At 66.0% G+C, this 54,616-nt stretch carries 58 protein-coding genes, 1 tRNA gene and 1 pseudogene (2 of these 60 cut by a window edge); 22 read left to right on the top strand and 38 right to left on the bottom strand.

The genetic code is table 11. The features are described 5' to 3' along the window. Positions 1-1,295: the 3' portion of an acetyl/propionyl/methylcrotonyl-CoA carboxylase subunit alpha gene (locus LQ954_RS01850; protein ID WP_231021653.1), read on the top strand. 553 nt of this gene lie to the left of the window's left edge; 1,295 of the gene's 1,848 nt are visible here — the last part of the coding sequence; its start codon lies beyond the left edge, outside the window; its stop codon occupies positions 1,293-1,295. Positions 1,296-1,454: 159 nt separating this feature from the next. Here LQ954_RS01850 and LQ954_RS01845 read toward each other — a convergent pair whose 3' ends face one another. Next, a complete protein-coding gene (locus LQ954_RS01845) occupies positions 1,455-4,103 on the bottom strand; it encodes a valine--tRNA ligase (protein WP_231021651.1) in 2,649 nt (882 codons plus the stop codon). Between the two features lie 115 nt (positions 4,104-4,218). On the opposite strand from LQ954_RS01845, the gene LQ954_RS01840 reads away from it, so the two are divergent. Further along, positions 4,219-4,851: a glutathione S-transferase family protein gene (locus LQ954_RS01840; RefSeq protein ID WP_231021650.1), complete on the top strand. Its 633-nt coding sequence runs from the start codon at positions 4,219-4,221 to the stop codon at positions 4,849-4,851. A gap of 13 nt (positions 4,852-4,864) precedes the next feature. Here LQ954_RS01840 and LQ954_RS01835 read toward each other — a convergent pair whose 3' ends face one another. From LQ954_RS01835 to LQ954_RS01820, 4 genes are all read right to left on the bottom strand, one after another. Next, complete coding sequence (locus LQ954_RS01835; RefSeq protein WP_231021649.1) at positions 4,865-6,904, bottom strand: S9 family peptidase; 2,040 nt, start codon at positions 6,902-6,904, stop codon at positions 4,865-4,867. A 122-nt stretch (positions 6,905-7,026) separates the two neighbouring features. Further along, positions 7,027-7,509: a DUF2497 domain-containing protein gene (locus LQ954_RS01830; RefSeq protein WP_231021648.1), complete on the bottom strand. Its 483-nt coding sequence runs from the start codon at positions 7,507-7,509 to the stop codon at positions 7,027-7,029. A 36-nt stretch (positions 7,510-7,545) separates the two neighbouring features. Then, a complete protein-coding gene (locus tag LQ954_RS01825; protein WP_231021647.1) occupies positions 7,546-9,054 on the bottom strand; it encodes a TolC family outer membrane protein in 1,509 nt (502 codons plus the stop codon). 11 nt (positions 9,055-9,065) lie between these two features. Continuing rightward, a complete protein-coding gene (locus tag LQ954_RS01820) occupies positions 9,066-9,734 on the bottom strand; it encodes a protein-L-isoaspartate O-methyltransferase family protein (RefSeq protein ID WP_231021646.1) in 669 nt (222 codons plus the stop codon). 145 nt (positions 9,735-9,879) lie between these two features. Here LQ954_RS01820 and LQ954_RS01815 point away from each other — a divergent pair. Beyond that, positions 9,880-9,953, top strand: a tRNA-Cys gene (locus LQ954_RS01815). 526 nt (positions 9,954-10,479) lie between these two features. On the opposite strand, the gene LQ954_RS01810 is transcribed toward LQ954_RS01815, so the two are convergent. Then, the gene (locus LQ954_RS01810) at positions 10,480-10,941 is read right to left on the bottom strand and encodes a (deoxy)nucleoside triphosphate pyrophosphohydrolase (RefSeq protein WP_227771436.1); all 462 of its coding nucleotides are present in this window, start codon (positions 10,939-10,941) and stop codon (positions 10,480-10,482) included. Between the two features lie 40 nt (positions 10,942-10,981). On the opposite strand from LQ954_RS01810, the gene LQ954_RS01805 reads away from it, so the two are divergent. Both LQ954_RS01805 and LQ954_RS01800 read left to right on the top strand, forming a co-directional pair. Next, a complete protein-coding gene (locus LQ954_RS01805; RefSeq protein ID WP_227771435.1) occupies positions 10,982-11,185 on the top strand; it encodes a Flp family type IVb pilin in 204 nt (67 codons plus the stop codon). Positions 11,186-11,304: 119 nt separating this feature from the next. Further along, positions 11,305-11,478 carry a Flp family type IVb pilin gene (locus LQ954_RS01800; protein WP_227771434.1) on the top strand — a complete coding sequence of 58 codons (174 nt, stop codon included), beginning with the start codon at positions 11,305-11,307 and terminating at the stop codon, positions 11,476-11,478. Between the two features lie 75 nt (positions 11,479-11,553). On the opposite strand, the gene LQ954_RS01795 is transcribed toward LQ954_RS01800, so the two are convergent. Genes LQ954_RS01795 through LQ954_RS01780 form a run of 4 tightly spaced genes read right to left on the bottom strand, consistent with a single transcriptional unit; the run spans position 11,554 to position 15,294 of the window. Then, a complete protein-coding gene (locus LQ954_RS01795) occupies positions 11,554-12,507 on the bottom strand; it encodes an acetyl-CoA carboxylase carboxyltransferase subunit alpha (protein WP_227771433.1) in 954 nt (317 codons plus the stop codon). 9 nt (positions 12,508-12,516) lie between these two features. Next, on the bottom strand, positions 12,517-13,416 hold the full coding sequence (locus LQ954_RS01790; RefSeq protein WP_231021644.1) for a tyrosine-type recombinase/integrase: 900 nt from the start codon (positions 13,414-13,416) through the stop codon (positions 12,517-12,519). Positions 13,417-13,418: 2 nt separating this feature from the next. Continuing rightward, positions 13,419-15,176 carry a hypothetical protein gene (locus LQ954_RS01785; RefSeq protein WP_231021642.1) on the bottom strand — a complete coding sequence of 586 codons (1,758 nt, stop codon included), beginning with the start codon at positions 15,174-15,176 and terminating at the stop codon, positions 13,419-13,421. Then, positions 15,157-15,294 (bottom strand): hypothetical protein, encoded by a 138-nt coding sequence (locus tag LQ954_RS01780; protein ID WP_169716265.1) that lies wholly within the window; start codon positions 15,292-15,294, stop codon positions 15,157-15,159. Before LQ954_RS01780 ends, LQ954_RS01785 begins: the two co-directional genes overlap by 20 nt. Before the next feature lie 98 nt (positions 15,295-15,392). Between LQ954_RS01780 and LQ954_RS01775 the strand changes: the two genes are divergently transcribed. Genes LQ954_RS01775 through LQ954_RS01765 form a run of 3 tightly spaced genes read left to right on the top strand, consistent with a single transcriptional unit; the run spans position 15,393 to position 17,193 of the window. Next, the gene (locus tag LQ954_RS01775) at positions 15,393-15,956 is read left to right on the top strand and encodes a shikimate kinase (protein WP_231021640.1); all 564 of its coding nucleotides are present in this window, start codon (positions 15,393-15,395) and stop codon (positions 15,954-15,956) included. Further along, positions 15,953-17,053 (top strand): 3-dehydroquinate synthase, encoded by a 1,101-nt coding sequence (gene aroB / locus LQ954_RS01770; protein WP_231021638.1) that lies wholly within the window; start codon positions 15,953-15,955, stop codon positions 17,051-17,053. The genes LQ954_RS01775 and aroB overlap by 4 nt, the downstream gene beginning before the upstream one ends. Then, positions 17,053-17,193, top strand: coding sequence for a DUF2256 domain-containing protein (locus LQ954_RS01765; RefSeq protein ID WP_227771429.1), 141 nt, complete (start codon positions 17,053-17,055; stop codon positions 17,191-17,193). Before aroB ends, LQ954_RS01765 begins: the two co-directional genes overlap by 1 nt. A 20-nt stretch (positions 17,194-17,213) precedes the next feature. Here the strand turns inward: LQ954_RS01765 and LQ954_RS01760 are convergent, their stop codons facing one another. From LQ954_RS01760 to radA, 5 genes are all read right to left on the bottom strand, one after another. After that, positions 17,214-17,546: a DUF423 domain-containing protein gene (locus LQ954_RS01760; RefSeq protein WP_227771428.1), complete on the bottom strand. Its 333-nt coding sequence runs from the start codon at positions 17,544-17,546 to the stop codon at positions 17,214-17,216. Beyond that, the gene (locus LQ954_RS01755) at positions 17,543-19,300 is read right to left on the bottom strand and encodes a cation:proton antiporter domain-containing protein (RefSeq protein ID WP_227771427.1); all 1,758 of its coding nucleotides are present in this window, start codon (positions 19,298-19,300) and stop codon (positions 17,543-17,545) included. The genes LQ954_RS01760 and LQ954_RS01755 overlap by 4 nt, the downstream gene beginning before the upstream one ends. Next, entirely contained in the window at positions 19,300-19,737 is a 438-nt protein-coding gene (locus tag LQ954_RS01750; RefSeq protein ID WP_231021636.1) for an iron-sulfur cluster assembly scaffold protein, read from the bottom strand. The genes LQ954_RS01755 and LQ954_RS01750 overlap by 1 nt, the downstream gene beginning before the upstream one ends. Beyond that, positions 19,734-20,288 carry a CvpA family protein gene (locus LQ954_RS01745; RefSeq protein WP_231021635.1) on the bottom strand — a complete coding sequence of 185 codons (555 nt, stop codon included), beginning with the start codon at positions 20,286-20,288 and terminating at the stop codon, positions 19,734-19,736. Before LQ954_RS01745 ends, LQ954_RS01750 begins: the two co-directional genes overlap by 4 nt. A gap of 173 nt (positions 20,289-20,461) precedes the next feature. Continuing rightward, positions 20,462-21,835, bottom strand: a complete 1,374-nt coding sequence (gene radA / locus LQ954_RS01740; RefSeq protein ID WP_227771424.1) for a DNA repair protein RadA — start codon at positions 21,833-21,835, stop codon at positions 20,462-20,464. A 370-nt stretch (positions 21,836-22,205) separates the two neighbouring features. Here radA and LQ954_RS01735 point away from each other — a divergent pair, with 370 nt between their 5' ends. Together LQ954_RS01735 and aat are read left to right on the top strand one after the other, a co-directional pair. Next, positions 22,206-22,586, top strand: a complete 381-nt coding sequence (locus LQ954_RS01735) for a hypothetical protein (RefSeq protein ID WP_227771423.1) — start codon at positions 22,206-22,208, stop codon at positions 22,584-22,586. A 66-nt stretch (positions 22,587-22,652) separates the two neighbouring features. After that, complete coding sequence (gene aat / locus LQ954_RS16070; protein ID WP_269142113.1) at positions 22,653-23,390, top strand: leucyl/phenylalanyl-tRNA--protein transferase; 738 nt, start codon at positions 22,653-22,655, stop codon at positions 23,388-23,390. Between the two features lie 35 nt (positions 23,391-23,425). On the opposite strand, the pseudogene LQ954_RS16295 reads toward aat, so the two are convergent. The 5 genes and pseudogenes from LQ954_RS16295 to LQ954_RS01705 form a co-directional block, all read right to left on the bottom strand. Continuing rightward, positions 23,426-23,593 (bottom strand): annotated as a pseudogene (locus LQ954_RS16295) (DUF2155 domain-containing protein); the annotation flags it as partial. Positions 23,594-23,865: 272 nt separating this feature from the next. Next, positions 23,866-24,258, bottom strand: a complete 393-nt coding sequence (locus LQ954_RS01720; RefSeq protein WP_227771421.1) for an NADH:ubiquinone oxidoreductase subunit NDUFA12 — start codon at positions 24,256-24,258, stop codon at positions 23,866-23,868. Between the two features lie 256 nt (positions 24,259-24,514). Further along, positions 24,515-25,000: a DUF192 domain-containing protein gene (locus LQ954_RS01715; RefSeq protein ID WP_231021632.1), complete on the bottom strand. Its 486-nt coding sequence runs from the start codon at positions 24,998-25,000 to the stop codon at positions 24,515-24,517. A 1-nt stretch (position 25,001) separates the two neighbouring features. Further along, entirely contained in the window at positions 25,002-25,559 is a 558-nt protein-coding gene (locus LQ954_RS01710) for a cold-shock protein (RefSeq protein ID WP_443026594.1), read from the bottom strand. Positions 25,560-25,633: 74 nt separating this feature from the next. Beyond that, positions 25,634-26,158, bottom strand: a complete 525-nt coding sequence (locus LQ954_RS01705) for a regulatory protein RecX (RefSeq protein ID WP_227771418.1) — start codon at positions 26,156-26,158, stop codon at positions 25,634-25,636. Between the two features lie 134 nt (positions 26,159-26,292). Here LQ954_RS01705 and LQ954_RS01700 point away from each other — a divergent pair, with 134 nt between their 5' ends. Continuing rightward, the gene (locus LQ954_RS01700; protein WP_227771417.1) at positions 26,293-28,026 is read left to right on the top strand and encodes a fatty acyl-AMP ligase; all 1,734 of its coding nucleotides are present in this window, start codon (positions 26,293-26,295) and stop codon (positions 28,024-28,026) included. Between the two features lie 305 nt (positions 28,027-28,331). Here the strand turns inward: LQ954_RS01700 and LQ954_RS01695 are convergent, their stop codons facing one another. From LQ954_RS01695 to LQ954_RS01655, 9 genes are all read right to left on the bottom strand, one after another. After that, positions 28,332-28,556 (bottom strand): hypothetical protein, encoded by a 225-nt coding sequence (locus LQ954_RS01695; RefSeq protein WP_227771416.1) that lies wholly within the window; start codon positions 28,554-28,556, stop codon positions 28,332-28,334. Positions 28,557-28,805: 249 nt separating this feature from the next. After that, positions 28,806-30,749: an acetate--CoA ligase gene (gene acs / locus LQ954_RS01690; RefSeq protein WP_231021629.1), complete on the bottom strand. Its 1,944-nt coding sequence runs from the start codon at positions 30,747-30,749 to the stop codon at positions 28,806-28,808. A 109-nt stretch (positions 30,750-30,858) separates the two neighbouring features. Then, a complete protein-coding gene (locus LQ954_RS01685) occupies positions 30,859-31,476 on the bottom strand; it encodes a MarC family protein (protein ID WP_231021627.1) in 618 nt (205 codons plus the stop codon). After that, positions 31,473-32,069 carry a hypothetical protein gene (locus LQ954_RS01680; RefSeq protein WP_231021626.1) on the bottom strand — a complete coding sequence of 199 codons (597 nt, stop codon included), beginning with the start codon at positions 32,067-32,069 and terminating at the stop codon, positions 31,473-31,475. The genes LQ954_RS01685 and LQ954_RS01680 overlap by 4 nt, the downstream gene beginning before the upstream one ends. 2 nt (positions 32,070-32,071) lie before the next feature. Beyond that, on the bottom strand, positions 32,072-32,941 hold the full coding sequence (folD, locus tag LQ954_RS01675) for a bifunctional methylenetetrahydrofolate dehydrogenase/methenyltetrahydrofolate cyclohydrolase FolD (RefSeq protein ID WP_231021625.1): 870 nt from the start codon (positions 32,939-32,941) through the stop codon (positions 32,072-32,074). Then, positions 32,938-33,210 carry a DUF167 family protein gene (locus LQ954_RS01670; RefSeq protein WP_330999952.1) on the bottom strand — a complete coding sequence of 91 codons (273 nt, stop codon included), beginning with the start codon at positions 33,208-33,210 and terminating at the stop codon, positions 32,938-32,940. The genes folD and LQ954_RS01670 overlap by 4 nt, the downstream gene beginning before the upstream one ends. A gap of 26 nt (positions 33,211-33,236) precedes the next feature. Next, positions 33,237-33,536 (bottom strand): YggT family protein, encoded by a 300-nt coding sequence (locus tag LQ954_RS01665; protein WP_227771575.1) that lies wholly within the window; start codon positions 33,534-33,536, stop codon positions 33,237-33,239. A gap of 67 nt (positions 33,537-33,603) precedes the next feature. Further along, positions 33,604-34,506, bottom strand: a complete 903-nt coding sequence (gene argB, locus LQ954_RS01660; RefSeq protein WP_231021623.1) for an acetylglutamate kinase — start codon at positions 34,504-34,506, stop codon at positions 33,604-33,606. 95 nt (positions 34,507-34,601) lie between these two features. Continuing rightward, the gene (locus LQ954_RS01655; protein WP_231021622.1) at positions 34,602-35,240 is read right to left on the bottom strand and encodes a queuosine precursor transporter; all 639 of its coding nucleotides are present in this window, start codon (positions 35,238-35,240) and stop codon (positions 34,602-34,604) included. Positions 35,241-35,442: 202 nt separating this feature from the next. Between LQ954_RS01655 and LQ954_RS01650 the strand changes: the two genes are divergently transcribed. Continuing rightward, complete coding sequence (locus LQ954_RS01650) at positions 35,443-36,774, top strand: NupC/NupG family nucleoside CNT transporter (RefSeq protein ID WP_231021620.1); 1,332 nt, start codon at positions 35,443-35,445, stop codon at positions 36,772-36,774. A gap of 60 nt (positions 36,775-36,834) precedes the next feature. Here the strand turns inward: LQ954_RS01650 and LQ954_RS01645 are convergent, their stop codons facing one another. Continuing rightward, a complete protein-coding gene (locus LQ954_RS01645; RefSeq protein WP_231021618.1) occupies positions 36,835-37,614 on the bottom strand; it encodes an SDR family oxidoreductase in 780 nt (259 codons plus the stop codon). 52 nt (positions 37,615-37,666) lie between these two features. Between LQ954_RS01645 and LQ954_RS01640 the strand changes: the two genes are divergently transcribed. Together LQ954_RS01640 and LQ954_RS01635 are read left to right on the top strand one after the other, a co-directional pair. Further along, a complete protein-coding gene (locus LQ954_RS01640) occupies positions 37,667-38,437 on the top strand; it encodes an ATP-binding cassette domain-containing protein (RefSeq protein ID WP_231021616.1) in 771 nt (256 codons plus the stop codon). After that, complete coding sequence (locus LQ954_RS01635) at positions 38,434-39,942, top strand: ABC transporter permease/substrate-binding protein (protein WP_231021615.1); 1,509 nt, start codon at positions 38,434-38,436, stop codon at positions 39,940-39,942. The genes LQ954_RS01640 and LQ954_RS01635 overlap by 4 nt, the downstream gene beginning before the upstream one ends. A gap of 16 nt (positions 39,943-39,958) precedes the next feature. Here LQ954_RS01635 and LQ954_RS01630 read toward each other — a convergent pair whose 3' ends face one another. Then, entirely contained in the window at positions 39,959-40,960 is a 1,002-nt protein-coding gene (locus tag LQ954_RS01630) for an NAD(P)H-quinone oxidoreductase (RefSeq protein ID WP_231021614.1), read from the bottom strand. An 84-nt stretch (positions 40,961-41,044) separates the two neighbouring features. Here LQ954_RS01630 and LQ954_RS01625 point away from each other — a divergent pair, with 84 nt between their 5' ends. Together LQ954_RS01625 and clpA are read left to right on the top strand one after the other, a co-directional pair. Then, a complete protein-coding gene (locus tag LQ954_RS01625; RefSeq protein WP_227771405.1) occupies positions 41,045-41,242 on the top strand; it encodes a DUF1192 domain-containing protein in 198 nt (65 codons plus the stop codon). 161 nt (positions 41,243-41,403) lie between these two features. Next, positions 41,404-43,722, top strand: coding sequence for an ATP-dependent Clp protease ATP-binding subunit ClpA (gene clpA, locus LQ954_RS01620; protein ID WP_227771404.1), 2,319 nt, complete (start codon positions 41,404-41,406; stop codon positions 43,720-43,722). A gap of 362 nt (positions 43,723-44,084) precedes the next feature. Here the strand turns inward: clpA and LQ954_RS01615 are convergent, their stop codons facing one another. Continuing rightward, positions 44,085-44,315 (bottom strand): hypothetical protein, encoded by a 231-nt coding sequence (locus LQ954_RS01615; RefSeq protein ID WP_227771403.1) that lies wholly within the window; start codon positions 44,313-44,315, stop codon positions 44,085-44,087. Positions 44,316-44,434: 119 nt separating this feature from the next. Here LQ954_RS01615 and LQ954_RS01610 point away from each other — a divergent pair, with 119 nt between their 5' ends. Further along, the gene (locus LQ954_RS01610; protein ID WP_231021613.1) at positions 44,435-46,258 is read left to right on the top strand and encodes an ABCB family ABC transporter ATP-binding protein/permease; all 1,824 of its coding nucleotides are present in this window, start codon (positions 44,435-44,437) and stop codon (positions 46,256-46,258) included. Positions 46,259-46,380: 122 nt separating this feature from the next. On the opposite strand, the gene LQ954_RS01605 is transcribed toward LQ954_RS01610, so the two are convergent. Beyond that, positions 46,381-46,653 (bottom strand): GNAT family N-acetyltransferase, encoded by a 273-nt coding sequence (locus LQ954_RS01605; RefSeq protein WP_227771401.1) that lies wholly within the window; start codon positions 46,651-46,653, stop codon positions 46,381-46,383. An 86-nt stretch (positions 46,654-46,739) separates the two neighbouring features. Here LQ954_RS01605 and recQ point away from each other — a divergent pair, with 86 nt between their 5' ends. The 3 genes from recQ to LQ954_RS01590 all read left to right on the top strand — a co-directional run bounded on the left by recQ (position 46,740) and on the right by LQ954_RS01590 (position 49,440). Then, the gene (gene recQ, locus LQ954_RS01600) at positions 46,740-48,506 is read left to right on the top strand and encodes a DNA helicase RecQ (RefSeq protein ID WP_231021612.1); all 1,767 of its coding nucleotides are present in this window, start codon (positions 46,740-46,742) and stop codon (positions 48,504-48,506) included. A 107-nt stretch (positions 48,507-48,613) separates the two neighbouring features. After that, positions 48,614-49,048: a TIGR01244 family sulfur transferase gene (locus LQ954_RS01595; protein WP_231021611.1), complete on the top strand. Its 435-nt coding sequence runs from the start codon at positions 48,614-48,616 to the stop codon at positions 49,046-49,048. After that, positions 49,045-49,440 carry a hypothetical protein gene (locus LQ954_RS01590; protein WP_231021610.1) on the top strand — a complete coding sequence of 132 codons (396 nt, stop codon included), beginning with the start codon at positions 49,045-49,047 and terminating at the stop codon, positions 49,438-49,440. The genes LQ954_RS01595 and LQ954_RS01590 overlap by 4 nt, the downstream gene beginning before the upstream one ends. Before the next feature lie 21 nt (positions 49,441-49,461). On the opposite strand, the gene LQ954_RS01585 is transcribed toward LQ954_RS01590, so the two are convergent. Further along, the gene (locus LQ954_RS01585; RefSeq protein WP_231021608.1) at positions 49,462-51,066 is read right to left on the bottom strand and encodes a cisplatin damage response ATP-dependent DNA ligase; all 1,605 of its coding nucleotides are present in this window, start codon (positions 51,064-51,066) and stop codon (positions 49,462-49,464) included. Positions 51,067-51,115: 49 nt separating this feature from the next. On the opposite strand from LQ954_RS01585, the gene LQ954_RS01580 reads away from it, so the two are divergent. Further along, complete coding sequence (locus tag LQ954_RS01580) at positions 51,116-51,982, top strand: metallophosphoesterase (RefSeq protein ID WP_231021606.1); 867 nt, start codon at positions 51,116-51,118, stop codon at positions 51,980-51,982. Positions 51,983-52,001: 19 nt separating this feature from the next. Here LQ954_RS01580 and LQ954_RS01575 read toward each other — a convergent pair whose 3' ends face one another. Both LQ954_RS01575 and LQ954_RS01570 read right to left on the bottom strand, forming a co-directional pair. After that, positions 52,002-52,499, bottom strand: coding sequence for a Dps family protein (locus LQ954_RS01575; RefSeq protein WP_227771395.1), 498 nt, complete (start codon positions 52,497-52,499; stop codon positions 52,002-52,004). Positions 52,500-52,601: 102 nt separating this feature from the next. Then, a complete protein-coding gene (locus LQ954_RS01570; protein WP_231021604.1) occupies positions 52,602-53,168 on the bottom strand; it encodes a TMEM165/GDT1 family protein in 567 nt (188 codons plus the stop codon). 277 nt (positions 53,169-53,445) lie between these two features. On the opposite strand from LQ954_RS01570, the gene rpmG reads away from it, so the two are divergent. Next, on the top strand, positions 53,446-53,613 hold the full coding sequence (gene rpmG, locus LQ954_RS01565) for a 50S ribosomal protein L33 (protein ID WP_168135232.1): 168 nt from the start codon (positions 53,446-53,448) through the stop codon (positions 53,611-53,613). 158 nt (positions 53,614-53,771) lie between these two features. On the opposite strand, the gene LQ954_RS01560 is transcribed toward rpmG, so the two are convergent. Beyond that, positions 53,772-54,473, bottom strand: coding sequence for a GIN domain-containing protein (locus LQ954_RS01560; protein ID WP_231021602.1), 702 nt, complete (start codon positions 54,471-54,473; stop codon positions 53,772-53,774). A gap of 40 nt (positions 54,474-54,513) precedes the next feature. Beyond that, positions 54,514-54,616: the final stretch of a head GIN domain-containing protein gene (locus LQ954_RS01555; RefSeq protein ID WP_231021600.1), read on the bottom strand. 620 nt of this gene lie beyond the right edge of the window; 103 of the gene's 723 nt are visible here — the last part of the coding sequence; its start codon lies off the right edge, out of view; its stop codon occupies positions 54,514-54,516.

Below are 54,616 nucleotides of genomic sequence, written 5' to 3'. Positions count from 1 at the left end.
GGCGCGAGGCCGCGGCCAGCTTCGGCGACGATCGCGTGCTGATCGAAAAATACATCCTCTCCCCGCGCCACATCGAAGTGCAGGTGTTCGGCGACGGCCACGGGAATGTCGTCCATCTGTTCGAACGTGATTGCTCGCTTCAGCGCCGCCACCAGAAGGTGATCGAGGAAGCGCCGGCGCTCGGCATGGACGCGGCCACGCGCGAAGCGGTCTGCGCCGCGGCAGTAAAGGCGGCGCAGGCGGTCGATTATGTCGGCGCCGGCACGATCGAGTTCATCGCCGACGCCAGCGAGGGCCTGCGCGCGGACCGCATCTGGTTCATGGAAATGAACACCCGCCTCCAGGTCGAGCATCCCGTGACGGAAGCGATCACCGGCCAGGATCTGGTCGAATGGCAGCTGCGCGTCGCCAGTGGAGAACCGCTGCCGCGCCGCCAGGACGAGCTATCGATCACCGGCTGGGCGATGGAGGCACGCCTCTATGCCGAGGATCCGGTGAAGGGCTTCCTCCCCTCGATCGGCCGGCTAGACGCGCTCGATCTCGGCGATGCCGTGCGCGTCGACACCGGCGTCGAGCAAGGCGCCGAGATCAGCCCCTTCTACGATCCGATGATCGCCAAGCTGATCGCGCATGGCGAGACGCGGGACGAGGCGCGCGAGCTGCTGGCCGATGCACTGGACGAAGCGGTGATCTGGCCGGTGCGCACCAATGCCGGCTTCCTGGTCGAGGCGCTCGACCACCCCGAGTTCGCCGCGGGCAATGTCGATACCGGCCTCATCGCCCGCGAGGGCGAGGCGCTGATGCCGCCCGCGCTGCCCAGCGAGGAAGCGCTGATCGAGGCCGCCGCCGCGCTTGCGCCCGACGTGCCGGTCGCCGGCTTCCGCCTCAACGCGCCCGCGCGCCGCGAAGGCCGCTTCCTCCTCGCCGGGGAGCCGATCGCGATCGACTTCACCGACGCGCCCGAGGTGGAGGTGCCCGCCCCGCTCGACAGCGTGCTCATCACCGAAGGCGGCCAGACGTGGGAGCTCGCCCCCTTCCGCGCCACCGGCGCCACCGGCGGCGCGGCGGCGGACGGCGCGATCCTCTCGCCCATGCCCGGCCGCATCATCGCGGTGGAAATCGCCGCCGGCGCCGCGGTCGTGAAGGGCCAAAAGCTCGTCACACTGGAGGCGATGAAGATGGAGCACAGCCTCGTCGCGCCGTTCGATGGCCTCATCGCGGAGCTGAACGCCGTCACCGGCGGACAGGTCACCGAAGGCACGCTGCTGGTGAAGGTTGAACGGCAGGAGGCCTGACGAACCGCCGCCTGCCGCCGGACAGCGGCGGCGGGCACCCCGTTGCCACTAAGGCTCCGTCACCCCGGCGCTCCATGCCGGAGTCCAGGGTGCCGCAAACCTCGACGTGTGAGGTCGTGCCGCCCGGTGGATGCCGGGACAAGCCCGGCACGACGGGCGCTACCCCAGACGCGACAGCGCCGCCGACAGCCGCTCCGCCTCAGCCGCCTTCTCGGCATGATCGCCGCGGGCCTTCTCGACCGCCTCGGGCTTCGCACGCTCGACGAAGCTCGGGTTGTTGAGCCGGCCGGCAAGCCCGTCGCGCTCCTTTTCGGCCGCGGCAATCGCCTTGGCCAGACGCGTTCGCTCGGCGGCGAGGTCGATAACGTCGCCCAGCGCGATTCGGAACGTGGCTTCGTCGACCACGACCTGCGCGGTGCCGCCGGAAACCTCGCCCGGATCGATCCGCGCGAGGCGGGCAATCGTCGCTGCGTTGCGCGTCAGGCGCGCCTGCGTCTCGGCGTTTGCATCCGCCACCGCATAGGGCAGCCGCGCGCCCGGCGGCACGTTCAGCTCGGTACGGCTGGAGCGGACTTCGCTGACGAGACGGATCAGCCAGTCGATCTCCTGCGCGGCGGCCGGATCGATCGCACGTACATCGACCATCGGCCAGTGCGCGACGATCAGGTCGTGCTCGCGGGGTGCGAGTGCGTGCCACAGCTCCTCGGTGATGAACGGCATGAAGGGATGAAGGACGACCAGGATCTGATCGAGCACCCATCCGGCGACCGCCTTCGTCTCCTCGTCGATCGAGCCCTTGATGAGTTCGAGATACCAGTCGCAGAACTGGCTCCAGACGAACTGGTAGATCGCGTTCGCCGCGGCATCGAAGCGATATTCGCCCAGCGCCAGGTCCACCGACTGGATCGCCTTGATCGCCTCGCCGATGATCCACTTGTTGACCGGGTGAGTCGCCGCCGGCGGCTCCAGCGTGGTCGATCCGCCGATGCCGTTCGACTGGCAGAAGCGGCTGGCGTTCCACAGCTTGGTGGCGAAGTTGCGGTACCCCTCGACCCGCTTCTCGTCCATCTTGATGTCGCGGCCCTGGCTTTCCATCGCCGCCATGAAGAAGCGCAGCGCATCGGCGCCGTACTTGTCGATGAGGCCAAGCGGATCGACGGTATTGCCCTTGGACTTGGACATCTTCGCGCCATCCGCGGCGCGGACCAGGCCGTGCAGGTACAGCGTGCGAAAGGGCACGTCCTTCATGAAGTGCATGCCCTGCATCATCATGCGGGCGTCCCAGAAGAACAGGATGTCGAAGCCCGAAATGAGGACGTCGTTCGGATAGCGGCCGCCGAGCGTCGGATCGGTGTTCTCCGGCCAGCCCATCGTGGCAAACGGCCAGAGCGCGGAGGAGAACCAGGTGTCGAGCACGTCGGGATCGCGCGTCAGGGCAACGCCCTCGCCCGCCTGCGCCTGCGCCTCGGCCTCGGTTTCGGCGACATAGGCCTTGCCCTCCGCATCGAACCACGCCGGGATTTGGTGCCCCCACCACAGCTGGCGGCTGACGCACCAAGGCTGGATGTTCTCCATCCAGTTGAAGTAGGTCTTCTCCCACGTCTTGGGGACGAGGCGGATCGCGCCGGCCTTCACCGCCTCGATCGCGGGCTGCGCCAGCGTCTTGGCGTCGACATACCATTGATCGGTCAGCCACGGCTCGATGACCACGCCCGAGCGATCGCCGAACGGCGTCTGGATCGTGCGCGGCTCGGCATCATGCTCGGCGCCTTCCTTGTCGACATGCGGCACGAGGACGCCACAGGCCTTGAGCCGGGCGACCACTGCCTTGCGCGCGTCCGCCGTCGACAGCCCGAGGAACTCGGCCGGGATCAGGCCGTCCGCCGTCTGCGTGACGTTGGCCTTCGCATCGAGCATGTTGAGCATCTCGCCCGCCTTCATGCCGGCGCGCTTGCCCACCTCGAAATCGTTGAAGTCATGCCCCGGCGTGATCTTCACTGCGCCGGTGCCGAGCGACGGATCGGCATGTTCGTCGGCGATCACCGGGATCAGGCGGCCTGTGATCGGCAGCTTGATCTGCTTGCCGATCATGTCCTTGTAGCGCGCGTCCTCCGGATGCACCGCGACCGCCATGTCGGCGAGCATCGTCTCGGGGCGGGTCGTCGCGACGGTGATCGTGCCCGAGCCGTCGGCGAGCGGGTACCGGATCTGCCAGAAGCTGCCCTTCACCTCGCGCGTCTCGACCTCGAGATCGCTGATCGCGGTGCCGAGGCCCGGATCCCAGTTCACGAGGCGCTTGTCGCGATAGAGCAGGCCCTGGCGGTGCAGCTCGACGAAGACCTTCAGAACGGCCTTCGAGAAGCCTTCGTCCATCGTGAACCGCTCGTTGGCCCAGTCCATCGAGCAGCCGAGGCGACGCAACTGGCCGGTGATCTGGCCCCCGCTCTCCGCCTTCCATTCCCACACCTTGGCGACGAATTCGTCGCGGGTGAAATCGGTGCGCTTCTGCTGCTTAAGCGCCATCTGCCGCTCGACCACCATCTGCGTGGCAATGCCGGCGTGATCGGTGCCGACCACCCAGAGAGCATCCTTGCCCTTCAGCCGGGCGTGGCGCGTCAGAATGTCCTGGAGCGTGTTGTCGAGCGCGTGGCCGATGTGGAGCGAGCCGGTGACGTTGGGCGGCGGATTGACGATCGTCCACGGATCGGCACCGGGGCGCTCGGGGCGGAACAGGCCGCTCTCCTCCCAATGGCTGTACCAGCGGGATTCGATCGCGGCGGGGTCGAATGTTTTGGGGAGCTCGCTCATGGCACGGCTCTACTCAGCCAGCCCGACGCTGCAAAGCCGTCGCAGGCAGGCGGCGCGTGGCCAGTTCGCGGCGGGCGCGCTACCGTGACGGTGACAATACAGGAGGGGACAGCCGATGCTGACGGTTCATCATCTGGGGATTTCGCAATCGGACCGAATCGTCTGGCTCTGCGAGGAACTGGGCATCCCCTATCAACTGCGGCGCTATGATCGCGATCCGGTGACGCGGCTGGCGCCCGAGGAATATCGCGCGCTGCACCCGTTCGGCACCGCGCCGGTGATTACTGATGGCGACTTCGTACTCGGCGAATCGGCGGCGATCGTTGAATATCTGATCGCCACGCATGGCGGCGACGCGCTGATCCGCCGCGCGAGCGAACCGGACTTTGCCGATTATCTGTTCTGGTTCAACTTCGCCAATTCATCGATGATGCCGGCGCTGATGATGTCGATGGTCGTCGGCCTGCTCGGCGGCGGTGATCGCGCGAAGGCGCTGCTGGCGCGCGGCGACCGTGCTTATGCGATGATCGAGGATCGGTTGGCCAAGGTGCCGTATCTGGCCGGCGATGCCTTTTCCGCCGCGGACATCATGATCCACTTTCCGCTGACCACGGGGCGGGTGTTCGCGCCGCGTGACATCTCGGGCTATCCGAACATCCTTGCCTATCTGCAGCGGATCGCGGCGCGGCCGGCCTATGCCGCGGCGATGGCCAAGGCCGAGCCGGATTTCGCGCCGATGCTGACGTGATCGGGGGCGCCGGTCAGCGCCCCTTCCCCGTCCATTGATCCATCCAGCCGATCACCTCGCGATACCATTGGCGCGAGTTCTTCGGCTTCAGCACCCAATGGTTCTCGTTCGGGAAGACGAGCAGGCGCGAAGGGATGCCGCGGCGTTGGAGCGCGGTGAAGGCGGCGAGCCCCTGGGTGTAGGGGATGCGGAAGTCCTTCTCACCGGTGATGACGAGTTGCGGGGTCTTCCACTTGGCAACGTGGTTGACGGGGTTCCACTTCTCGAACGCCTGCGGATCCTCGTAATAGGTTTTGCCGCCGTGCTCCCACTCGTCGAACCACAATTCCTCGGTTTCGTACGCCATGGCGCGCGCGTCGAAGACGCCGTCGTGCTGGACGATGCACTTGAAGCGATCGGGCCACTGCCCCTCGATCCAGTTCATCATATAGCCGCCATAGGAGGCGCCCAGCGCGCAGGCATTGTCGGCGTCGAGCCAGGTGAACTTGGTGGTCGCCGCGGACAGCCCCTTCTTCAGGTCCTCGAGCGGCCAGCCGCCCCAATTGTTGCGGATCGCATCAGTGAAGGCCTGGCCGTAGCCGGTGGAGCCGTGGAAATCGACCGCGACGAGACCATAGCCCGCGCCCGCGAACACCGCCGGATTCCAGCGATAGGACCAGCTGTTGTTGCTCGACCCCTGCGGCCCGCCATGAACCATATAGGCGATCGGCACCTTGCCGGTGCTGTTCGCGGGCTTCACCGCATAGCCCCAGACGGTGTCGTTGTTGGCGCCGGTGAAGCTGAACCGCTCGACGGTCGGCATGTCGATCCCGGCGAGCTTGGCGGCGTTGACGTTGGTCAGCCGCTGCGGCGTGCCGCTGGCGACGACGCGGTAGAAGTCGGCCGGGGCGGTCAGCGAATCGAGCGCAATGATCGGCCCGCTCGGCGTGACGGCGACCGCGCCGACATGGCCCTGCTGCGTCAGCCGGGTAACCTGGCCGGTGCGCGCATCGACGCGGAATAGCGGGGTTTCCTGCGTATCGTCGGCCGTGACGTAGAGCGAGCGCGAGTCGGGCGCCCAGGCGATCGAGCCGACCGAGCGATCCCACTTCTCGGTCAGCGAGGTGACACGGCCGGTGGCGAGATCGCGCAGCATCAGCACCTGGCGATCCGCCTCATAGCCCGGGCGGCGCATGGCGAACCAGGCGAGCGTGCGGCCATCAGGCGAGACGACCGGCTGATTGTCGGTCGCCTTATTGTCCGCAGTGAGGTTCACCGGCGCGCGGCTGCCGTCGGCGGGCACTTCGAAGATGTCCAGGTTCGTCGAGGTCGGCTCGATCCGCCCGGCCTCGCGCAGCGCGAAATAGAGCGTCTTGCCGTCGGGGCTCCACGACACTTCCTCGGAGCCGCCGAACGGCTTCGAGGGCGCGTCGCCGACGAGGCCGCCGACCACCGCCTTGCCATTGCCGCGCGCGCCGGCGGCAGTCAGCGGCAGGACGAACAGCTGCGAGCGCGTGCCGTCGCTCCACGTATCCCAGTGGCGCACGAAGAGCTGGTCGTAGGTGCGGCCCGAGCCGGCATCGGCGCGCTTCTTGACCATTGCGGGCTCAAGGCTCGGCGCGGCGGGCAAGCGATCCGCCCAGACCACGATCTTGTCACCCGTCGGCGCCACCTTGAAGCCGTTGAAGCCGCCCTTGAAGTCGGTCAGCTTGCGGGGCGTGCCACCCGTGACGGGGACGGACCAGATCGCGTCATCCATTGCGAAATAGACGATGTTGCCGACGATCTGCGGATCGTTCTCGTCCTTCTGCGGATCGGCGAGCAGCTTCTCGGGCGCGGCGCCAGGCTTCGTCAGATCGAGCCGCCACAGATCGAAGCGGCCGCGATCGGCATCGAGATCAGTCTCGCGCTGCGCCCAGACCATCCATCGCCCGTCCTTGGAGACGGCCGGCGTGCCGACGCGGCTCAGCATCGTCAGGTCTTCGATGGTCATCGGGCGGGCTGCGGCAGGAACGGCAGCGGCGGCGGCGGCGGCGGCGAGCGTGATGAGGCTCGCGGACAGGAACATCCTCATGGCCGCGAACTAAAGCAGATCGTTACCGTTGCGACAATCGCCATGTCTTCGGGCGGCACGCTTGTGCGATCAGGCACACCAAACGGAGCGCACCCGCAACGGCAGAGGTTATGCAGCGGGGATCAGGAGGCGCTGCGCGTGAGCTTCGCGATTTCGCGCGCCACGATCGTTTCGACCATGCTAGGCAGATTGGCGTCGAGCCACTCACGAAGCATCGGCCGCAACATCTCGCGCACCAGACCTTCCAACGTGCCGTCGCTCTGGGGTTCGGGCTTTACCAGCAAGCGCGAAAGAGCATCAATCGCCCCCCTGGTCGCTTGCGCCGTCTGCTCCGAAAGCACGGTCGCCCCGGTTTCAGCCCCAACCCGCGGCGCTTCCGGCTCGGGAAGCGCGACAGGCCGGGAGGCGGCGGGCGGCATGGGATGGCTGAGCTCGAGCACCTCTTCCGGCTCCGCCTCGTCCTCTTCGGGCGCGGAAGACACGACGGGTCGAGCCATATTGGTCCGACGCTGCCGGATCGGCCGGTCATCACCCTCTTCGGCGATGATGCGTTTGATCGAGGAGAGAATATCCTCCATCGACGGCTCGGCGCTGACATCCCCCATGCGCGCAGTCCACCTCATCCAGAACGCCGCCGACGATCAGCGGTTTGGTGCGTTTTCACCTGTGGTCAATGCCGGGCTTCTGTCAACCTTGCTGCTGTCGAGCGCCGGATCGAGCGGCCGGTTGACCGTCGCGTTCTGAGGAGCGACAGAGCTCGTGGAGGGCGCGATGGCCACGGGCGCCTTGCCATCACCGAAGTCCGAGATGCGGTTGCGGACGGACCGATAATTCTCCGCCGCATTGTACAACGGCCCGCCTTCCAGCCCAAGATCCTCTGCCTCGGCCTGACCCATGGCTGCAAGCAGCGCGAAACCAGCGACATAGGCATCCCGGCGCGCTGTCACGAGCGTCACCTGGCTGTTCAGCAGCTCCTGCTCCGCATTGAGGATGTCGAGGATCGTGCGATTGCCGACGCTGTTTTCGGCGCGGACGCCTTCAAGGCTGAGGCGATTCGCCGCTACTGCCTGTTCGGACGATGCAATCACCTCCAGCGAAGACCGCCAAATCGCGAATGCCGACCGGGCGGAGGCAATCACCTGCCGTTCCGCTGCGGTGGCATTTTCGATCGCTTGCGCGCGGGTAGCCTGCGCCTGCCGCACGAGTGCCGCGGGCCGTCCGCCCTGAAACAGGGGAAGGCTGACGTTCAGGCCCAGGCCAGCGGATGTTCCCGACTGCCCGACACCAAGGCCCGTCCCGCTGCCGAGCGAGCCGAGATAATTGACGTAATTGCCGGTCGCGCCGACACCCAGTGTTGGCAGCCGGCTCGCACGTGCAACGCGGATGTCATAGTCGGTGGCGTCCCGCTGCTTTAGCGCCGCTAGCAGCGTGGGATTGTCTCGCAGTGCTACCTCGACAGCCCCATCGGCGTTCTGGGGCAGATTGGGGAGCGGTGGCGGCGGCGCCAACTCACCGGGCGCAGAGCCGACAAGCCGCACGTAATTTTCGCGGCTGGCGATCAGCGTCGCTTGCACCCGCTGCAACTGAGCCCGCGCAAGGCTCAACCGCGCTTCGGACTGGGCGACGTCCGTACGGGTGAGATCCCCCACCTGGAACCGGTCGCGGCTTGCCTGGAGGTTGGTTTCCAGCACCCGGACGTTCTGGGCATTGAGACCGACGATCGCCTCGTCGCGTATCACGTCATTGTACGCCGCCACCACTTCGGAGAACAGCGAAGCTTCGGTCCCGCGCAGTCCGAACTGGCCAGCTTCCACCCGCGTCTCGGCCGCCCTGACGGAATTGCGCACCGCACCGCCCGAATAGAACGGGACGTTCAACGCCAGCTGCGCCTGCGCGGCCCGCTCCGGAGTGGTGAAGGAATTGCCACTGCGCAGATAATTCTCATTCACCCCGGCATTGGTCGAAAGCGTCGGCCGTCCGGACGAACGAGCAATCGGCACATTCTCGTCCAACGCCCGCTGCTGCGCGCGGCTCGCGGTGATCGTCGGATTCTCGCGATAGGCACGCGCCAGCGCCTCCCGCAGCGTATCTGCCTGCGCCGGCGACGCACTCAGCGCGAGTATCAGGGCAAGAGAAACGACGCGGGTCATTGCGGCTCTTTTCAGAAGGTGAAGCGGGCTGGCTTGGCGAAGCCCGGCAATCGACAGCAATCAACATCGGCGAAGTCGATCATCGCAAAACCGCCCTCGCTCTTCCGACCGGATGCCAGCCGCGTAACGCCATTGTCGAGGACGCCGCCAAGGATACGGCCGCCAGGCCGCACCTGCGCCACCAACTGCTCCGGGTACTGCTCTATGGCGCCATCGACGATCATCACATCATAGGGCGCCCGCTCGGAATGACCGAGCTCAAGCGGCGCCTCGACGATGGTGATTCGCTCACCCGCGCCAAGGTTCGTCCGCGCCTGTGCAACAAGCGCCGGATCGACCTCCACCGCAACGACCGACGCCACCAGTTCGCCCAGCAATGCGGCCGTGTAGCCACTCGCCGCGCCGATCAGCAGAACATGATCGCTTGGCAGCAAGCGCGCTTCGGTCAGCAAACGGCCCGTGGCGATTGGCAGGTTCAGCGATCGCCCGCCGCCCAGCGCGATCAGATCGTCGCGATAGGCGAAGGGCGCCATTTCTGCCGGCACGAACCGCTCGCGCGGGACGTTCGCCATGACTGCAACCACGCGCGCATCCGAAACCGCATTCGTGCGAAGCTGGCTCGCCACCATCGCGGTGCGCATGGCGACAAAATCCGGTTGGCGTTCCATGGTCATCGTCATCTTCTCACCTGTCGCACGACTGTTTTATTCTGGCAATACACTTGTGATCCAGAGTGGCGCTTTATCGCGACCAGACAGTGCCGCCAACGTAGAAACTTGACACGCACGCTCCGCCGCCGCATCTGCCCGCCCTCGCTCTCATCGAGGCCCGATGGCGGAGTGGTGACGCAGAGGACTGCAAATCCTTGCACCCGGGTTCGATTCCCGGTCGGGCCTCCAACTTCGACGGCGACTTGGGCATGCCCCGCTGACCAGCGAGTCAATGAAGCCACGCAAACGGCAGTCGTCCCAATCAAGCACCTGGTCGAGCGGCAACTTCTCTGCGTTCCTCCCTCGTCTGGTTGCCCCAGAGATCTGGGCCAATCGATGACTCCTCTATTCTGGCGATCTACAGCAGAATATGTAAAGCGACGCCTTCATCGCGCTATTCGCGCCGATTTGGGGGCATCTGTCGCGCGACGGCCGCAGATCGCTGGTAATTGATGTCCAGGCAGTGGCGTCGCAGTCAGACACGCCACAATGATGGAGGGCATCATGCGTGATATGGGTGGCGACTCCCAATGGCTTGTTCGCTCACACCATTGGTTGGTTCTGATTTTTCTACTTGGCGGCGCCGGAGCATGTATGATGTTCTAGTCGCCGCAGCGCTCGTTTACTTCGCGACCGAACGAAGATGACCCCGCGGGCGAGGCCGAAGTGCGGCGCTTCCTCATTCGAGCCGGGACAACCGCCAGGGCAGGTCAAATCAACAGCCGCCGCGAATCACCACCTGAGATGCGCCAGCGGCGCGCCCCTGGGCGAGCGCGTCGACCAACGGCAAATCAGCGGGCGGCATGTCCAGTTCGCGTAGCGCCTCGATCGCAACCCAGCGGGCACTCGCCGCGGCAATCGCGCAAGGCGTGCCGGTCCATTCGTGAACGCAATAGAGCAACAGCACGAGGTTACGATCATCTGACGAGACAGTAGCGAAGGACAGCGGTTGCAAGGCGCTCGTGGACACCGCGATGCCAAGCTCCTCGTGCAATTCACGCGCGAGGGCGGCTTCTGGTGCTTCCCCGGGTTCAACCTTGCCGCCGGGAAACTCCCACAGCCCACCATGCTGCTTGGCGATTGGGCGCTGCTGAACGAAGACCTTTCCGCCACGATCCACCAGCGCCGCTGCAACTACTAGAAACAGCGGCAATTTCGTCATTTCGCCAGTGGTCATGTCGACCTTTCGTTAAGCCTGTCGTGCGATCAAGCCTGACATGGACCGAGCCCCTGCCTTGATCAAACCCGTGCTTGCAACATGGCGAAGGCTATGGCGCAGCCGACGCGGGGCCACGGCAGTTGAATATGGATTAATTGCCGCGTTGATCGTGATTGCCACCATGGCGAGCTTCAGCGGCGTGGCAGACATTACCGTCACCATGTGGAACAACGTCAGTGAGCGAGTGGTTCATGCCCGCTGAAGCCACATGGGTCCGACTTTAAATGTTTTTCAACCCGCGTCTGTAATTGACGTGAATACCGGAGCGGGGATCACCTTAGCCGGTCGGGTGACTGAAGCTTTCAATATCGGAGATCGAACATGCAGAAGATGCGCGCATTTATCAAGGATTCCAAGGGCGCCACGGCTATCGAGTACGGCCTGATCGCCGCGCTGATCGCAGTGGCCGCCATCACGGCGATGGGCACGCTGGGCAACCAGCTCTCGACCACGTTCACCACGGTGTCGACCAAGATGAACACCACGACCCGTTGAGGTCAGCCGGGATCGGGCGTTGACCCGGTACTGCATTCAAAGGCGGCGAGCACCTGCTCGCCGCCTTTTGTTTTATCAGCTGAGCGCGCGCCCCATGGCGAGGAACTTCTCTCGCCGTTGACGCCGCAGCGTATCCGCATCCAGCGGAACGAGCTCGTTCAACGCGCCTTCGATCGCGTCGCCCAACGCGCCGATGGCAGCAGACGGGCTACGGTGCGCCCCACCCAGCGGCTCGGCCACGATGGTATCGATCACGCCAAGCGCCTTCAGATCCTGCGCCGTGACCTTCATGGCCTCCGCTGCCTCAGCAGCCTTCTCTGCCGTCCGCCACAGGATGGAGGCGCAACCCTCCGGCGAGATCACGGAATAAACGGCGTGTTCGAACATCAGCACGCGGTTGCCACTGGCCAGCGCGATCGCGCCTCCGGAACCGCCCTCACCCACCACGGCAGAAACCAGCGGGACGCCGGCCGCAAGACATGCCTCGGTCGACCGGGCAATCGCCTCCGCCTGGCCGCGTTCTTCCGCCTGCAGGCCCGGAAAGGCGCCTGACGTATCCACCAGGGTCACGATCGGCAGGCCGAAACGATCCGCAAGTGACATCAAGCGCACTGCCTTACGATACCCTTCCGGCTTACCCATGCCGAAATTGTGGCGCAGTCGGGTGGCGGTATCATCGCCCTTCTCGTGCCCCATGACGAGCACGCGCTTGCCGCGGAACGTGGCGAAGCCGCCAAGAATTGCCTGATCGTCCCCGAAGGCACGGTCACCGGCCAGCGGCACGAACTCATCGAAGAGGCCAGCGACATAGTGTTTGAAGTGCGGCCGTTCCGGATGCCGTGCGACCTGGGTCTTCTGCCAGGGAGTCAGCTTGGCGAAGGTATCGCGCAACATGCGGTCGGACTTCGCCTGAAGCTTGGCGACCTCGGCCGCGATGTCCACGCCGCCCTCTGCGCCAGTTTCACGTAGCTCGTCGATCCGCGCCTGGAGTTCTGCGATCGGCTTTTCGAAATCGAGAAATGTCGGCATCGTGCGCAGCTAGGCGCGCGGCTTGGCCGCGTCAACGAGCGGGTGGCGCTCATTGACGAGCGTGATCAGCCTCGCGCGGTCCACATGAGTGTAGATTTCGGTGGTCGCGATGTCGGCATGACCCAGCATCGCCTGCAGAGCACGCAGATCCGCACCGCCCTCCAGCAAGTGGGTCGCAAAAGCGTGACGAAGAACGTGAGGACTGATCTTGTCAGGCGGGATGCCCGCTTCTGCACCCATCGCACGGATGATCTGGAACAATCTCACGCGCGAAATGTGCGCTTTGCCCGACGGGAACAGGTGAAGTGAGTCGGCACCGACATGGTCGCGCCAGGCTGCCACCGCCGCCCGAGCCCGGTCGGAGATCGGCACCAGCCGCTCCTTCCCGCCCTTTCCCTTGAGGATCAGAAACGGGCGGTCAGGGTGAATGGCGTTACGCGGCAAGGACACCAGTTCCGTCGCGCGGAGACCCGAGCCATATAAGAGCTCCAGGAGCGCCGAATTGCGAACATCCGCCGGCAGCTTCGGATCGCGATCGAGCCGCGCCGCGGCCACGCCGAACAGTCGCGCCACATCATCATGACTGAGCGTCTTTGGCAGCGAACGCCTTGTTCCCGGCTTCGGCAGCGCCTGACCCGGATCGTCCGACCGGAGCCCTTCGTCGAAGAGAAAGGCGAAAAATCGCCTGAGCGCCGCTGACTTGCGCGCAACAGTCGCCCGCGCAAGGCCTGCCCATTCCTCGCCGAGCCGGGCGACCGCCGCACCGTCGGCGCAAGCGAGCTTGCCTTCAAGCTCCCGCGACGCCAGCAGGAGATCGCTGCGGTAAGCATTGACCGTGTTGCGCGCGGCGCCGGCCTGGGCCGACATCATCTCCAGGAAGCGCTCGATCAGGGCAGCATCGCCCGACATGGTCAAACGCGCGAGAGCGCCTCGGCAGCGATCATTCGCGCCTCGCCACCAAGCCCAACCGCGCGCAATGCTGCAACAATGCGATAGAGCGCGGCGGGCGGAAGAGTGCTCCACCTCTGCGTCTGCATACCGATGCCGGCCAGCAGCAGTACCGTCGCTGGCTGCCGTTCGCTGACGGCGCGATCAAGGGCGCGCGTCCAGCTGTTCGCTGCCCCGATAGGCACCTCAAGCGCCTCCGCACCGCTTTCGATCTCTTGCGCGGAAAGACGGCCCAGTCCCGCAAGCCCGGCGAAAAGAACCTTCCGCTTCAACGCAGCGTCGCCGCTGCCGGAGTAGGAAGCGACTGCGTTATACGACAACCGTGTCCGCGCGTCCGGATCAGAAAGTTCGAGCAAAGCCCAAGCGTCGCCGCCTTCTTCAACCTGGCCGCGCCAGCGTTGCGCGGTGCGATCCAGCCCGGCGGAAAGCATCGCTGCCACGATCCGATCAGCCTCAGTCTTTCCGTCGACCGGGCGAATCCGGGCTGCCGCCCGCGCTGTCAGAACCAATCGCGCATAGCGGGCCTGCGGTGTCTCACCCCCGTCCCAGAGTTGGGTCAGGGCGCGCAGCCGCGTTGCGACATCTGCGCCGACATAGGCGGAGCGAAGGTCCGAGGCGATCGCACCGAGCGCAGCGGGCGTATCTTCGCCCGCGTCCAGGGCGGCATAAAGATCGACCAGCGCCGCATTGGAGATCACCCCCATCGCCGCGGCGGTTTCCGCAGCGCGCGCCCGGTCGGCGATCGGAATTGCCGGTGCCAGCGCGCGCCATCCGGTGACCTGCGGCCCGACGGTCTGATACAGCTCGTCCGAGATCGGCACGCCAGTGGCGGTCGCGAGACCGAACCGCCAGGCAGTCAGCTGAACCACCGAGTCCCATTCGATCGTCACGGCCTGCCGGCTATTCAGCCCGGCGCCAATGACCTTCTGCGCGAGCGCCAGATCGATCCCGCTGGCCACCCGCTGGCGCCGAGCGGCGTCGATCAGCGGCTTCGCGCCACCTTCGGCATTGCCGAGTGCAGCGCACATCGCCCGTGCAAGGATCCAGCCGCGCTCGCTGTTCCCTGCGCCATCTGCAAGCGGGCACAGGCCGGCGGGATCGGCAGTCGCGAGCATCGCCTGCATGGCGACTTGGCGGTATTTCGGGGTAGCGTTGGCCGTGTCGACGCTCTGCAACACGCTCCGCGCAGCGACCGACTCGCCCATGCGCAGCAGCAGCCAGGCGCGCTCGGCGGCAAAGTCAGCGCCGTGCAGCCCGTCAGGGGTGTTGACGCGCGACAGCAGCGCGCGGCGCAGCGAAATGGACAGCCACCGCGAAGGCAGCGGCGCCGAAAGCCGCCGCATCAGGCCCTGCAGGAAACCGCCATCTGCCGCGCCGAAGGCGTTGGCCGGCAAGCCACCATCCGCCAGTCCGATCGGCCCGACGAGCGCAAGCGAGCGCCGCGCGAACACGGGCATTTCATACTGCGCCAGCTCTTCCTCGCTCGGTGGCGTAGGCGTCGGAGTGGGCGACGGTTCGACGTCGGGTAGCTCAAGCGGTGCGCTTGGCAGCGGCTGAACCACAGCGCCGTTGGGCTGAGCGACTGGTGGCGGCGCAACGGGTTCACCGAAGCCGGGCGGCAACAGTGATTCGGGTGCCTGGGAGTTCTGGGCGACCGCAGCAGCGGCCAGGGAAGCGGCGGCGGCGAGCGCCGCGATCAACCTAGCTCGCGAGGTTGCCAAGCTCGACCGCCTTTTCGACCTGTGTCGTGGGCTGCTCCGTCGCACTACCTGCGAGGAAGAACAACGCGCCGACCACGACGACCAACAGCACCACAAGCGTGACGATCAACCGGGACATGTTCCAACCCTGCACGGCGCGAGCGAACCCGCGCTTGTAAACCAAAATCGCCGAGCCTTGTGCCCCGGGCGCTGACGCGCTGTATAGCCGGCGGACCAATGTTGCAAAGCCCCACCCAACCGACCCGCAATCGCAAGAGCCGCTGGCAGCGCGAGCCGATTGTGCTCGTCGGCCTGATGGGCGTGGGCAAGTCCACCGTCGGAAAACGGCTGGCCCATCGGCTCGGCTTGCCGTTTGTCGATGCCGATAACGAGATCGAAGAAGCTGCCGGCATGTCTATCGCGGACATCTTTGCGCAGTTCGGCGAGCCCTATTTCCGGGACGGGGAACGGCGGGTGATCCAGCGGCTGATCGATGGCCGGCCGAAGGTCATCGCAACGGGCGGCGGCGCTTTCGTCAACGATGCGACCCGCGCCCTCATTCTGTCAGACGCGCTCGCGATCTGGCTCGACGCCGATATAGACGTGCTGGTGGAACGGGTTCGCCGCCGTGACACCCGCCCGCTGCTGCGGGGAAAGGATCCGGCCACCGTGCTCCGGGAGCTCGCGGCTGTTCGCAATCCGCTTTACGCGCAGGCGCATATTCGCGTGCCCAGCAACAATGCGCCGCATGAGGCAACGGTACGTGCCATTCTGGAAGCCATTGGTTACGGGGCCCCATGACGATTGTTCCAGTAGCGCTGGGTGCGCGCAGCTACGACGTAATGATTGAGGCTGGGCTGCTGGCGCGCGCCGGCGACGTCTTGGCGCCGCTCTCTCGCGGGCGGCCGATGCCGATCGTCGCGGACGCCAATGTCGCGCCTCATCTGCAAAGGCTGCGCTCCTCTTTGGATGCTGCAGGAATCCAGAGCGAGACGATCATCATCCCGGCGGGTGAAAAGTCGAAAAGCTGGGCCACTCTGGAAAGCCTGACCGACCGCCTGCTGGAACTTGGCGTCGAGCGCGGAGATCATGTGATTGCGCTGGGCGGCGGGGTGATCGGCGATCTCGTCGGCTTCGCCACGGCGATCCTCAAGCGCGGCTGCGGCTTCGTGCAGATACCGACTACCTTGCTGTCGCAGGTCGACTCGTCCGTCGGCGGCAAGACGGGCATCAATGCGCGCGCTGGCAAAAACCTGATCGGCGCATTTCACCAGCCGAAGGTAGTGCTGATCGACCCCCGTGTTCTCGACACCCTGCCCGTGCGTGAGCTGCGCGCGGGTTATGCGGAAGTCGTGAAATATGGGCTGATCGACGATGCCGACTTTTTCAGCTGGTGCGAGGAACATGGCGCGGCGCTCCTTGCTGGCGACGCAGAGGCGCGCACCTATGCCATTGCGCATTCCGTTCGTGCCAAGGCCCGGATCGTCGGCGAAGATGAATTCGAAACGACCGGTCGGCGCGCGCTCCTCAATCTCGGTCACACCTTTGGTCACGCACTGGAAGCGGAAGCAGGTTTTTCCGATCGGCTGCTTCATGGCGAGGCGGTCGCGGCGGGATGTGCGCTGGCGTTCGGCTTTTCCGCCGCGCATGGCCTGTGCCCGATGCAGGATGCGGTGCGGGTGGCGGCGCATTGGCAAGCAGTTGGCCTGCCCAATGGCCTGGCAGCCGCGGGGATCACGGCATCGGCAGAGCAGCTGGTGGAACACATGCGCCACGACAAGAAGGCTAGCGGCGGGCAGATCCCGTTTCTTCTCGCCCGTGGGATCGGCCAGACCTACCTCGACAAGCAGGTCTCGCTGGAGGACGTGCGCAGCTTCCTCGCCATCCAGCCGCGCTGATGCCCAACGGCGTCGCCAAACGCGACCTGCCAACCAAGACCTGCCCGGTCTGCCAACGGCCATTTACGTGGCGTAAGAAGTGGGCGCGGGTGTGGGAAGATGTGGTCTACTGCTCCGACGCCTGCCGCCGGAAACGCTAGGCTGAAGGGACGCCGTTTGCCTAGCCGCGTGCCGCCATCCAGGCGAGCCACAGCCAGCCAGCGATCAACAGCGTTCCGCCGATCGGCGTGATCGCGCCCAGCCAGCGCGGCGCACCCATCGCCATCAGGTACAACGTCCCCGCGAACACGGCGCTGCCGGCCAGGAACAGCCATGCGGGCCCGCGCGCATCGAGCCTGAGCGCGACCAGCACCGCCACTGCATGTATCAGCTGATATTGCCCGCCGGTGCGCAACCATTCCGCGGCCTGCCCGCTGGCGCCATGGGCACCGAAGGCGCCGGCGCCCACGGCCAGCGCGCCCGACAGCGCCGCCAACATCATCAGCCAGTTCATCGATCATTCCCCCAGGGCTGCTGCTCCGCCACCAGGGCGCGAGCGGCGCGGACATCGTTCGCTTCCAGCTGAATGCGCAAGCGTTCCTTGTCGCGGGCGCGGTACATGTCCTCGGCACGATCGATGTCGGCACGATCGATGCCGAGCCCTTCCATCGCCGCACGCGCCATCTTCACTGCGGATTCTAGAACCTCGCGCACCACCAGCCGGGCAGGCCCGTTCTTCAGCCGGATCAGCCCGCGTCGGTCGAACGCCCGCACGTAGATGGCCGCATTGGGGAATGCCTCATGAACGGATTCGACCACCTCGGCCGTCACCTGTTCACCATCGGCGCAGAACAGGATCATTTCGGCCTCTGCCGCGCCAGCCTGACGCAGCAGATCAAGGCGGGTGCCATCGCCATAATAAACCTTCGCCCCGAATTCTGCGGCGATGTCGATCATCTCGATATCGGTATCGATCAGCGTCACCGGAATGTTCTGGGCGAGCAGCATTTGCCCGACCGTCTGGCCGAAACGACCATAGCCGACGATCACCGCATTGGCCCCGTCAGCGACCGGGCCGTCCCGCTCGCCCTTCACGATTGGCTCCTCGCGGAACCGCCGGGTGAGCGACATCAAGAAAGGCGTGGTCGCCATCGACAGGGTGATGATCGCTCCGAACAGCGAGGCCGCATCGGGCGCGATCAGATATGCGTTGGTCGCCTGCGCAAACAGCACGAACCCGAACTCGCCGCCCTGACTGAGCAACACACCGAGCGCGAGCGCGGAACGCCACGTCATCCGGAACGCAAGGCCGATGAGGAAGATCACCAGGGTCTTCGTGCCGATCAGCGCCAGCGCCATGGAAAGGACGAACAGCGGGCGCTCCGCGATCGCTTCCAGGTTCAGCATCATGCCGATCGTGAGAAAGAACAGGCCGAGCAGGATCGAGCGAAAGGGATCGACATCCGCCTCAAGCTCGTGCCGATACGGGCTGTCGGCCAGCATCACGCCTGCGACAAACGCGCCTAATGCGGTCGATAGGCCAAGCGCCTCCATCAGCGCCGCGCTCGCGATCACGGTGAAAAGCGCGGCAAAGACGAACATTTCCCGCTCACCCATGTTGCCGATGCCCCGGAACAAGGGCCGCAGGATGAAGCGCCCGGCTGCGATCAGCCCGGCAACCGCCGCGAAGGTATAGAGTACTAGAATCCATCCCGGCGGACCGGCGGCATCAGCCGGATTGCGGCTCATCGCGGCGATGATGGTGATAAGGGGAATGATCGACAGATCCTGGAACAACAGGATCGAAAAGGCGCGCTCACCGAACGGCGTCCGCAGCCGGCCGGAGGATTGCAGCATCGGCAACACCTGCGCCGTGGAGGACAGCGCGAGTGGCAATCCAAGCGCAAGCGCGGCTGGAACCGAGAAGTGCGCGAAGATCGCGATGATGGCGGTGATCGCGACGCCACATGCCGCGACCTGAAGCAGACCAAGCCCGAAAATGTCCTGCTTCAGCCGCCAGAGCCGGGTGGGATTGAGTTCCAGCCCGACCACGAACAGCAGCAAGGTAATGCCGAGTTCCGCAACGCCAAGCTTCGATTCGGCGTCACCGACCAGTCCCAGCACTTGCGGGCCGACGACGGCGCCGGCGACGAGAAATCCGAGCGTTGCACCCAGGCCAAGACGCCGGAAGAGCAGCACGAAAGCGAGCCCTGCGCCAAGCAGGATCACTCCATCGCGCAGCAGCGATCCCGTGGCGGCGTGCTCCATCAGTCCCCCTTTGTCGGATCTTGCGCCCGCTCGGCGGCTTCAGCGGCAGCCTCAAACGCCAATCGGATCGACGCGTGCCGCGCATGATAGCCAAGCGCCGGTGTCAGCACGTCGAGCCCCGGCCAATCAGGCAGTTCCCCCTCGCGCGCCAACCAGGCCGTGAGCGCGTCGCGAGCCGCCGCCAGTTCCGCAGGCGTGCGACCGATAACATTGGCAGCAAGCAACGACGAGGATGCCTGCCCAAGGGCGCAGGCGCGAACCAGCATGCCCGCCTCACTCACCCGGCCATCCGGTCCGAGGTTGACGTCGACGGTGACCCGGCTGCCGCAGATCGGCGAACGCCGCTCGCTCGTACCTTGCGGGTCGATGAGCCGCTCATCAATGGGATTGTCCGTGGCGAGCTTCAGGATAGCGTCATTGTAGAGCGTGTCGTTCATCCTGACTGCCCTCCATTGATGGGTGGGGCACCGTGACCGAACACTGGCTGTCCCCGGCGTCGGCGGTCGACGAAATCGGCGATGGCATTGCTGGTGACGTTGAGCAGCGGATAGGTACGCGCTTCCTTGATCCACGCCGGGCGCCGTGTCGGGCCACCACCGATCGTATCCAGCACCAGGACGATGAGGAGGAACGCCAAGCTGGCGATGATCAACCCCTTCAACGCACCGAAGCCGAACCCGAGCGCCCGATCCACCGGCCCCAGGACGGATTTGCGCACCCGTTCGCCGAGTGCACGGGCCACCATCCGCCCCAGGAAATAGGTCACGCCGCACAACAGCACGAACGCCAGCACCGCGGCACCGGAAGCGGTTCCGATCGGTGCCGCCAGCGCTTTCGACAGCGGCAGGTGAAAGAGCTTTACCGCGAAGATCATCGCCACCCAGGCGAAGAGCGCCAGCACCTCCGTCACAAAGCCGCGCTTCAGGCCGAGAAGCGCACTGCCCGCGACGACGGTCAGCACCGCGATATCAAGTCCGTTGAGGTTCATTGTTGCCGATCTAGGCGATGATGGTGACGATGAGAACAGGGCCGCAACCAACGTCGCGCAAAGCGCCGCTTGGCCGAACGGTATTCCTGGCGAACATCCACGCCGCCACAAAGCAGGTCCTCATGACAGGCTAGCGACGCGGCACGTGACGTCAGCGCCCATCCGGCAACAGATCAGCCGCGCCCGAGGAGGTGATCCACCAAGCGCCCGAGCGTGGGGAAGCCGGCCAGCCGCAATGCGCCCTTCTCGCCGGTCATCGCCGCCGGCACCAGCGCCTGGCCAAAGCCCAGCTTCGCCGCCTCCTTCAGCCGCAAGGCGCCATGAGCAACGCTTCGCACCTCGCCCGACAGCGCGATCTCGCCAAAAGCAATGGCGTCGGTCGGCACCGGGCGTTCGGAGAGCGCCGAGACCAGCGCCGCCGCCACCGCCAGATCCGCGGCAGGATCCTGAACCCGGTAGCCACCAGCGACATTGAGATAGACCTCGGCCGACGAAAAGCTAAGCCCGCAGCGGGCCTCCAGTACCGCCAGGATCATGGCGAGCCGACCACTGTCCCAGCCGACCACCGCCCGCCGGGGGGTGGCGCCGCTGGCGAGGCGAACCACCAGCGCTTGGATCTCGACCAGGACCGGCCGAGTGCCTTCCAGTGCCGGGAACACGACGGTTCCCGTTACGCTCTCATCACGCTGGGTCAGGAACAGCGACGAGGGGTTGGCAACCTCCGCCAGCCCTTCGGCCTGCATGGCGAAGACGCCGATCTCGTCGGTGCCGCCGAAGCGGTTCTTGATCGCACGCAGGATGCGATATTGGTGGCTGCGCTCGCCCTCGAAGCTGAGCACCGTATCGACCATATGCTCGAGCACGCGCGGGCCGGCGATCGTGCCGTCCTTGGTGACGTGCCCGACCAGCACCAGCGCGGTTCCCCGCTCCTTGGCGAAGCGGATCAACTCCTGCGCCGATGCGCGCACCTGGCTCACCGTACCGGGCGCGCCCTCGATCAGGTCCGAGTGCATGGTCTGGATCGAGTCAATGACCAGCAGCGCGGGCGGCTTGCCAGCGCCAAGCGTGGTCAGAATGTCGCGGACCGAGGTTGCGGAGGCGAGCCGTACCGGTGCCTCGCCCAATCCCAGCCGCCGGGCACGCAGGCGGACCTGATCGGCCGCCTCCTCGCCCGAGATATAGGCGACGTCCGCTCCGCCCAGCGCCATGCGCGCCGCGGCCTGCAGGAGCAGCGTGGACTTGCCGATGCCAGGATCGCCGCCGATCAGCGTGGCGCTTGCCTCCACGAAGCCGCCGCCGAGTGCGCGGTCGAGTTCGGCGATGCCGCTGGGCATGCGCGCGGGCAGCGGCACCTCTGCGTCCAGCGCCATCATCGCCACGGCGCGGCCGCCGCCCTGCAAATTGTGCTTGGCCTGAAACGGCGTGACGATAGTCGGCGCTTCCTCCACCAGCGTGTTCCATTCGGAACAGTCCACGCACTGCCCCTGCCATCGTGAGGCAACGGAGCCACAGGACTGGCAGACATATCGTTTCTGCGGCTTCGCCATCTTCGATCCCTAATGCGCGCGCGGCGACCCGGCCGCGGCAGGTCAGCGCATCCATCGCACCCGCACAGCCCCGCACCTCTTCGCCTACTGCAAGAACAACTGGGGAACAATCCCGCCCTCTGCCAGGGGGTGCGTGACAGAATAAGGTAGTGGCTCAGCTCTGTGCCGAGGCGTGCGCACCCGTCCGGCCCATCAAGGCGATGATCAGCGAGTCGCGGTCCGCACGGGATCGGCCGGAGGCTTTCGCTCGCTTCGCAGCGCTTCGACGACGTTCTTGCCTGTTTCAGGGCAGCGATACTGCAATAAAATAACGTCTTGGGACTCCCCTGCCTTGACGCTCCATGTTGCATCGGCGAAGTCGCGAGCCGCTATGAAGAGCCCCTTCCCCTTTGCCGCCGCGGCGCTCCTCGCGCTCGCTGCTTGTAATTCCAATTCGGAGCCCGAGGTTCTCGACTCCAATCCGGATCCCATGGCTGCGGAACTCGCGAACGCCGGTACTGTCGAACTGCCGCCTGCCATCAAGGCGGACAAGACGATGCGCTGCGGCGACAACAGCCTCGTCTATGTCACCTTCTTCGAAGGCGACAAGCAGGCGGTTGTCCGCACCGAGAAGGGCGGCACGCCGACGACGCTCACTGCGGCGAATGCTGGCGAGCCGCTGACCGCGGAGGGCGGCTGGAAGCTGACCGGCGATACCGCGAACGTGAAGATCGAGCAGCCCGGCAAGGGCACGCTTTCCTGCCACGAATAACTTTGTTCATTTTCGCCGTCGCGCCTTGGCAGGTGCGGCGGCAGCTACCTATCATGCGCGCCAGCCATGACGCGCTACCCTTCCCACGACGTGCTTGACCCAGCCTCCGTGCTGGGCGCCTATGCCGTCGGCGTATTTCCGATGGCGGACGCACGCGATGCGCCCGGCGTATATTGGGTGGAGCCGCGGCGACGGGCGATCCTGCCGCTGGACGGTTTTCATCTCTCGCGCTCGCTGCGCAAAACGCTTCGCTCCGAACGATTCCGGCTGACGGCGGATACGGCGTTCGACTCCATCATCGCGCTGTGCGCCGAAGCAGCAACCGATCGGCCCGAGACGTGGATCAACCCGTCCATCGAGCAGGTCTTCCTGGAGTTGCATGCCGCCGGCTTCGCACATTCCATCGAATGTTGGGAAGGCAACCAGTTGGTCGGCGGGCTGTATGGCCTCGCAATCGGACGGGCATTCTTCGGCGAAAGCATGGTGAGCCGGACGCGCGACGCGTCCAAGGCGGCGCTCGCGGCGCTGGTCGCCCGGCTGCGGTATGGCGGTTACACGCTGCTCGACTGCCAATTCATGACCGATCACCTCGCCTCGCTTGGCGCCATCGAGATCGACCGGGAGGATTACATGGTGTTGCTGGGCGATGCGCTGGCGGAGGTGCTTGGCCCTTCCGCCGGTGGCGCGGCGTCCTGGCTGCCGGCGGCCGCGGATTTCCGCGCCGTTGAGGGGGAGGCCAGGACGTCGGTGTCCGGGCCCTTATCCGGGAAGGACATCGTGCAGCTCTTGGGCCACACGTCGTAGATCGGGTGCTGCACGACGTTGAGCGCCGGACGCTCCTTGTACAGCCAACCGGAGAAGGCGCGGCGCCACTTCTCGTCGCTGCCACGAACGTCCAGCTGTAGAAACGCGCCGGTCAGCTGCTCCTGCTCCCAAGGGGCAGTGCGCTCACAAGCACGCAGGCGCACGATCGTGTCACCGATGCGCAGCGCCTGCCCCGGCTTCATCGTCAGATCCCGGCTCACACCATTGCGCTTGTTGAGGAGGCCGATCACTGCGCTACGCTGCGCCATTGGCGTGCTGCCGGCGTCCACCGGCGCCGCATCGCCCTCCACCGTGACCACGTCCGACGGCGCATCCTGCTCCGCAGCGTCCGGAACCTGCTGGCTGGTCGCGGGCCGTGCGTCACTGCCCCCATCACTGATCCAGCGCGCGCCTTGCCACGCCCCCACCCCCAGCAATGCGGCGGCGGCGAGCGCGCCGGCCGCTACCGCCGGCTTCACGCGTCCGGGCTCCACGCCTCGTAATCACCGCTGGCTGCCTGGCGCTGTCCACCGCGCTCCAGCGAGCCAGACGGGCGATATGCCTCCGCCGTGCCGGTCATGTTCGGCTTGGCCGGCTTCTGCCACGGCCGCGGCGGTGGCAGCGCGCTCCCCGGCGCCGAGTCCACATGATGGTGCAGCCAGCTGAACCATTCGGGCGGCACACGGCTGGCATCATTCGACCCATTGTAGATCACCCAGCGGCGCGGATTGCCCGCCGTATCCTGCCCGCCTTCATAATAGACGTTGCCGAGCGCATCCTCGCCGATGCGCGTCTTGCCGCGCAGGCCGAACCAGGTGCCAATGGTGGCGCCATTCCACCAGGTGAAGGGGTTTAGGTTGATGCCCATGTCGCCCGGCGCTTAGCGTCTGGCGCGCAAGGCTTCAATGGCATGTGACACGCGCACGGGTGAACCTGTCGGACCTTCACCCGCGCAACGATGGAGTCGCTTGATCAACGGCCAGCGAAGCGGAGGCAAGGTTGAAAGGCCCGCGACCGAACAACACGCCGCAATACGGTCCACGCGCCCCCCCCTGCCCACACCTCTGGGCAGCGCCACCGCGCTCTTCCAGAATCGGTCCTTGGGAGCGCCGCGACGCCAGCGATCACTTCTTCCAGGTGACCTTGTCGCCTTCGGCGATGCCGAGCTCTGCCGACCGGCCACCGTTCAGTTCAAGCACGGCGCCCACCGGCTCGCCCGATGGCACCTGCGCCTCGGAGAAAGGCACGGTATTCTCGGCGATGCGCGCGATGGTGCCGTCGGCACGGATGAAGATGATGTCGAGCGGAGAAGGCGTGTTCTTCATCCAGAAGCTTGCCTCGCGCGGTCCCCCGCCCTCCGGGGGATAGGGCGCAAACAACATGCCGCCGTCCTTCGGTATGTCGGTGCGATACATCAGGCCGCGCTGCTGCTTTTCCACCGTGTCCGCCACCTCGACGCGGAAGACATGCCGCCCGTTGGTGCTGGTGATCGTCAATTCGGTGAGCGGTGCCTTTGCCGCCTCGTTGCCGGCCGTCGCGGCGGCATCCCGCCCGGTGCAGGCCGACGCGCCGATCAGCAGCGCCAGAGCCGCGATGCCGTGAAGTTTCATCCTAACTCTCCCGTACGACGCTGACCGCCATCGGCCCCTTGCGCCCATCGACGACCCGCGCACGAAGCCGCTGCTCCGGCAGGACATCCGCAATATCGCCGCGACGCAGCGTTTCCATGTGAACGAAGATATCGCCGGGCACGTCATCCCGCACCAGGAATCCGTAGCCTTTCAGGCGATTGAACCATTTGACGGACACCGGCTCCCAATCGCCGGCTTCATCGATGAGGGTCACGGGATCGACCCGGCTGACTGGCCGGGGTGCCTGTTCCACCGCTGTCGAGGTGTCGATCGCCAGGATCTCGCGGGCCTGATACCCTCGCTCGCGGCGCACCGCCACGGCATCGATGCGCGTACCCTCCGGCAGGCTGCGGCGGCCGAGCGGCTGAAGCACGGAAAAGTGGATCAGCACATCACCGATCCGTGCCTCGTCTGGCACCAGAAAGCCGAAGCCCCGCGTCACGTCGAACCACTTCAGCGTGCCGGCAACGTGCACGCCTTCTTCTTCGCTCGTCACGGCGCCAGTTACTTCACCGTCCTCAGGCGGATCGCTGCGCATGTTCATCCATTCCCCCGGAGGAAGACGCTAGCATGGTTGTCGCGCCGCACAACATCACAGAACGGAAAGCGATATCATTGATCCGGTTCCGGAACGTCTCCGGGCGCGGCCGAAACGATGCGCCGTGCCACGGCGAAGGAATGACCGGCGCGCAACATGGTGGCCATCTGCCGCTCACGGGTGCGCTCGTCTGCCGGCGCTTGCGCGTAGGGGCCGAAACGACGCCGGCGGGCCAGCGCGAGCGCGCTCAACAAGGCCTCGTCGGCGCTCTGCTCCAGCGCCGGCGCGGCATCCTCTTCCTCCACATGCGCCGCTCGCAGCGCCTGCGACACACGCCGGACGCCATAGCCCCGCCGCGTGAGGGAGCGCGCCCGCGCCTCGGCAAACAGGCCATCGTTGATATAGCCAAGCTCAGCCATTCGCTCCGCCAGCATTGACGGGTCGACGGCGGCGCCGCTCCAGCCACGTTCCCGCACCTTCCGCGCGAGATAGCTCGCCAACTTGCCGCGCGTGGTGGCGAACCGCTCCACGTAACGCAGCGCCAACGCCTCCAGTTTGGCGGCGTCCAGCGGAGGGGGTGGGCGTCGGCTGTTGGTCATCCGCCTTGTTGTTGCCACACTGCCATCGGAATTTGAACGTGGCGTTCTATCAGATGGCCGGCCCGGCTGGTGGCCGTCCTGATATGTGCCGGCGCCCTCGAGGCACCACGAGCGAGATTTTGAGCAAAGCAAACATGACGAGCGCGACCCTGACCCCTACCCCGAGCAGCGATTCACAGCCGCGCCGATTCGCCGACTTTGCGACGCTTGGCGAAGCGCTGGACTTTGCGGCGCAGGGTGAGCGCGGCCTGAACTTCCATGATGCGCGCGGCGCGCTGGTGCGCCCCTATCCATTTCGTGAATTGCAGGCGGACGCGAAGGCGGCGGCTTATCGGCTGATCGCCGCGGGCATTGCGCCGGGCGATCGTGTCGCGCTGGTCGCGGAAACCAGCGCCGAGTTCGCCGCGCTGTTCTTCGGCACCGTTTATGCCGGGGCGTGGCCTGTGCCGCTGCCACTGCCGACCTCCTTCGGCGGCAAGGAATCCTATATCGATCAGCTTCGCGTGCAGCTGACGAGCTGCGATCCCGTGATGCTGATCTACCCGCCCGAACTATCCGAGATGGCCGGCGCCGCTGCTGCTGCCACGGGCACCAAGGGGGTCGACTGGGCAGACTTGCTGGCGCGCCCTGCGGACGCGGCCGAGCTTCCCCAGGCGTCGGGCGAGGACATTGCCTATCTGCAATATTCCAGCGGCTCGACCCGCTTCCCGCATGGCGTTGCGATCACTCACCATGCCCTGCTGAACAATCTGGCGGCGCATGCGCACGGCATGCAGCTGATTGAGAGCGACCGCTGCATCTCGTGGCTCCCCTGGTATCATGACATGGGGCTGGTCGGCTGCTTCTTGTCGCCGGTCGCGAACCAGGTTTCCGTGGATTACCTCAAGACCGAGGATTTCGCGCGCCGTCCGCTCGCGTGGCTGGATCTCATCAGCCGCAATCCGGGCACGTCGATCAGCTATTCGCCGACCTTCGGCTACGACATTTGCGCGCGCCGCATGTCGAGCCAGACAAAGGCCGCCGACCGATTCGACCTGTCGCGCTGGCGCCTCGCGGGTAATGGCGCGGACATGATCCGGCCGGACGTGATGCAGGGCTTCGTCGATGCCTTCGCCGATGCCGGTTTCCAGGCCAGCGCGTTCCTCCCTTCCTACGGCCTCGCGGAAGCGACGCTGGCGGTATCGATCATGCCGCCGGGCGAAGGTATTCGCGTCGAGCTGGTCGAGGAAACCCAGCTTTCCGGCGTGCCGGTCGGGCAGGACCGCCCGCAACGCTATCGCGCCATCGTGAATTGCGGAAAGCCGGTGAAGGACATGGCCGTCGAGATCCGCGAGGAAGACGGCACGCCGCTCCCGGAGCGGGCGATCGGCAAGGTATGGTGCAGCGGCCCATCCGTGATGGTCGGCTATTTCCGCGATCCGGAGGCGACCGACGCCTGCATGAAGGGCGGATGGCTGGACACCGGCGACATGGGCTATCTTTCTGATGGCTACATTTACATCGTTGGCCGCGCCAAGGACATGATCATCGTCAACGGCCGCAACCATTGGCCGCAAGACATTGAATGGGCCGTGGAGCAGCTTCCCGGGTTCAAGCAGGGTGACATTGCCGCTTTCGCAATCACCACGCCGGGCGGCGAGGAAACACCGGCAGTGCTGGTGCAATGCCGCACCTCCGATGATGAGGAGCGCAGCCGGCTGCGCAACGAGATCCGCGACCGGGTGCGCGCCGTCACCGGCATGAATTGCGTGATCGAGTTGATCCCGCCGCGGACGCTGCCGCGCACCAGCTCGGGGAAGCTGAGCCGCGCCAAGGCCCGCAACCTGTATCTGTCGGGCGAGATCAAGCCTTACGCAGTCGCCGCCTGAGGCGCGCCTCGGCACCGTGTCCGGGCGATGGCGGGATCACCGCGGCAACGGTGATCGACGACCGCGATCGTCCTGGATCCGCTCATCAACTGGGCGGTGAACTGGGCGGTGCTGCCACCTCCGGCGACGGTACGATCCGCCGCGCTCAGCTGCCTCACTGAACGACGGTCGCCAGCCCCCCGCGCTCACATCAAAGCGGGGGCGGTCCAAGTTTTGGTCATGAGGCAGGGGTGACTCTCAAAACCGCGAGGACGAGCCCGCGGTCTTGGGAGCGCAATGGCCGAGGCGGCGCTTGATCGCCGTGCTCAGGCCGCTTGCGCGTCAACCGTGCGGCGACGAGCGCGAGCCTTCGCCGTCAGCACGATATGTCCCCGCTTCTCCTGCACCCAGCCCTGCCGAGTCAGCACTTCAAGCGTTTTTGGACAATCTCCGCGCGAAATCATCAGGTGCGGCCCGGCGGCCCGCGCCGACCCGAGGATGCGTTCGAGCAGCTCAGCGGTAAGCCAAGCGCCATCGTCTTGCTGACCCAATGCGACCCCCCCAAGGGCTTACGGCATGGTGGATATTATGGGGTAGATGGACAGTGACTCTTGACGGACGTCAAGCGATTCGCATCCTCCCGCGACCGCTCTGAGATGAATCACCGGCGAAGCGTTGGATTCGGGAGAGGAGCCGTGAACGGCTCCCCGGCAGCCGCGGCGTGGGCACGCATCGTCGAGATTTCCGACGCCGGCGCCGCGACTGAGATCGCAGCGCCGCCTCGGCAGGCAGTGGTCCGGTCAGCCGATCATCGCGCGATTGGCCACCAGATCATCCACCACGGCAGGGTCGGCAAGCGTCGACGTGTCGCCGAGACTCCCGACATCGCCTTCCGCGATCTTGCGCAGGATTCGGCGCATGATCTTGCCCGAACGGGTCTTGGGCAGGCCCGGGGCGAACTGGATCACGTCCGGACTGGCGATCGGGCCGATCTCCTTGCGCACCCACTGCTTCAGCTCAGCGTTCAACGCCTCGGACCCGGATTCGCCCGCGTTGAGAGTGACATAGGCATAGATGCCCTGCCCCTTCACGTCGTGGGGCATGCCGACCACGGCGGCTTCCGCTACACGCGGGTGGAGCACCAGCGCACTCTCCACCTCCGCCGTGCCCATGCGGTGGCCGCTGACGTTGATGACATCGTCCACACGGCCGGTGATCCAGTAATAGCCATCCTCGTCCCGACGGCAGCCGTCGCCGGTGAAATACTTGCCGGGATAGGTAGTGAAATAGGTCTGGAAGAACCGGTGGTGATCGCCCCAGACGGTGCGCATCTGTCCTGGCCAGCTCGCCGTGATGCACAGGTTTCCACTGACCGCGCCTTCCAGCACTTGGCCGGTTTCGTCCACCAGCTGGGGATGCACGCCGGGCAGCGGCTTGGTGGCGGACCCCGGCTTCAGGTCGGTCGCACCCGGCAAGGGGGCGATCAGCGCGCCGCCGGTTTCCGTCTGCCACCAAGTGTCAACGATTGGGGAGCGCCCTTCGCCCACCACCTCATGATACCAGCGCCACGCCTCAGGATTGATCGGCTCGCCGACCGTGCCGAGCAGCCGCAGGCTCTTGCGGCTGGTCGCCTGAACTGGCGCATCGCCTTCCTTCATCAGCGCGCGCAGCGCAGTAGGCGCGGTGAAGACGGTGTGCACCTGATGACGATCTACCACTTGCCAGATGCGACTGGCATCCGGCCAGTTCGGCAGTCCCTCATACATCAGCGTCGTGGCGCCATTCGCCAGTGGACCGTAGATCACATAGGTATGCCCGGTGACCCAGCCGATGTCGGCGGCGCACCAGAAGACGTCCCCGGGGCGGTAGTCGAACACCAGATCGTGGGTGAAGCTCGCCCACAGCAAATAGCCGCCGGTGGTGTGCAGCACGCCCTTCGGCTTGCCGGTAGAGCCCGACGTGTAGAGGATGAACAGCGGGTCCTCCGCCTTCATCGGCTCAGGCGCGCACTCCGTTGAAACACCCGCGGCCGCTTCGTGATACCAGACGTCACGCTCATGCATCGGCACGTCTTCGCCGGTGGCCTTGATGACGATCACCTTCTCCAGGCTGGGCGAGCGCGGAGCCGCAGCATCGACATTCGCCTTCAGCGGCACCCGCTTGCCACCACGCCGCCCGCAATCGGCGGTGATAACGACGCGTGAATCGCAATCCTGGATGCGGCCGGCCAGTGCGTCAGGCGAGAAGCCGCCGAACACCACCGAGTGAATCGCGCCGATCCGCGCGCAGGCCAGCAGCGCAAAGGCAGCCTCCGGGATCATCGGCAGGTACACCGTCACCCGATCACCCTTCCGGACGCCCTGCGCCTTCAGGACATTGGCAAAGCGGCAGACCTCTTCATGAAGCTGCGCATAGGTGTAGCGCCGCGGCTCTTCGCCGGGCTCGTCCGGTTCCCAGATGATCGCCACCTGATCCCCGCGCGTGGCAAGATGCCGGTCGAGACAATTGGCGGCGACGTTAAGCTCACCATCCTTGAACCAGCTGATGCCGAAATCCGCTTCGTCAAACGACCATTCGCCAGCGACGGTGGGCGCCTTGATCCACTCCAGCCGCTTGGCTTGCTCCAGCCAGAAGGCGTCGGGATCGGCCGCTGCCGCTGCGTACATCGCCTCATAGGCGGTCCCATCGACCTTTGCCTCGGCGGCCCAATCATGGGGCACTGGGTAAAGCAGCTGCTCGGCCATGCATCTTCTCCTTTTCCGCCTGATGGCCGCGGAAAAGGAGGCTTGGCAACTGTCTTGGGCATGAAATCGCCCGACATCACCGCTCGCGCGGGACACCGGGCGGATCAGATCAGCGAATCTGCTCCAGGATGCCGTCGATGACGAACTGCACCGCGAGCGCCGCGAGCAACACGCCGAGCAACCGGGTAATCACCGCCTCGATCTTGTGACCGAGCAGGCGCATCAGCGGTCCGGCGGCGATCAGCGCGGCGAGCGTCAGCAGCAGGATCGTGCCAAGCGCGGCGAGAACCACCAGCGATCGCTCCAGCCCGTCGTTGCGCGCCATCAGCAGCATGACGCTGGCGATCGAGCCAGGGCCGGCGATCATCGGCATCGCCATGGGGAAGATCGAGACGTCCTCGGCCTCTTCCGGGGTGATATTGGCCGCGCGATCCTCGCGCCGCTGCGTGCGCTTCTCGAACACCATTTCCAGCGCGATGAGGAACAGCATGACGCCCCCGGCGATCCGGAACGACGCCAGTTCGATGCCCAGCCCCTTGAGGAGCTTTTCCCCGAACAGCGCGAAAACAAGCAGAATGGCGGCCGCCACTCCGACAGCGCGGATCGCCATGGTGCGGCGTTGCACGGTGCTGGCCCGGTTCGTCAGCCCGGCATAGATAGGCGCGCAGCCCGGCGGATCGATCACCACGAAAAACGTGATGAGCGCGGAGATATACAGTTCGATCATGAGCGCGGCGGCCTCGGCGCGGGCACGCGGTCATCGATCACCGTTTCGTACGCGGCACCGGTCCAGAGTTGAACGGTGAAGCGATGGCCCCGATCCGGCGCGACCTGCCAATGCCAGCGCAATGTTGCGTCAGCCGAGGCACCGCCGCCGTCCTGAGACTCTTCATTATTGGTGGGCGTTCCCTTGCACGAGGCGCGGCGTACGACTGGGTTCGAAACCCTTGCGCGCGGTTCCTTCAGGTCCGCTCCCTGGTCGAGCAGCCAGCGCCAAGTGCCATCAGGCTGCCGCCGCCAGATGGTGGAGAAGTAGCTCGATCGATTGCCGGGCCATAACGCGCCACCAGTGTTCGCCGCCGTGGCGCCGTCGCACGAGACGAAGCTCGCCGTTGGCCACCAGTCCACCGACACCGGCGGATCCGGCACATCCTTCAGCGCCGTCGCTACCGGCTGCGGCGGCAGGAAGATCGCGTCCTTTGCCGCCCATTTGCGAAAGGCGGTCCACTGACCCAGCTTCTGCGCATCCGCGGCGAAGGCCCGCTCCGCCTCCACGGCGGTTTGCGGTGCGGCGCTTGCCAGCAACAGCGCGAGCAACACGGTCAGATATCCTGCGACAAGGTGACACCCTCACGCCGCGCGGCGGAGACCAGGGTGTTGCGCAGCAGAACCGCGATGGTCATCGGTCCGACGCCACCCGGCACCGGCGTCATCGCGCCAGCAACCTCGGCACAGGCCGGGTCGATATCGCCGACGAGCCCCGCGTCGGTGCGATTGATGCCAACGTCGATCAGCGTCGCGCCCGGCTTGATCCAGTCGGGCTTCACCATGGCGGCGCGCCCTACCGCGGCCACCACGATGTCGGCGCGCTTGACCACCTCGGGCAGATCGCGGGTGCGCGAATGTGCCACCGTCACGGTGCAACTATCGCCGATCAGCAGCTGCGCCATCGGCTTGCCGACGATGTTGGAGCGGCCGATCACCACGGCATCCAGCCCGCCCAGGTTACCGTGCACGTCGCGCAGGAGCATCAGGCAGCCGAGTGGCGTACACGGCACGAAGCCGGGCAGCCCGGTCGCGAGACGTCCGGCGTTCACCGGATGGAACCCGTCGACATCCTTGTCCGGATCGATGCGGGTGATAATCGCGCTTTCGTCGAGGTGCCGGGGCAGCGGCAGCTGGACCAGAATGCCGTCGACGGCGGGATCGGCGTTCAGCTGATCGACCAGCGCCTCCAGTGTCTCCTGAGTGGCGTCGGCGGGCAGGCGATGCTCGAAGCTTTCCATGCCGGCGGCGACGGTCGCCTTGCCCTTGGAACGGACATAGACGGCGGACGCGGGATCCTCGCCCACCAGTACCACGGCCAGGCCGGGCTTGCGCCCCGCCTTCGCGATTACCTCAGCCGCGCCCTCCGCGACCCGCGCGCGCAGGCCAGCGGCAAATGCTTTTCCGTCGATGTTCCGTGCCGTCATGCTGGCTGGCCATAGAGGTTCGCGGCGATGCGCGCCAGCGCAGCGGGCTCACCCGCGACGAACAATCGCTTGAGCCGCGCGGTCTCGCCCCCAACGATGCGCACGGAGCCGCGCGACACGCCAAAGGTCTTGGCGACAAGCGCAACCAGCGCCGCATTGGCGGCGCCGTCCACCGGCGGCGCGCTGACCCGCGCCGCGAAATACGAATCCGTCCCGGCTTCCAACAGGTCGCGGCCGCCGCGGGGGGTCAGGCGTACGCTGACCGAAATGCCGTCCGCGGCGGCGCGCCAGGCGCTCAGATAGCGCCCATCATGACGCTGGCCTGCACATTGTTCAGGATGATGGTGAGAACCGCGATGGCGATCAGGACCACGGCCGGTGCGAAATCGATGCCTCCGGTCTGCGGCAGGATCCGGCGGATTGGTCGGTACATCGGCTCTGTCAGGCGATCGAGCCCCTGATAGAGCGAGCGCACGAAATTGGACTGCATGTTGACGACGTTGAACGCCACCAGCAGCGACAACACGAACTGGATGACGATGACCCACCAGACCACGTTCAGCAGGACCTGAAGGATCTGGACGATGGTAAGCATCAACAAGGGCAATCTCCGTTCGGGTGTATCAGTTCATTAGCACAGTTGGGCATGACGGCGGGATCGATCAAGCCTTGCGGATCAACGTGCCTGCACCACGCCGGGTGAACACTTCCAGCAGCATCCCGTGGGGAACGCGGCCATCGAGCACCACGGCGGCATCGACGCCCGATTCCACCGCCGCGACGCAGGTTTCCAGCTTCGGGATCATGCCGCCGGAAATGGTGCCGTCCGCGCGCAGCCCGGCAACGTCCTGCGGCGTCAGGTCCGTCATCAGCTCACCCTGCTTGTCCAGCACGCCGGCAACGTCGGTCAGCAGGAACAGCCGCTTGGCCCCCAGCGCCGCCGCAATCGCGCCGGCCATGGTGTCGGCGTTGATGTTATAGGTATGCCCATCCGCCCCGATGCCGATTGGCGCGATCACGGGAATGATGCCGTCGCGGCTGAGCGTATCGATGATGCGGCGATCGACGGCGACCGGCTCACCGACGAAGCCCAGGTCGACCTTGCGCTCGATGCCCTGGTGCTGATCAGGCTCGCTCCGGCCGACCTTCTCGGCCTGCACAAGCCCGGCATCCTTGCCGGAGATGCCCACCGCCCGGCCGCCCGCGCGTCCGATCCAGGATACGATTTCCTTGTTGATCGAGCCGGCCAGAACCATTTCCGCGATGTGCGCGGTTTCGGCGTCCGTCACGCGCAGGCCGTCGACAAAGCGTGATTCAACGCCAAGCCGCTTCAGCATCGACCCGATCTGCGGACCGCCGCCGTGAACCACTACCGGGTTGATGCCCACCGCCTTCAGCAGCACGACATCTTCGGCGAAATCGCGCTGTGCCTCGGGATCGCCCATCGCATGACCGCCGTATTTCACGACAAAGGTCGCGCCGGCGTAGCGCTGAAGATAGGGCAGTGCCTCGACGAGCGTCTCGGCCTTGGCGAGAAGCCCGGGCGAAGGGGTGTTGTCGGTCATGGCAGCGCCCTTATCATATCGAAACCGGTACGGAACCCGGCCGCTGCGCTGTTGTCCGGCAGTTGCCGACCGGGCGGCGCTGCGGCCCGTGGTGCTCAGCGATCGAGGCGGCGCCCCAGCGCCACGAAGCCGTAGATCAGCGGCGGCACGAGGACGATCGACAGGACGACCTTGGCGATCATCTGACCGACCAGCAATTCGCCGATCGGGAACACGCCGTAAAAGGCGATGGTGACGAACAGCAAGGTGTCGACGATCTGCGACAGCACGCTGGCGACGCCGGCACGCAGCCAGAGCAAGCGACCGCCCTCACCCCCCTTCAACGACGCGAAGATGGTGACGTTGAGCGTCTGCGACGTGCCATAAGCGACGATCCCGCCCAGCCAGATGCGCGGCGTCCCCGTCATCATCAGCTCAAAGGCGTTGAGCCGCTCCGCTTCCATTTCCGGCGCGGCTGGTACCGCCAGCACCACAAGGGTCAGCAGCAACGATACCAGGAGAGGGATGAAGCCGATCTGCACCAGCCGGTTCGCGACCTGGCGGCCATGCAGCTCCGCGATCGCGCTCGATGTGGCGACCAGCAGCAGGAACGAGAAGATGCCTGCCTCGACGGCGAGCGGGCCAAGGGCAACCTGCTTGTTGCCGAGCACCCCGGCGATGCACACCATGCCGCCATAGAAGATCGAAAAGGCGAAGAGCGAGCGCGCGATCGGCGCTTGGGCGGGCGATTCCATCTACAGCCGGTAGCACCCGGAACGGGCCTTACGGAAGTATTTCTGTCATGCCATCCGCGAGGAAAAGCGCCGGTAAATGGTAAAGGCGGCGCGGAATTCGACGGCAGTGCTTGTCGAAGCACTGCCCCTTTCTCTATGATGCGGCGCGAAAAAATACGGCAGGGCTTGGCGAGCTCCGCCCGCGAACGGGGGTTGTCCGCACTTGAGCCGTCTTCTCATCGGCATTGCCGGTATTCTGGTCATTCTTGGTCTTGCCGTCGCACTCTCCACCGACCGGCGGGCAATCCGACTGCGTGTCGTGGCGAGTGCGTTCGCGCTTCAGGTCGGTATTGCCGTGCTGGTGCTCTACGTGGACTGGGGGAAGCGCGTGCTTTCCACCATGTCCGCAGGCGTCTCGAACCTGCTCGGCTATGCGAAGGCGGGCGTGGACTTCCTGTTCGGGCCGCTGGCATCTCCGGAAATCGGCGGCAACAGCTTCGCCATCGCCGCGCTGCCGGTGATCATCTTCTTCGCCAGCCTGGTCTCGATCCTCTACTATCTGGGCGTCATGCAGTTGATCGTGCGCTGGCTGGGCGGCGCGATCGAGAAGGTGATCGGCGTATCCAAGGTCGAAAGCCTGTGCGCGGCGGCCAACGTGTTTGTCGGCCAGTCGGAATCGCCTCTGGTCATTCGGCCCTATCTTGCCGGGCTCACGCCGTCGCAGCTGTTCACCGTGATGACCAGCGGCATGGCCGGGGTGGCGGGAACGATCCTGGCGGCCTATGCTTCCATGGGGATCCGCATCGATTACCTCCTGGCCGCCAGCTTCATGGCCGCGCCGGGCGGCATTCTGATGGCAAAGATCATCATGCCGGATCGCAGCATGCCGCCGGAGGGCGAGCTGCCGCTGGGCGATCTGCCTGATCCCGACATCGAAATCCGCGTCTCCGAAGCGCGCATGAACGCCCACCCCGCCGCCCTTCCAGCGGAGGAGCCGGCCGGCGAGCCGATGCCGGAGGCTACTCACGACGAGGAGAAGCCGGCCAATCTCATCATGGCCGCGGCCCAGGGCGCACAGACCGGCGTTCGGCTGGCGGTTGCGGTCGGCGCGATGGTGCTGGCGTTCGTAGCGCTGGTGGCGCTGGCCAACGGCATCCTTGGCGGCATTGGCGGTATGTTCGGCCAACCGGATCTCAGCTTCCAGATGCTGCTCGGCTATGTCTTTGCGCCGATCATGTTCCTCATCAACGTGCCGTGGGACGAGGCGCTGCGCGCGGGTGGCATGTTCGGGCAGAAGATCGTGCTGAACGAATTCGTGGCCTATATCGATCTTGGCAAGCAGGCTGCGGACCTCTCGCCGCGCACGGTCGCGATCGTGACTTTCGCCCTGTGCGGCTTCGCGAATTTCTCCTCCATCGCGATCCAGATGGCCGTTACCGGCAATCTCGCACCCAACCAGCGGCCGATGATCGCGAAACTTGGCATTCGCGCGCTCCTTGCTGGCAGCCTGGCAAACCTGATGTCGGCCGCGTTGGCGGGGCTGCTGATCGTCTGACGCGCGGGGACAAAGGGTGCGGGCTCCTTTCGGAGGCGCCCGCACCCTCCCGCCGCCGCATCAACCGCGGGCGAGCCGCATCCGCTTGCGCAGCCTGCCCGGCATCCACCGCGATGCGAACGCCAGCCGCCGTGCGGTCTTGCCGACCAAAGTATGGACGCGATCGCCATGGACCGCCGCCCAGGCGGCCTCGGCCACCATCTCGACTGGCGTGAACTCCAGCCCCGCTTCCACCACCGTTTCGCGCACGCTTCGGTTTGATCCGCCCACCGAGGCACTGAGCAGCGGCGTGTCGATGAAGCCGGGCATCAGGCTGCGCACGCGGATGCCCTCCGCCGCCCACTCACCGTCCAGTGCTTCGGTCAGCCCGCGCACGGCGAACTTGGTAGCAGAGTAAATCGCTGCGCCCGCCGTGCCATAGATGCCAGCGGCCGACGCCGTGTTGAGCAGACACGATCCCGGCGTCGCCGCCAGATACGGATAGGCAAGCCGGGCGCCGTACACGACCCCCTTGATGTTCACGTCCAGTGCGCGGTCGATGTCCTCCAACGATGCCGCGCCGAACGGGCCGCCCACTGCCACGCCCGCATTGTTGAACAGCACGTCCAGCTGCCCGCCGCTGACGTTCGTGAATTCGGCGAGCACTTCTTCCCAGTCTTCGGGCGAGCGCACGTCCATGAAGTGGCGCGTCGTCCGGTCGGCCGGCAGCATGGCGGCCGTGGCGGCGAGCCCCGCTTCGTCGCGATCGGCGAGACCCACTCGCCAGCCGCGGTCTGAAAACAGCTGCGCCACGGCACGACCAATGCCCGAGCCGCCGCCTGTGATAAGGATTGCTTTCATCCCCCGCTCCTCTGTTTGACCTGGAGCGCGGCATCCCGCATCCTCCTGGCCGATGCCAGTGGAATCGCTTGGCCCCGCCGTCGGCTTCCACGACGTGACCAAACGGTTTGGCGCCGGCGCTCCAGCCGTCGATGGCGTGTCCTTGTCAATCGAACCGGGCAGTTTCGTGGCATTGGTCGGCACCTCCGGCTCCGGCAAATCGACCCTGCTCAAGACGATCAATCGGCTGGTGGAGCCGACTTCCGGGCATGTGACGATCAACGGCGAGGATGTGAGCCGGGCCTCGCCGCCCGCGCTTCGCCGCAGCATCGGCTATGTCTTCCAGAATGTCGGCTTGTTCCCGCACCTCAGCGTGGCGGAGAATATTGCGCTCCCCTTGCGCCTGTCCGGCCAGCGCGCCGGCAGCCGGGTGAACGAACTGCTCGATCTCGTTGAGTTGCCGCTCAACGTGCTCTCCCGCCTCCCGAGCGAGCTATCGGGTGGCCAGCGTCAGCGCGTGGGTGTGGCGCGCGCGCTGGCTGGGGGGCCGCGCCTGATGCTGATGGACGAGCCGTTCGGTGCACTGGATCCAGTAACCCGCGCGTCGCTCGGCGAAGCGGTACAGGCGCTGCACCAGCGTCTTCGTCTGACCACCGTGATGGTCACGCATGACATGACCGAGGCACTGCTCTTCGCCGACCGCATATTGGTGATGCGCGAGGGACGGATCGTCGCGGATGAAACGCCAGCGACCCTCCTGGCCGGTGCCGGGGGAGAGGCGGCGCAGGCGCTCGTGGCGGTCCCACGCAGGCAGGCGCAGCAATTGGCCACACTCTCGCGATGAGCGGAGCGTGGGATCGCATTCCCGCCCTCGCGGCACAGCATCTGCTGCTGGCGATGGCCGCCCTCGCGCTCGGCATCGTGATTGCGGTCCCGCTCGGCTTCTGGTCGGCGGGACGGCCGGTTGCGGCCCGGCTGGCGCTTGGCGCAGCCAGCGTGGTGCAGACCATCCCCAGCCTCGCCCTGCTGGCGCTGTTCTATCCCGTGCTGCTGTGGATCGGCGGATTGCCGGCGCTCGGCTTTCTGCCGTCGCTGCTCGCGCTCACGCTGTACGCGCTGCTGCCGATCCTCAGAAACACGGTGACCGGCCTGCAAGGGCTCGACCCCGCGGTGATCGAGGCAGCCGATGGCATCGGCATGACCGGGTGGCAAAAGCTCCGGATCGTCGAGGCGCCGCTGGTACTGCCGGTGCTGACCGCAGGTATCCGGATCGCGGCGGTCTGGACGATCGGTGCCGCCACGCTTTCGACGACGGTGGGGCAGCCGAGCCTTGGCGACCTCATCTTTGCCGGGTTGCAGACCCAGGCATGGCAGCTGGTGCTGGCCGGCTGCATGGCCGCCGCGGGCCTTGCGCTTGCCGTGGATGCGCTGCTTGGGCTGGCCGAATATGGCCTGGCGCGTCGTCGTCGCTGGCTGGCCACCGGGGCCCTCGCCCTGCTGGTCCTGGCGACGCTCGCGGCGACGACACCCTTGTGGCGCAGCACCACGACGCGCGTGGTGGTGGGCGCGAAGAACTTCTCCGAACAGTTCATCCTCGCGCGGCTGATCGGCGATCGGCTCCGTGCAGCAGGCTATGAAGTCGAGTACCGGGACGGACTGGGCTCAGCAGTCGCGTTCGGCGCCGTCGCAAGCGGCGCTGTCGACATCTATGTCGATTACGCCGGCACGATCTGGACCGGGCAGATGAAGCGAGCCGACGTTCCGCCCCGCGACGCGCAAGTGCGCGCCATCGCGCAATGGGCGAGGCAAACCCATGGCGTGACGCTGCTCGGACCATTGGGCTTCGAGAATGCTTACGCCTTTGCCATGCGCGGCGCGCAGGCGCAGCGGCTGGGCATCACCAGCCTTGCCGATCTTGCGGGCCAGTCGTCGCAACTGCGGCTCGGTTCGGACCTTGAGTTTCTGGAGCGACCGGAATGGCGCGCGGTGCAAGCCGCGTACGGCCTGCAGTTCGCCAGCGCGACGCCGTACAGCCCGACCTTCATGTATCGCGCGCTGGCCAGGGGGCGGGCGGACGTGATCAGCGCCTTTTCCTCCGATGGCCGGATCGCCGCCGATCGCCTGACCGTGCTCAAGGATCCAAAGCGCGCGATCCCCGGATATGATGCGATCCTGCTGCTCGCGCCGAAGCGCGCCCGGGACCAGCGCTTCGCGTCGGCACTGCGCCCGCTGATCGGCGCGATCCGCGTCGAAACGATGCGCGAGGCCAATTACATGGTCGATCGGGACAGCAACAAGGCAACGCCGGAAGCCGCCGCCAAGTGGCTGTCACAGCGGATCGGCCGCTAAAGGGCGTTTGCCTTCCTCAGCCCATCGTCAGGACGATCTTGCCGACGTGATCGCCCGCTTCCATGCGCCGATGCGCTTCGGGCGCTTCCGCCAGCGGAAACACCTTGTCGATCACCGGCTTCAGACGGCCCGCCTCGGCATGCGGCCACACGGTGCGGGCCAGTTCGTCCGCCACCATCGCCTTGAACGCGGTGTCGCGCGCGCGCAGCGTGGAGCCGGTCAGCGTCAGGCGGCGCATCATCAATTCGAAGATCGGGATCGTGGCCCTGGCGCCGCCCTGAACCGCGATGGACACGTGCCGGCCATCTTCCGCCAGACACTTGAGATTGCGCGGGATATAGTCCCCGCCCACCATGTCGAGCACCGCGGCCACGCCCGTGCCGCCGGTGATGTCCTTCACCCGCTCCACAAAGTCTTCGGTCTTGTAGTTGATCGCGTGATCGGCGCCGAGAGACTTGGCCGCGGCGACCTTCTCATCCGAACCCGCGGTGACGATGATCTTCACCCCGAAGATGTTGCAAAGCGCAATGGCCATGGTGCCGATCCCGCTGGTGCCGCCATGAACCAGCACGGTGTCGCCTTCATTGGCGTAAGCGCGCTCGAACAGGTTGGTCCACACGGTGAACAATGTTTCCGGCATCGCGGCCGCTTCCACCATGGACATCAGCTCAGGGACGGGCAGGCACTGGCCGGCGGGCGCCGCGACATATTCGGCATAGCCGCCGCCTGCGACGAGGGCGCAGACCGGCTGGCCGATCATCAGCGATGCGACGTCCGGCGCCATTGCAACCACCTCGCCCGACACCTCCAGGCCATAGATGGTCGGCGCTCCCGGCGGCGGCGGATAGGCGCCCTTGCGCTGCATCACGTCGGGCCGGTTCACGCCGGCGGCAGCGACTCGGATCAACACCTCGCCCGGTTGAAGCGTCGGCACCGGGCGGTCCACCAGGGTCAGCACCTCGGGGCCGCCATGCACCTCGGGATCGATCGCCTGCATCATCGCCGGAATGTCGTTCATTGCCGCTCCCCCAAAGCCAGGCATCCGTAAATGCATGGGCGCGCCTTATTGACTTCGCACCCGCAGCGGTCAACGATACGCGCCATGGATCTGGATGATATCCTTGGGTCCCGGCCCGACGATCCCCTGAACGCGCTGGTGCGCGAGGATCTCGATCGCCTCTCCGTGACTGAGCTGGAGGCGCGAATCACCGCGCTGGAGGGCGAAATTGCCCGCAGTCGCAAGAAGATAGAACAGGCGGTCAACCACCGCGCCAGTGCGGACGCCTTGTTCAAGCGATGACCAGGGACGCACCGGGCAGGCGTGACGCCAAATGCCGGTGCGGGGCCCCGATGCATTTCGGCCTGCCGCTTGATGCCGGCCATCCCAATCACGACATTGTAACAAAGGGCCGGACGCCTGCCCCCCAGACGTCGCTCCACGGCCCGGTTGGAGTATCCTGAATGCCATCCTTTGCCAGCGCTCTCGAGACCACGCTGCACAAGGCGCTCGAGGCTGCGTCCGCGCGGCGTCACGAATATGCCACGCTTGAACACCTGCTGTTCGCGCTCGTTGATGACGAGCATGCCAGCCAGGTGATGACGGCGTGCGGCGTCGATCTCGGCGAACTCAAGACCACGGTCGCGCATTATCTCGATACCGAGCTTGGCGCACTGAAGGTCGATCAGCAGACCGACCCCTCCCCCACCAGCGGCTTCCAGCGCGTCGTCCAGCGCGCGATCCTGCACGTCCAGTCCTCCGGCCGCGACGAAGTGACCGGCGCGAACGTGCTGGTGGCGTTGTTCTCCGAACGCGAAAGCTATGCCGTCTATTTCCTGCAGCAGCAGGACATGAGCCGCCTCGATGCCGTCAGCTACATCAGCCACGGCGTCGGCAAGGGCGTGTCCGCGCCGGAAGCCTCCACGCCCAAGGGCGCCGAGGACAAGGAAGAGAAGAAGCCGGCGGAGAAGGCCGGCAAGGGCGAAAGCGCGCTCAAGCAGTTCACCGTCGACCTCAACGAGAAGGCGCGGAACGGCAAGGTCGATCCGCTGATCGGCCGCGGGCCGGAGGTGGACCGCACGGTGCAGATCCTGTGCCGCCGGTCGAAGAACAACCCGCTCTATGTGGGCGATCCGGGCGTGGGCAAGACGGCGATCGCGGAAGGCCTGGCGCGCAAGATCGTCGAGGGCGACGTGCCCGACGTGCTGAAGCCCGCCGTCATCTATTCGCTCGACATGGGCGCGCTGCTCGCCGGCACGCGCTATCGGGGCGATTTCGAGGAGCGGCTGAAGCAGGTCGTCAACGAGCTCGAGAAGATGCCGCATGCGGTGCTCTTCATCGACGAGATCCACACCGTGATCGGTGCGGGCGCGACCAGCGGCGGCGCCATGGATGCATCGAACCTGCTGAAGCCGGCGCTGTCCGGCGGCACGATCCGCTGCATCGGATCGACCACCTACAAGGAGTTCCGCAACCACTTCGAAAAGGATCGCGCGCTGCTGCGCCGGTTCCAGAAGATCGACGTGAACGAGCCGACGATCGAGGATACGATCAAGATCCTCGCCGGCCTGCGTTCGGCGTTCGAGACGCACCACGACGTCAAGTACACGCCCGACGCGATCAAGTCGGCGGTGGAGCTGTCGGCGCGCTACATCAACGACCGCAAGCTGCCCGACAAGGCGATCGACGTGATCGACGAGGTCGGCGCGATGCAGATGCTGGTGGCGCCGTCGAAGCGGAAGAAGACGATCACGCCCAAGGAGATCGAGGCTGTCATCGCGACGATGGCGCGCATCCCGCCGAAGAGCGTGTCGACCGACGACAAAAAGGTGCTCGAGACGCTCGAGACCGACCTGAAGCGCGTCGTGTTCGGCCAGAACAAGGCGATCGAGAACCTGGCGAGCGCGATCAAGCTCAGCCGCGCGGGCCTGCGCGATCCGGAAAAGCCGATCGGCAATTACCTCTTCACCGGCCCCACCGGCGTCGGCAAGACGGAGGTTGCCAAGCAGCTTGCGACGATCATGGGCATCCCGCTGCAGCGGTTCGACATGTCCGAATATATGGAGCGCCACTCGGTCAGCCGGCTGATCGGTGCCCCGCCGGGCTATGTCGGGTTCGACCAGGGCGGGCTGCTGACCGACGCGGTCGACCAGAACCCGCATTGCGTGCTGCTGCTCGACGAGATCGAGAAGGCGCATCCCGACCTGTTCAACATCCTGTTGCAGGTGATGGATAACGGCCGCCTGACCGACCAGCACGGCAAGACGGTGGATTTCCGCAACGTCATCCTGATCATGACGACCAATGCGGGCGCTTCCGACATGGCGCGCGAGACGCTGGGCTTCGGCAATCTTTCCCGCGAGGGCGAGGACGAGCAGGCCGTGCAGCGGCTGTTCACGCCGGAATTCCGCAACCGTCTCGATGCGATCGTACCGTTCAGCTACCTGCCGACCGAAGTGGTCGCCCGGGTGGTGGACAAGTTCATTCTTCAGCTGGAGCTCCAGCTGGCGGACCGCGACGTCCACATCAAGCTCGACGACGAGGCGCGCCAGTGGCTCACCACCAAGGGCTATGACAAGCTCTATGGCGCGCGCCCGATGGGCCGCCTGATCCAGGAGAAGATCAAGCAGCCGCTGGCCGAGGAATTGCTGTTCGGCAAGCTCGTCCATGGCGGCGAGGTCGTGGTGAAGCTGAAGGACAATGCGCTGACGTTCGAGATCGTCGGCGCGGCGCCCAAGAAGCCGAAGCGCAAGGGCGGCAAGGCCAAGGTCGAGGCGGAATAAGCAAGAGGGGCGTCGGTCGCGAGACCGGCCCCCTTGTTGTTGGAAAGGCACGACCTAGAACCCTTCGTCACTCCGGACTTGATCCGGGATCCATCCGTCCGCGTACGCTGCGTGACATGATGATCGACACCGCTCGCGGCGCCATGGACCCCGGATCAAGTCCGGAGTGACGCGGTTTGGATGATGCTGAGCTTAGCCCAAGACGTCATGCCCGGCTCGTCCCAGCCTCCAGACCTCCACGCACCCAACGACTGCGGGAACGCCGAACGCCGGAACAAGCCCGGCATAACGGCTAAGATAACTGTAGCGCCCGCCGACCAGCGGCACCCACAGCGCCGCTACGGGACCTCAGCGCGGAGAACTCAGCCCCGCGGCGAACCCTCGCTCTTGCTTACCCATTGCGGCCCATTGGCGCGGCAGGCGGCACTGATCACCGGGAACGACAAATCGGTGTTGCGCGCCAGCGCAGCGGGCAGAGCGGCCTGGCATTGCTGGACTGTGGCGTAGCGAACCGGCTCAACGCGCGCCTCGGCACACATCTGCTGGTCGTCGCCGCAGCCCATGATCGCCAGCACGAAGAAAATCGGTTGCATTCCCGCCTCCACTCTGCCTATTCAACGCATTGGCTTTGCTGGGTGTTCCGGCGTTAACGCTCTTTTGACGTTCTGCCCGCCCATTGCGCCGACGGCGCCGCGCCCCGACATAGGATGTAATGCCACCGTCCGATCCGACCGGGCGCAGCGTTGATCGCCCGCTCGGGCCCACGCTCCGCCGCTTCCTCCCCTATCTCTGGCCTGCTGATGCCCCCGGCATGAAGGTGCGCGTCGTTGGCGCCATGATGCTGGTGATCATCTCCAAGCTGGTTCAGGTGTACGGCGCGCCGTTCGCGCTACAAGGCGCCGTCGACGGAATGGCGACGATCCCGCGCTCTCCGACATCGCTCGTGATCCTGCTGGTGGTCGGCTATGCCGCCGCCCGCTTCGGTTCGACCCTGTTCGACAATCTGCGGAACACCGTGTTCGAGAAGGTCGGGCAGGAAGCGACCCGCCGGTTGGCCAGCCAGGTGTTCCGGCACCTTCATGACCTGTCGCTACGCTTCCACCTGGAGCGGCGCACCGGCGCCGTCACCAAGGTGGTGGAGCGCGGCACCAAGAGCATCGATACGATGCTCTACTTCCTCCTGTTCAACATCGCCCCGACGGTCCTGGAGCTCAGCCTCGTTCTCGGCATCTTCTGGGTAAAGTTCGGCTGGCCGCTGGTCGCCGCCACGGTGGTGATGGTCGTCGTCTACATCTGGTTCACCCGCAAGGTGACGGACTGGCGGGCGGCGCTGCGGGAACGGATGAACGATCTGGATACGGGAGCGGTCGCCCATGCGGTGGATTCGCTACTGAACTTCGAAACGGTGAAATATTTCGGCGCGGAGGATCGCGAGGCGCGCCGCTATGATGCTGCGATGGGCGCCTATGCCCGGGCCGCGGTGAAGTCGGAAAACAGCCTCGCCTGGCTCAACATCGGCCAGGCCGCCATCACCAACCTGATGCTGGGCGCAGGCATGGGGTTCGTTGTCTGGGGGTGGGCCGAGGGCCGCTTCTCGGCTGGCGACGTGGTGCTCGTCTCGACGCTGCTGTCGCAACTGTTCCGCCCACTTGACCTGCTCGGCATGGTGTACCGCACGATCCGCCAGGGGGTGATCGACATGGGTTCGATGTTCGATCTGGTCGATACGCCATCGGAAGTGGTGGATTCGCCGGGCGCCAAATCGCTGGAGGTCGGCGCCGGCCACCTTCGCTTCGAAAATGTCCGCTTTGGCTATGAGCCCGATCGCGACATTCTGAAGGGCATCACGCTCGACATTCCCGCCGGCAGCACGGTGGCGGTGGTCGGCCCATCCGGCGCCGGCAAGTCGACGCTCGCGCGGCTGCTTTACCGTTTCTACGAGCTCACCGGCGGGCGGATCACCATCGACGGGCAAGACGTGGCGCACGTCACGCAGGCATCGTTGCGCCGTGCCATCGGCATCGTTCCGCAGGATACGGTGCTGTTCAACGACACGATCGGCTACAATATCGCTTATGGCCGCGAAGGCGCGACCGAGGCAGAAATCCGGGCGGCAGCGCGTGGTGCGGCGATCGCCGGCTTCATCGAGGCCCAGCCGGACGGCTATGACACGCGGGTTGGCGAGCGGGGCCTGAAGCTGTCCGGCGGCGAGAAGCAGCGCGTCGCCATCGCCCGCACCCTGCTGAAGAACCCGCCCATCCTGATCCTTGATGAGGCGACATCCGCGCTGGACAGCCGGACCGAGGCGGACATCATGGCCACCCTCCATGCCATCGAGCGCGGCCGCACCACCATCGTGATCGCTCATCGCCTGTCGACGATCGTCCATGCGGACAAGATCGTCGTGCTCGAGGCCGGACGGGTGGTTGAGCAAGGCACGCACGCCGATCTGCTGCGTGCCGGCGGCACCTATGCGGAGCTATGGGCACGTCAGGCCAGCGAGCAGCGCGAGGCGGAAAGCGAAGTCGCCAGCTGATCCGCCATCGCGGCGCAGGCCGCGATCCATCAACGCCAGCGCGGCGCCCGCTTCAAAGACTGGCCGAGGCGGTCTCCGCCCACCCGGCGATTACGATGGTGCCGGCGCACAAGGCCGCACGTTTACCCCAGCAAGTCGCGATATTCCGGGTGCTTGCGAATGAACGCCGCCACGAACTGGCATTGCGGCACTACCTTCAGCTTCTGGTCACGCGCACTGTCCAGCGCCGCCCGGATCAGCTTGGATCCCACACCCCTGCCCTCGATCTCACGCGGGACGACGGTGTGGGTGAAGACGATGCGATCACCTTCGCGCTGATAAGCAGCGACGGCACGGAAGCCGTCCAGATCGAGCTCGAATTCCTGTTCAGCCCGATTGTCTCGTACATTGTTCATCACGCCGTCCTAGTCGATCCCGCCGCCGGATGCATCGGGCCTGCGCCGGTTGCCGCTGCGGTCCACCGGGCCTAGAGCCGAACGGAATGGCAGCCGATCCCGTTCCCGTCCTCCAGAAGCTGTTTGGTTTTCCCGATTTCCGCGGTGTGCAGCGCCAGGTGGTGGATCGGGTGCTGGCCGGGCAGTCGACGCTCGCTGTCATGCCGACCGGCGCAGGCAAGTCGCTCACCTATCAACTGCCAGCAACGATGCTGGACGGCACCTGCATCGTCGTTTCCCCGCTGATCGCGCTCATGCATGACCAGCTTCGCGCCGCCGAAGCAGTGGGCATCCGCGCAGCCACCCTCACCAGCGTTGACGAGAATCGCGCGGAAACACGCGGCCGCTTCCTCGATGGCGAGTTGGATCTCCTGTACGTCGCGCCGGAACGCGCCTCCACGGCGGATTTCCGCGATTTGCTGGATCGCGGCCGGGTGGCGCTGTTCGCCATCGACGAGGCGCATTGTGTCAGTGAATGGGGCCATGATTTCCGCCCCGACTATCGCCTGCTGCGACCGCTGCTGGATCGCTACGATGGCGTGCCGCGGCTGGCGCTGACCGCCACCGCCGACGAACATACCCGCGCCGACATTCTCGATCAGCTCGGGATCGGGGCCGATGGAATGATCGTCGCTGGCTTCGACCGGCCGAACATCCGCTACGCCATCTCGCCGCGCGACAATACGACACGGCAGATCGCCGACCTGATCCGCGACACGCCCGGGCCGGGCATTGTCTATGCGCAAACCCGCGCCGGCACCGAGAAGCTGGCCGAAGCACTGCGCACCGCCACCGGGCGGCCGGTCAGGGCCTATCACGCCGGGCTCGATCCCGATGTCCGCCGCCGCAACCAGGCGAAGTTCGTCGAAAGCGAAGACATGGTCATCGTTGCGACGGTCGCCTTTGGCATGGGCATCGACAAGCCGGACGTGCGCTTCGTCGCCCATGCCGGGCTGCCGAAGTCGATCGAGGCCTATTATCAGGAAACCGGGCGTGCCGGCCGTGATGGCGATCCCTCGGTCGCGCACCTGTTCTGGGGCGCAGAGGATTTCGCCCGCGCCCGCCAACGCATTGCGGAGCTCGATCCGCAGCGCCAGCAGGGCGAGCGCGCACGCCTCAACGCCCTTGGCGCGCTGGTCGAAACGGCGGGATGCCGGCGCCGCATCCTGCTCGCGCATTTCGGAGAGCACCCGCCGGCGAGCTGCGGCAATTGCGACAATTGCCTGTCGCCCCCGGCGGCGATCGACGCGACGGAAACCGCCCGCAAATATCTGTCGGCGGTATTCCGCACCGGTCAGAGCTTCGGCGCCACCTACATCGAAACGGTGCTGACCGGGAAATCCTCCGATCGCAGCCTGATGAACGGGCATGAGGCGCTGTCTGTCTGGAACATCGTGGCGGGCGACGAGGCTGCATTGCTGAAGCCGGTCGGTCGGGCGCTCCTGCTTCGCGACGCACTGCGCACCAATCCGCATGGTGGGCTGGAGTTCGGCCCCGCCGCCCGCGCGCTGATTAAGGGCGAGGACACGCTTCCGCTGGTGGTCCCGCCAAAACGCGAGCGGCGGCGGCGCGGCGGGGATGCAACGCCGAACCCGATCGGGGACGCGTTGTTCGAGGCGCTTCGTACCCGCCGGCGGGAACTGGCGCAGGAGGCCGGCGTGCCGCCCTACGTCATCTTCCACGATTCGGTGCTGCGCGAAATGGCGGCCCGGCGCCCCACGTCGCTTGCCGCCATGGCCCATCTCACTGGCGTCGGGCAGCGCAAGCTGGACGCTTATGGCGAGGCGTTCCTGCGCGTGATCCGCGATCATTAGGCGATCGCGCGGTTGCCCAAGCGGTCGCCCAAGCGGTCCCAGGGATCACGCATAAAAGCTTCGCAGAACCCGTTCTCGGCGGCACGAACCTGCGCTAGAGATCGGCCATGCTCGACATTCGCCGCATTGATGACCGCATCTCCGTCGCCCCACAGATCGACCCGGAGGACATTCCAGCGATCAAGGCGGCGGGCTTTGTCGCCATTGTCAACAATCGGCCCGACGGCGAGGAAGATGGTCAGCCGAGCGGCGACGCCGTGCGCGCGGCAGCGGAAGATCACGGTCTCGCTTATACCGCCATCCCGATCACTCATGCCGGCTTCTCCATGCCGCAGGTGACGGCGATGATCGACGCATTGGGCGCGGCCAGCGGGCCGGTGCTGGCCTATTGCCGGTCGGGCACGCGCTCCTGCAACCTGTGGGCGCTGTCGCAGGCTGGCCTTGGCGCAGAGCCGGACGAACTGACCAGCAAGGCACGCGGCGCGGGCTATGACATCACGGGTCTTCGCCCGCTGATGGATGCGGTGGCGCCTCCCAAATGATCTGGATCCTGGCGGGCGCAGCGCTCGCCACGGTGATCGCATTGGGTGCCGCGGCCTTTTGGCTGGTTCGGCGCAGCGGAGGCACCCGCCTGAACACGCCGGAGGAAGCGATGCAAGCTGCCGATCAGGCAATTGCCGGCTTTGTTGCGCTTTCGGCAGCGGTGGGGGCGGATGGCCAGTCGGCGCTGGTGTTCGGAGAGGGCGTGCGGGTTGCGGTGGTCAAGGTCCGCCGCGCGGGAGCCGCGGCGCGCGAGATCGTCTGGGGCGATGTGCGTGCCACGCGGGACGGATTGCTGGTCGCGACCGGCGACTGGCGGCTCGGCACGGTGCTGGTCGCCGATGTCGACAATCTGGACGTGCGCCGCCTCGCGCCGCAGCTGACGCGCGGCTGATCCGCGCGGCAGAAACACGGTTCAGGTAACCAGCCGCTGGAGCGCTGCAAGCGTATCCGCTTCTGCCGCGGGCTTGTCGGTGCGGATCCGGGCGATCCGCGGGAAACGCATGGCGACACCGGACTTGTGCCGCTTGGAGGCGTGGATTGAATCAAACGCCACCTCCAGCACCAGTGTCTTTTCCACCTCGCGAACCGGGCCGAAGCGATTGAGGGTATGGGTCCGCACGAACTTGTCGAGCTGCCGCAATTCCTCGTCGGTGATCCCCGAATACGCCTTGCCGACGGGCAGCAGCTCGCCCTCCTCGGTCCAGCAACCGAAGGTGTAGTCGCTGTAATAGGATGACCGCCGCCCATTGCCGCGCTGGGCGTACATCATCACGCAATCGGCGGTCAGGGGATCGCGCTTCCACTTGTACCACAGGCCCGCGCGGCGCCCCGGCACATAAGGCGCGTCGCGGCGCTTCAGCATGACGCCCTCGATCGCCGCATCCCGGGCGCCCGCGCGAATGCCTTCCAGCTCTGTAAAATCCGCCGCCTCGATCAGCGCGCTGACATCGAAACGGTCGGGGTTTAGCCGCTGGGCGAAGGTTTCCAGCCGCGCCCGCCGCGCGTGCCAGGGAAGCTCGCGCAGGTCCTCCTTCCCGTCGAACAATATGTCGTACAGCCGGACAAATGCAGGCGCCTCCTCCAGCATCTTGGCCGACACCACCTTTCGGCCGAGCCGCTGCTGAAGCGCATTGAAGCTGCCGGCACCGCCGCCTTCCTCCCCGCTCTTGGCCAGTGCGCTGCCCTGCGCCTCGCCGCGCACCAGCAGTTCGCCATCGACGACCCCATGCTCCGCAAACGCTGATGCGACGTCGGGGAAGGCGCGGGTCACGTCGTCGCCGGTGCGGCTGTACAGGCGCGTTTCCCCGCCCAGATGCACGATCTGGACCCGGATGCCGTCCCATTTCCACTCCGCGGCATAATCGGCGAGGTCGACGCGCAGGTCCTCCAGCGGATGCGCCAGCATGAACGGCCGGAACACCGGGACGTTATCCGCCGTCGGTTGCTCGCCACGCCCCTCGGCCCAGGCGAACAAGGTGGCATAAGGCGGCTCGATACCGTGCCAGACCTCCTCCACCGCATCCACGTCGATGCCAAACGCATCGGCGAGCGCCTGCTTCGCCAGTCGGGCGGACACCCCGACCCGCAGCGCGCCCGTCGCCATCTTGAGCAGCGCGAACCGCTCTTCGGCGTCCAGCACGTCCAGCATCTGGGCGAGCGCCGCTGGGGCCTCGCTGCGCGACAGGTGCATCAGTCGGTCGATCACCTCGGCCACCGAGAGCGGCGCCGCTTTTTCCGGCAAGTCAGGCGCTGGCCAGAGCAAGGCGATGGTTTCCGCCGAATCGCCAACGAAGTCGCGGCTCATGCGGTACAGCACGGGATCGACCCGTTCCTCGATCAGGCCGCGGATCACCGCGGGCTTCACTCCGGCAATATCAAGATCGCCGGTCAACGCCGCCATCGCCCAGCCCCGGTCGGGATCAGGCGTGGTGCGGAGATAGTCTCCGATCAGTTTCAGCTTCGCATTGCGCGAGCGGGTGTAGATCAGCGAGTCGAGTAGCTGCGCAAAGGCGTGCATGATGGTGCAACGCTTGGCGTGGCAGATGCGCTCCGGCTAGCGGGCATCAATGACCCGCACGCTCCGCTACACGCTTCTCGTCCTGGCAATCGCCGTTCTCGCGGGCTGTGCGGTGATCGCCTACGCCTATCGTGAAGCGCATGGCGACGCGGTAGTGCGGCAGGCGTCGATCGCGCTGCCGAACTGGCCTGCCGACGCGCCGCCCATCACCGTGGCGCTGGCCAGCGACATTCACGTCGGCGGCGGCTCCATGTCGCCCGCCCGTCTCGGACGACTGATTGACCAGATCGCAGCGGAGCGCCCCGATCTCGCGCTGTTCGCCGGTGACTTCATCGACGGCCATGATGCCCGCACCGCCCGCGCCGCGGCGCCAGTGCTTGCCGCCGCCTTCCGGCGATTGCGCCCGCCTCTCGGCACGGTCGCGGTGCTTGGCAATCACGACAATGACAGTGATCCCGCAAGCGTGGCGGCCGCCCTGCGCCGCGCCGGCGTCACTGTGCTGGAAAATGCAGTGATGCATGCCGGCCCGCTGGCCGTGGGCGGCGTTGGGGACGCCTATAGCGGCCACGACCGGCTAGAGGACACAGCACGGCGGCTGCGGCCGCTTCCCGGCGCTCGCCTCATGCTCAGCCATTCCCCCGATGTTGCACCACGCCTATCGGAAGACATGCCGTTGCTGCTCGCGGGGCACACCCATTGCGGCCAAATCGTGCTGCCGCTGGTCGGGGCCTTGTGGATACCGGCGCGCCATGGCCGGCGCTATGGGTGCGGCATCATCCGCGAGAGGGGCCGAACCGTGATCGTGGGCGCCGGACTCGGCACCAGCCTTCTGCCGCTGCGGTTCGGCGCGCCGCCGGACGTCTGGCTGCTCCGTCTCCACGGGGCGCAGCAGCCAGCGCCACGCGCCAGCCGCTGAGCACCCGCAGGAGCAAGACTTAGCCCTTGCGGCTAGCCTCGAACAGGAACCAGGCCCGCTCCTCGGCCTGATCGGTCCATTCATCAACGATGCCGCTGGTGGCATTGTCCTTGGCGGCCTCGGCCGCTTCCTTCACCGCGCGGAAGCTTTCGACCAGCTTCAGATTGTCGTCGCGCAGTTCACCCAGCATTTCGTCCGCCGGAACGAAATCGCGGTCATTGTCGGCGATGGTCTGGCGACGAGAAATGTCGCCGATGGAGCGCAGCGTCAGGTTGCCCGTCTTGCGAACGCGCTCGGCAATGGCGTCAGTCACGCCCAGGATCTGCGCCGCCTGATCGTCCAGCAGCAGGTGATAGTCCCGGAAATGCGGTCCCGAGACATGCCAGTGGAAGTTCTTCGTCTTGAGGTACAGGGCATAACAATCGGCAAGGGCCGAATTCAGCGCGTCGGCAACCGAGCGAGTGTCGTTGCGGCGCAGGTCGGACGGGGTCTTCAGGTCGGGGGCGATGTCGGACACGGTGATGCGCTCCAAAGATAGGCTTCGTTGCGTTAACGGACCGACCGGCAAATCGCTCCCGGTGATTTACCGTGGCGGGTTCAGCCCTGCCCAGCACGCTCGTCAGATCAGGCGAAGCGCCGACAGGCCAGTCACGATACCCACCAACGCCAGCAGCACGGCCGAAGCGATGCGAATCGGGCGCTGCGGCAGGGCGAGCCACCGTTCCTCCCCCATCAATGTTGCGGGGGCTGCCACCGCGAGTGCGCCGATCGTGCCGCCGACCGCTGCCAGCCACGGCAGCTCACTGCGCGCGGCGAGCGCCAGCACGACGAATTGCATCCGATCCCCGAAGATCATGATGGCCAGGCCAAGCGTGCTGGTGCCGAGTGCCCCCAGCCGCCATCCTTCGAGCCGGTCAGGCGATCGTGCACGCAACGTGGTGCCCACCGCGGCGAGCGACAACGCAAGCGCCAGAAGCAGCAGCCGCGCTTCCGTGGAAAGCAGCGGCGCGATGATCATCGCCCCCGCGACACCAAGCGCGTAATTGGCGGCGAGTGCTACGGCGGTGGCCATGATCACCATCACCGGCGCCCGAAATCGGTCGGCCAGGATCGCCGCAAGCCAGGGGGTCTTGTCCCCGGCCTGGCAAATCGCCCCCAGCACCAATGCGGCCATCAATGCGTCCATGACGACCGATCAGATCCTCGAAGCGTCGGGGCGGCCGCAGGCGTCCCCCGCACTTTGCCGATTCTCGCCATCACTCACCCGTTTCCCCTTCACCTTTCCCTTGCCACCGCTGCCGTTGTCCGCTCCAATCCGCCGTGGCGATGCGGCATGAAGGTGCCGTTAAGGCGGCCTCTGCTTGACTTTGCGAGCATGATCCTTCATGCGCCCGGCATTGAAAGCGGCGCGCCCACGCTCGCCGCTATTTTTTGTTTCGCTTCAAGAACAGGATTCGCGGGTCATGGCAAAGCCGACCACCGTCAAGATCAAGCTCGTCAGCTCGGCTGACACCGGCTTCTTCTATGTCACCAAGAAGAACCCCCGTACCAAGACCGAGAAGCTGAGCTTCAACAAGTACGACCCGGTCGCGCGCAAGCACGTCGAGTTCAAGGAAGCGAAGATCAAGTAATCCGCCGTGACTGGCGAACGCCCACTGATCGGCGTTCGCCCACGATGTCGGATGGCATCATTGCGTGCGCTCGCGACTGCTGTCGTGGCGACCGCGTGCCAGACGCCTGACGCGGAACACGTCGAGACGCGCCTGATCGTCTGATCGGGCGGTCCGACCTATTTTCCTGATCCGCAGATCACTGGCCCGCCGGACGCCGCGCGTACCGTGCACTTGGCCGGTCCACTTACCGTCACCTTGCCCAGCCCGCTTGTGGTGACCTGCGCCGTCTGCCGCGCCATGGCCCTGGTTTCGCCCAGGCCGTTCAACTGCACCACCAGATCCTTCACCGCCATGTTGGTGGCGTCGATGGTGCCCGTCCCGTCGCTGCTCAGGCGAGCGCGGTTCGTCTGACCGCTGACGGTAAGCGCGCCGGCACCCAGCAGCGCGGCGGTGAACTGGTCGGCGTCGACCCGATCGACCACCAGGCTGCCCGACCCCTGAACCGACACCGCCACCTGCTGGCCCTTCATACGGTTGACGCTGGTGCGCGCGCCCGCGGACACCGCCAGGTTGGTCAGCCGCGGCGTGAGCAGGGTAATGACGGGGGGTGCAGCCTTGGGATTGGCGAATCGCTCGCCCCAGCTGCCGGTGCCCAGCCGAACGGTCAGCGTGGCGCCATTTACCGCTACAGCCACCCGCTCGATCAGGTCGCGGTCGCCCGTTACCTTTGCCCCCGGCGATGCGCCGGCAACGATACGCACCTCGAACGGGCCGTCGATTCGCACCCGTTCGAAGCTGCCGACCGAAACGACTCGCTCTGCGGCCGCCGCTGGCAGCGGAACGACAAGGGCGAGGAGGGGCGTGAGGCGCGCAATCATGGCACCTCACGTCGCACCGCCCCCGCCATCGTGCAAGGACTCAGCCGCCGCAGCGCACGTCGCCAGTCCCGACCTTGCTGATGTCGCACTTCGCCTGCGGACCAAGATCGACGTCCCCGGCGCCCATGATGGCGACCTTGGCC

The sequence above is a fragment of the Sphingomonas sp. IC-11 genome, assembly GCF_021043365.1.
GTDB lineage: Bacteria > Pseudomonadota > Alphaproteobacteria > Sphingomonadales > Sphingomonadaceae > Sphingomonas.
Note: the sequence above shows the minus strand (reverse complement) of the source record. Positions and strands in the feature narration are given on the sequence as shown.

Coding starts and splice junctions, on each gene's coding strand:
- LQ954_RS01845 (WP_231021651.1), bottom strand. CDS start 4,103: ATGAGCGAGCTCCCCAAAACATTCGACCCCGCCGCGATCGAATCCCGC.
- LQ954_RS01840 (WP_231021650.1), top strand. CDS start 4,219: ATGCTGACGGTTCATCATCTGGGGATTTCGCAATCGGACCGAATCGTC.
- LQ954_RS01835 (WP_231021649.1), bottom strand. CDS start 6,904: ATGAGGATGTTCCTGTCCGCGAGCCTCATCACGCTCGCCGCCGCCGCC.
- LQ954_RS01830 (WP_231021648.1), bottom strand. CDS start 7,509: ATGGGGGATGTCAGCGCCGAGCCGTCGATGGAGGATATTCTCTCCTCG.
- LQ954_RS01825 (WP_231021647.1), bottom strand. CDS start 9,054: ATGACCCGCGTCGTTTCTCTTGCCCTGATACTCGCGCTGAGTGCGTCG.
- LQ954_RS01820 (WP_231021646.1), bottom strand. CDS start 9,734: ATGACGATGACCATGGAACGCCAACCGGATTTTGTCGCCATGCGCACC.
- LQ954_RS01810 (WP_227771436.1), bottom strand. CDS start 10,941: ATGACCACTGGCGAAATGACGAAATTGCCGCTGTTTCTAGTAGTTGCA.
- LQ954_RS01805 (WP_227771435.1), top strand. CDS start 10,982: ATGGACCGAGCCCCTGCCTTGATCAAACCCGTGCTTGCAACATGGCGA.
- LQ954_RS01800 (WP_227771434.1), top strand. CDS start 11,305: ATGCAGAAGATGCGCGCATTTATCAAGGATTCCAAGGGCGCCACGGCT.
- LQ954_RS01795 (WP_227771433.1), bottom strand. CDS start 12,507: ATGCCGACATTTCTCGATTTCGAAAAGCCGATCGCAGAACTCCAGGCG.
- LQ954_RS01790 (WP_231021644.1), bottom strand. CDS start 13,416: ATGTCGGGCGATGCTGCCCTGATCGAGCGCTTCCTGGAGATGATGTCG.
- LQ954_RS01780 (WP_169716265.1), bottom strand. CDS start 15,294: ATGTCCCGGTTGATCGTCACGCTTGTGGTGCTGTTGGTCGTCGTGGTC.
- LQ954_RS01775 (WP_231021640.1), top strand. CDS start 15,393: ATGTTGCAAAGCCCCACCCAACCGACCCGCAATCGCAAGAGCCGCTGG.
- aroB (WP_231021638.1), top strand. CDS start 15,953: ATGACGATTGTTCCAGTAGCGCTGGGTGCGCGCAGCTACGACGTAATG.
- LQ954_RS01765 (WP_227771429.1), top strand. CDS start 17,053: ATGCCCAACGGCGTCGCCAAACGCGACCTGCCAACCAAGACCTGCCCG.
- LQ954_RS01760 (WP_227771428.1), bottom strand. CDS start 17,546: ATGAACTGGCTGATGATGTTGGCGGCGCTGTCGGGCGCGCTGGCCGTG.
- LQ954_RS01755 (WP_227771427.1), bottom strand. CDS start 19,300: ATGGAGCACGCCGCCACGGGATCGCTGCTGCGCGATGGAGTGATCCTG.
- LQ954_RS01750 (WP_231021636.1), bottom strand. CDS start 19,737: ATGAACGACACGCTCTACAATGACGCTATCCTGAAGCTCGCCACGGAC.
- LQ954_RS01745 (WP_231021635.1), bottom strand. CDS start 20,288: ATGAACCTCAACGGACTTGATATCGCGGTGCTGACCGTCGTCGCGGGC.
- radA (WP_227771424.1), bottom strand. CDS start 21,835: ATGGCGAAGCCGCAGAAACGATATGTCTGCCAGTCCTGTGGCTCCGTT.
- LQ954_RS01735 (WP_227771423.1), top strand. CDS start 22,206: ATGAAGAGCCCCTTCCCCTTTGCCGCCGCGGCGCTCCTCGCGCTCGCT.
- aat (WP_269142113.1), top strand. CDS start 22,653: ATGACGCGCTACCCTTCCCACGACGTGCTTGACCCAGCCTCCGTGCTG.
- LQ954_RS01720 (WP_227771421.1), bottom strand. CDS start 24,258: ATGGGCATCAACCTAAACCCCTTCACCTGGTGGAATGGCGCCACCATT.
- LQ954_RS01715 (WP_231021632.1), bottom strand. CDS start 25,000: ATGAAACTTCACGGCATCGCGGCTCTGGCGCTGCTGATCGGCGCGTCG.
- LQ954_RS01710 (WP_443026594.1), bottom strand. CDS start 25,559: ATGCGCAGCGATCCGCCTGAGGACGGTGAAGTAACTGGCGCCGTGACG.
- LQ954_RS01705 (WP_227771418.1), bottom strand. CDS start 26,158: ATGACCAACAGCCGACGCCCACCCCCTCCGCTGGACGCCGCCAAACTG.
- LQ954_RS01700 (WP_227771417.1), top strand. CDS start 26,293: ATGACGAGCGCGACCCTGACCCCTACCCCGAGCAGCGATTCACAGCCG.
- acs (WP_231021629.1), bottom strand. CDS start 30,749: ATGGCCGAGCAGCTGCTTTACCCAGTGCCCCATGATTGGGCCGCCGAG.
- LQ954_RS01685 (WP_231021627.1), bottom strand. CDS start 31,476: ATGATCGAACTGTATATCTCCGCGCTCATCACGTTTTTCGTGGTGATC.
- folD (WP_231021625.1), bottom strand. CDS start 32,941: ATGACGGCACGGAACATCGACGGAAAAGCATTTGCCGCTGGCCTGCGC.
- LQ954_RS01665 (WP_227771575.1), bottom strand. CDS start 33,536: ATGCTTACCATCGTCCAGATCCTTCAGGTCCTGCTGAACGTGGTCTGG.
- argB (WP_231021623.1), bottom strand. CDS start 34,506: ATGACCGACAACACCCCTTCGCCCGGGCTTCTCGCCAAGGCCGAGACG.
- LQ954_RS01655 (WP_231021622.1), bottom strand. CDS start 35,240: ATGGAATCGCCCGCCCAAGCGCCGATCGCGCGCTCGCTCTTCGCCTTT.
- LQ954_RS01645 (WP_231021618.1), bottom strand. CDS start 37,614: ATGAAAGCAATCCTTATCACAGGCGGCGGCTCGGGCATTGGTCGTGCC.
- LQ954_RS01640 (WP_231021616.1), top strand. CDS start 37,667: ATGCCAGTGGAATCGCTTGGCCCCGCCGTCGGCTTCCACGACGTGACC.
- LQ954_RS01635 (WP_231021615.1), top strand. CDS start 38,434: ATGAGCGGAGCGTGGGATCGCATTCCCGCCCTCGCGGCACAGCATCTG.
- LQ954_RS01630 (WP_231021614.1), bottom strand. CDS start 40,960: ATGAACGACATTCCGGCGATGATGCAGGCGATCGATCCCGAGGTGCAT.
- LQ954_RS01625 (WP_227771405.1), top strand. CDS start 41,045: ATGGATCTGGATGATATCCTTGGGTCCCGGCCCGACGATCCCCTGAAC.
- clpA (WP_227771404.1), top strand. CDS start 41,404: ATGCCATCCTTTGCCAGCGCTCTCGAGACCACGCTGCACAAGGCGCTC.
- LQ954_RS01615 (WP_227771403.1), bottom strand. CDS start 44,315: ATGCAACCGATTTTCTTCGTGCTGGCGATCATGGGCTGCGGCGACGAC.
- LQ954_RS01610 (WP_231021613.1), top strand. CDS start 44,435: ATGCCACCGTCCGATCCGACCGGGCGCAGCGTTGATCGCCCGCTCGGG.
- LQ954_RS01605 (WP_227771401.1), bottom strand. CDS start 46,653: ATGAACAATGTACGAGACAATCGGGCTGAACAGGAATTCGAGCTCGAT.
- recQ (WP_231021612.1), top strand. CDS start 46,740: ATGGCAGCCGATCCCGTTCCCGTCCTCCAGAAGCTGTTTGGTTTTCCC.
- LQ954_RS01595 (WP_231021611.1), top strand. CDS start 48,614: ATGCTCGACATTCGCCGCATTGATGACCGCATCTCCGTCGCCCCACAG.
- LQ954_RS01590 (WP_231021610.1), top strand. CDS start 49,045: ATGATCTGGATCCTGGCGGGCGCAGCGCTCGCCACGGTGATCGCATTG.
- LQ954_RS01585 (WP_231021608.1), bottom strand. CDS start 51,066: ATGCACGCCTTTGCGCAGCTACTCGACTCGCTGATCTACACCCGCTCG.
- LQ954_RS01580 (WP_231021606.1), top strand. CDS start 51,116: ATGACCCGCACGCTCCGCTACACGCTTCTCGTCCTGGCAATCGCCGTT.
- LQ954_RS01570 (WP_231021604.1), bottom strand. CDS start 53,168: ATGGACGCATTGATGGCCGCATTGGTGCTGGGGGCGATTTGCCAGGCC.
- rpmG (WP_168135232.1), top strand. CDS start 53,446: ATGGCAAAGCCGACCACCGTCAAGATCAAGCTCGTCAGCTCGGCTGAC.
- LQ954_RS01560 (WP_231021602.1), bottom strand. CDS start 54,473: ATGATTGCGCGCCTCACGCCCCTCCTCGCCCTTGTCGTTCCGCTGCCA.